49 protein-coding genes and 1 tRNA gene (1 of these 50 running past the window's edge) are annotated in these 57671 nt (G+C 64.6%); 22 read left to right on the top strand and 28 right to left on the bottom strand.

Annotated elements, in window-relative coordinates; translation table 11 throughout:
- Positions 1-313: 313 nt before the first annotated feature.
- On the top strand, positions 314-1468 hold the full coding sequence (locus B2790_RS06205) for an HPP family protein (RefSeq protein WP_286918467.1): 1155 nt from the start codon (positions 314-316) through the stop codon (positions 1466-1468).
- On the opposite strand, the gene B2790_RS06210 is transcribed toward B2790_RS06205, so the two are convergent.
- Complete coding sequence (locus B2790_RS06210) at positions 1442-2308, bottom strand: LysR family transcriptional regulator (RefSeq protein ID WP_085592929.1); 867 nt, start codon at positions 2306-2308, stop codon at positions 1442-1444. The genes B2790_RS06205 and B2790_RS06210 overlap by 27 nt on opposite strands.
- A gap of 180 nt (positions 2309-2488) precedes the next feature.
- On the opposite strand from B2790_RS06210, the gene B2790_RS06215 reads away from it, so the two are divergent.
- Positions 2489-4378, top strand: coding sequence for a propionyl-CoA synthetase (locus B2790_RS06215; RefSeq protein WP_286918468.1), 1890 nt, complete (start codon positions 2489-2491; stop codon positions 4376-4378).
- A gap of 127 nt (positions 4379-4505) precedes the next feature.
- Here B2790_RS06215 and zapE read toward each other — a convergent pair whose 3' ends face one another.
- Complete coding sequence (gene zapE, locus B2790_RS06220) at positions 4506-5576, bottom strand: cell division protein ZapE (RefSeq protein ID WP_084785133.1); 1071 nt, start codon at positions 5574-5576, stop codon at positions 4506-4508.
- 159 nt (positions 5577-5735) lie between these two features.
- Between zapE and B2790_RS06225 the strand changes: the two genes are divergently transcribed.
- Entirely contained in the window at positions 5736-6161 is a 426-nt protein-coding gene (locus B2790_RS06225; RefSeq protein ID WP_075044616.1) for a DUF1810 domain-containing protein, read from the top strand.
- A gap of 1 nt (position 6162) precedes the next feature.
- Here the strand turns inward: B2790_RS06225 and B2790_RS06230 are convergent, their stop codons facing one another.
- Positions 6163-6405, bottom strand: coding sequence for a hypothetical protein (locus B2790_RS06230; protein ID WP_286918469.1), 243 nt, complete (start codon positions 6403-6405; stop codon positions 6163-6165).
- A gap of 260 nt (positions 6406-6665) precedes the next feature.
- Between B2790_RS06230 and B2790_RS06235 the strand changes: the two genes are divergently transcribed.
- Positions 6666-6740: transfer RNA gene (locus tag B2790_RS06235), tRNA-Gln, on the top strand.
- 91 nt (positions 6741-6831) lie between these two features.
- Here B2790_RS06235 and B2790_RS06240 read toward each other — a convergent pair.
- Genes B2790_RS06240 through B2790_RS06250 form a run of 3 tightly spaced genes read right to left on the bottom strand, consistent with a single transcriptional unit; the run spans position 6832 to position 11959 of the window.
- Positions 6832-9219, bottom strand: a complete 2388-nt coding sequence (locus tag B2790_RS06240) for a response regulator (protein ID WP_286918470.1) — start codon at positions 9217-9219, stop codon at positions 6832-6834.
- A gap of 13 nt (positions 9220-9232) precedes the next feature.
- Entirely contained in the window at positions 9233-9694 is a 462-nt protein-coding gene (locus B2790_RS06245) for a response regulator (protein WP_075044618.1), read from the bottom strand.
- Between the two features lie 15 nt (positions 9695-9709).
- Positions 9710-11959, bottom strand: coding sequence for an ATP-binding protein (locus tag B2790_RS06250; protein ID WP_075044619.1), 2250 nt, complete (start codon positions 11957-11959; stop codon positions 9710-9712).
- Between the two features lie 263 nt (positions 11960-12222).
- Between B2790_RS06250 and B2790_RS06255 the strand changes: the two genes are divergently transcribed.
- The 7 genes from B2790_RS06255 to B2790_RS06285 all read left to right on the top strand — a co-directional run bounded on the left by B2790_RS06255 (position 12223) and on the right by B2790_RS06285 (position 18560).
- Positions 12223-12750, top strand: coding sequence for a Csu type fimbrial protein (locus tag B2790_RS06255; RefSeq protein WP_286918471.1), 528 nt, complete (start codon positions 12223-12225; stop codon positions 12748-12750).
- 30 nt (positions 12751-12780) lie between these two features.
- Positions 12781-13317: a Csu type fimbrial protein gene (locus B2790_RS06260; RefSeq protein ID WP_075044621.1), complete on the top strand. Its 537-nt coding sequence runs from the start codon at positions 12781-12783 to the stop codon at positions 13315-13317.
- An 18-nt stretch (positions 13318-13335) separates the two neighbouring features.
- Positions 13336-13866, top strand: coding sequence for a Csu type fimbrial protein (locus B2790_RS06265; protein WP_286918472.1), 531 nt, complete (start codon positions 13336-13338; stop codon positions 13864-13866).
- Positions 13867-13869: 3 nt separating this feature from the next.
- Positions 13870-14373: a Csu type fimbrial protein gene (locus tag B2790_RS06270; protein ID WP_075044623.1), complete on the top strand. Its 504-nt coding sequence runs from the start codon at positions 13870-13872 to the stop codon at positions 14371-14373.
- A 39-nt stretch (positions 14374-14412) separates the two neighbouring features.
- Complete coding sequence (locus B2790_RS06275; protein WP_075044624.1) at positions 14413-15189, top strand: fimbrial biogenesis chaperone; 777 nt, start codon at positions 14413-14415, stop codon at positions 15187-15189.
- A gap of 108 nt (positions 15190-15297) precedes the next feature.
- Positions 15298-17595, top strand: a complete 2298-nt coding sequence (locus tag B2790_RS06280) for a fimbria/pilus outer membrane usher protein (protein ID WP_157896986.1) — start codon at positions 15298-15300, stop codon at positions 17593-17595.
- Entirely contained in the window at positions 17592-18560 is a 969-nt protein-coding gene (locus B2790_RS06285) for a Csu type fimbrial protein (protein ID WP_137163482.1), read from the top strand. The genes B2790_RS06280 and B2790_RS06285 overlap by 4 nt, the downstream gene beginning before the upstream one ends.
- A 132-nt stretch (positions 18561-18692) precedes the next feature.
- Here B2790_RS06285 and B2790_RS06290 read toward each other — a convergent pair whose 3' ends face one another.
- The 5 genes from B2790_RS06290 to B2790_RS06310 form a co-directional block, all read right to left on the bottom strand.
- Positions 18693-19841, bottom strand: coding sequence for a M14 family metallopeptidase (locus B2790_RS06290; RefSeq protein WP_286918473.1), 1149 nt, complete (start codon positions 19839-19841; stop codon positions 18693-18695).
- A 107-nt stretch (positions 19842-19948) separates the two neighbouring features.
- Entirely contained in the window at positions 19949-20722 is a 774-nt protein-coding gene (locus B2790_RS06295; protein ID WP_286918474.1) for an AraC family transcriptional regulator, read from the bottom strand.
- 36 nt (positions 20723-20758) lie between these two features.
- Complete coding sequence (locus tag B2790_RS06300) at positions 20759-21991, bottom strand: MFS transporter (protein ID WP_286918475.1); 1233 nt, start codon at positions 21989-21991, stop codon at positions 20759-20761.
- A 257-nt stretch (positions 21992-22248) separates the two neighbouring features.
- Positions 22249-22458 (bottom strand): hypothetical protein, encoded by a 210-nt coding sequence (locus B2790_RS06305; protein ID WP_038408308.1) that lies wholly within the window; start codon positions 22456-22458, stop codon positions 22249-22251.
- Positions 22459-22471: 13 nt separating this feature from the next.
- Positions 22472-23254, bottom strand: coding sequence for an MlaA family lipoprotein (locus B2790_RS06310; protein WP_137163486.1), 783 nt, complete (start codon positions 23252-23254; stop codon positions 22472-22474).
- A 168-nt stretch (positions 23255-23422) separates the two neighbouring features.
- Between B2790_RS06310 and B2790_RS06315 the strand changes: the two genes are divergently transcribed.
- Both B2790_RS06315 and B2790_RS06320 read left to right on the top strand, forming a co-directional pair.
- The gene (locus B2790_RS06315; protein WP_137163487.1) at positions 23423-24133 is read left to right on the top strand and encodes a response regulator; all 711 of its coding nucleotides are present in this window, start codon (positions 23423-23425) and stop codon (positions 24131-24133) included.
- Complete coding sequence (locus tag B2790_RS06320) at positions 24130-25485, top strand: ATP-binding protein (RefSeq protein WP_286918476.1); 1356 nt, start codon at positions 24130-24132, stop codon at positions 25483-25485. Before B2790_RS06315 ends, B2790_RS06320 begins: the two co-directional genes overlap by 4 nt.
- Here B2790_RS06320 and B2790_RS06325 read toward each other — a convergent pair whose 3' ends face one another.
- The 7 genes from B2790_RS06325 to B2790_RS06355 all read right to left on the bottom strand — a co-directional run bounded on the left by B2790_RS06325 (position 25486) and on the right by B2790_RS06355 (position 33109).
- Positions 25486-25950: a DUF1348 family protein gene (locus B2790_RS06325; RefSeq protein WP_046615704.1), complete on the bottom strand. Its 465-nt coding sequence runs from the start codon at positions 25948-25950 to the stop codon at positions 25486-25488. It lies immediately after the preceding gene.
- A gap of 146 nt (positions 25951-26096) precedes the next feature.
- Positions 26097-27272: an MFS transporter gene (locus B2790_RS06330; protein ID WP_414708569.1), complete on the bottom strand. Its 1176-nt coding sequence runs from the start codon at positions 27270-27272 to the stop codon at positions 26097-26099.
- Between the two features lie 14 nt (positions 27273-27286).
- Positions 27287-28240, bottom strand: a complete 954-nt coding sequence (locus B2790_RS06335) for a TIGR03571 family LLM class oxidoreductase (RefSeq protein ID WP_274120898.1) — start codon at positions 28238-28240, stop codon at positions 27287-27289.
- 4 nt (positions 28241-28244) lie between these two features.
- Positions 28245-29048 carry a 2,5-didehydrogluconate reductase DkgB gene (gene dkgB, locus B2790_RS06340; protein WP_046615701.1) on the bottom strand — a complete coding sequence of 268 codons (804 nt, stop codon included), beginning with the start codon at positions 29046-29048 and terminating at the stop codon, positions 28245-28247.
- A 229-nt stretch (positions 29049-29277) separates the two neighbouring features.
- Entirely contained in the window at positions 29278-30849 is a 1572-nt protein-coding gene (locus tag B2790_RS06345; RefSeq protein ID WP_196173755.1) for a hypothetical protein, read from the bottom strand.
- Positions 30850-30978: 129 nt separating this feature from the next.
- Entirely contained in the window at positions 30979-31473 is a 495-nt protein-coding gene (locus B2790_RS06350; protein WP_046615699.1) for a DUF934 domain-containing protein, read from the bottom strand.
- Entirely contained in the window at positions 31457-33109 is a 1653-nt protein-coding gene (locus B2790_RS06355; protein ID WP_085663173.1) for a nitrite/sulfite reductase, read from the bottom strand. Before B2790_RS06355 ends, B2790_RS06350 begins: the two co-directional genes overlap by 17 nt.
- A gap of 213 nt (positions 33110-33322) precedes the next feature.
- Between B2790_RS06355 and B2790_RS06360 the strand changes: the two genes are divergently transcribed.
- On the top strand, positions 33323-34399 hold the full coding sequence (locus B2790_RS06360) for an ABC transporter substrate-binding protein (RefSeq protein ID WP_274078754.1): 1077 nt from the start codon (positions 33323-33325) through the stop codon (positions 34397-34399).
- Between the two features lie 263 nt (positions 34400-34662).
- Here the strand turns inward: B2790_RS06360 and B2790_RS06365 are convergent, their stop codons facing one another.
- Positions 34663-34878 (bottom strand): DUF2970 domain-containing protein, encoded by a 216-nt coding sequence (locus tag B2790_RS06365; RefSeq protein WP_003256398.1) that lies wholly within the window; start codon positions 34876-34878, stop codon positions 34663-34665.
- A gap of 171 nt (positions 34879-35049) precedes the next feature.
- Entirely contained in the window at positions 35050-38757 is a 3708-nt protein-coding gene (metH, locus tag B2790_RS06370; protein ID WP_286918478.1) for a methionine synthase, read from the bottom strand.
- A 183-nt stretch (positions 38758-38940) separates the two neighbouring features.
- Between metH and B2790_RS06375 the strand changes: the two genes are divergently transcribed.
- The 5 genes from B2790_RS06375 (at position 38941) to B2790_RS06395 (ending at position 44568) form a co-directional block, all read left to right on the top strand.
- The gene (locus B2790_RS06375) at positions 38941-41241 is read left to right on the top strand and encodes a fatty acid cis/trans isomerase (protein ID WP_025338484.1); all 2301 of its coding nucleotides are present in this window, start codon (positions 38941-38943) and stop codon (positions 41239-41241) included.
- Between the two features lie 209 nt (positions 41242-41450).
- Positions 41451-42485 (top strand): acyltransferase family protein, encoded by a 1035-nt coding sequence (locus B2790_RS06380; protein WP_286101416.1) that lies wholly within the window; start codon positions 41451-41453, stop codon positions 42483-42485.
- Between the two features lie 58 nt (positions 42486-42543).
- Entirely contained in the window at positions 42544-43128 is a 585-nt protein-coding gene (nfuA, locus tag B2790_RS06385; RefSeq protein WP_003250416.1) for a Fe-S biogenesis protein NfuA, read from the top strand.
- Positions 43129-43476: 348 nt separating this feature from the next.
- The gene (locus B2790_RS06390) at positions 43477-44085 is read left to right on the top strand and encodes an SCO family protein (protein WP_024086651.1); all 609 of its coding nucleotides are present in this window, start codon (positions 43477-43479) and stop codon (positions 44083-44085) included.
- Positions 44086-44568 (top strand): copper chaperone PCu(A)C, encoded by a 483-nt coding sequence (locus B2790_RS06395; protein ID WP_013971950.1) that lies wholly within the window; start codon positions 44086-44088, stop codon positions 44566-44568. It begins immediately after the preceding gene.
- 42 nt (positions 44569-44610) lie between these two features.
- Here the strand turns inward: B2790_RS06395 and B2790_RS06400 are convergent, their stop codons facing one another.
- The 8 genes from B2790_RS06400 to B2790_RS06435 form a co-directional block, all read right to left on the bottom strand.
- Complete coding sequence (locus B2790_RS06400; protein WP_003260451.1) at positions 44611-44838, bottom strand: hypothetical protein; 228 nt, start codon at positions 44836-44838, stop codon at positions 44611-44613.
- Positions 44839-44910: 72 nt separating this feature from the next.
- Positions 44911-45744, bottom strand: a complete 834-nt coding sequence (locus B2790_RS06405; RefSeq protein ID WP_075044642.1) for an AraC family transcriptional regulator — start codon at positions 45742-45744, stop codon at positions 44911-44913.
- Positions 45741-46055, bottom strand: a complete 315-nt coding sequence (locus tag B2790_RS06410) for an AzlD domain-containing protein (RefSeq protein WP_046615691.1) — start codon at positions 46053-46055, stop codon at positions 45741-45743. The genes B2790_RS06405 and B2790_RS06410 overlap by 4 nt, the downstream gene beginning before the upstream one ends.
- Entirely contained in the window at positions 46052-46744 is a 693-nt protein-coding gene (locus tag B2790_RS06415; RefSeq protein ID WP_025338488.1) for an AzlC family ABC transporter permease, read from the bottom strand. The genes B2790_RS06410 and B2790_RS06415 overlap by 4 nt, the downstream gene beginning before the upstream one ends.
- 296 nt (positions 46745-47040) lie before the next feature.
- The gene (locus B2790_RS06420) at positions 47041-47736 is read right to left on the bottom strand and encodes a sel1 repeat family protein (RefSeq protein ID WP_286101417.1); all 696 of its coding nucleotides are present in this window, start codon (positions 47734-47736) and stop codon (positions 47041-47043) included.
- Between the two features lie 138 nt (positions 47737-47874).
- Positions 47875-48957: a hypothetical protein gene (locus B2790_RS06425; RefSeq protein ID WP_137163497.1), complete on the bottom strand. Its 1083-nt coding sequence runs from the start codon at positions 48955-48957 to the stop codon at positions 47875-47877.
- A gap of 39 nt (positions 48958-48996) precedes the next feature.
- Positions 48997-49623, bottom strand: coding sequence for a LysE family translocator (locus B2790_RS06430; protein WP_137163498.1), 627 nt, complete (start codon positions 49621-49623; stop codon positions 48997-48999).
- 2 nt (positions 49624-49625) lie between these two features.
- On the bottom strand, positions 49626-50414 hold the full coding sequence (locus B2790_RS06435; RefSeq protein ID WP_025338492.1) for a YqcI/YcgG family protein: 789 nt from the start codon (positions 50412-50414) through the stop codon (positions 49626-49628).
- Positions 50415-50573: 159 nt separating this feature from the next.
- Here B2790_RS06435 and B2790_RS06440 point away from each other — a divergent pair, with 159 nt between their 5' ends.
- The 3 genes from B2790_RS06440 to B2790_RS06450 form a co-directional block, all read left to right on the top strand.
- Complete coding sequence (locus tag B2790_RS06440; RefSeq protein WP_024086656.1) at positions 50574-51494, top strand: LysR substrate-binding domain-containing protein; 921 nt, start codon at positions 50574-50576, stop codon at positions 51492-51494.
- 502 nt (positions 51495-51996) lie between these two features.
- On the top strand, positions 51997-54357 hold the full coding sequence (locus B2790_RS06445) for a DNA polymerase II (RefSeq protein WP_286918479.1): 2361 nt from the start codon (positions 51997-51999) through the stop codon (positions 54355-54357).
- 81 nt (positions 54358-54438) lie between these two features.
- On the top strand, positions 54439-57671 hold the 5' portion of the coding sequence (locus tag B2790_RS06450; RefSeq protein WP_286918480.1) for an NEL-type E3 ubiquitin ligase domain-containing protein. The gene runs 1279 nt beyond the window's last position; only the first 3233 of its 4512 coding nucleotides appear in the window; it begins with the start codon at positions 54439-54441; its stop codon lies off the right edge, out of view.

The following is a 57671-nucleotide window of genomic DNA, read 5'->3' on the forward strand; positions in this document are numbered from 1 at the left end:
CCAACTTTTCGGGGGCAGTCCACCCTGTGGGAGCTGGCTTGCCGGCGATGGGCTGCAAAGCAGCCCCATTGTGGGAGCCGACAAGCATGACCCCATGGGCCATATCACCACTGCAAAAAAATTGCAGTACAGCCGCATTTTTTTGAATTAGCCCAATCTCACCCCACCCGGCAAAATTCCCCCACGAAACCCTGCGGTTTCCATCTCTCCACGGACGGAGCCCCTTGTGCTATTGCAACCGCAATACGAGGCCCAGGCCACCTCGGCTGGGCTTTCTTTTTAACCAGAAAAACTACAGATTCCGATTACCTACATGTCTGCCTCGCGTTCCGAAAGTCGTCTGCAGCGGCTGTTGCCAGCGCCCCTGAATATTCCCCCCAAAGAATGGTTGCGTGCCGGTATCGGCGCGTTGCTCGGCCTGTTCCTCGCCGGCTGGCTGACCAGCATGGCCTATGGCCCCAGCATTGCCTTGCACCTGCTCGGCCCGCTGGCGGCTTCGGCCGTGCTGGTGTTCGCCGTGCACTCGGGCCCGTTGGCCCAGCCCTGGCCGGTGTTGGGCAGCTACGCCCTGGCCGGCGCGGTCGGCCTGGCCATGCGCCAGGGCTTCGGCCCGGAGCTGTGGGTGGCCGCTGCCGCCCTGGGTATCTCGATCCTGGTGATGTGCATGCTGCGCTGCCTGCACCCGCCAGGTGGCGGAGTGGCGGTGAGCGCGGTGCTGGCCGACCCGGGGCTGACCGCCATGGGCGACCACCTGCTGGAGCCGGTGCTGCTCAACGCGGTGATCCTGGTAGCGGTGGCGATCCTCTACAACCGCCTTACCGGCGTGCGCTACCCGAAAGGCGCGGTGCCACGCAAGGACTTGCACCACACCCATGACCCGCTGCCCAGCGAGCGGGTCGGCATCCGTGGAGAAGACCTGGACCAGGCCCTGGAAGAACTGGGCGAGTTCGTCGACGTCACCCGTGACGAACTGGAACGCATCATCCTGGCCACCGAGCAACACGCCCTGCAGCGCAGCCTTGGCGGCATCACCGCAGCCTCGGTGATGTCCCGCGATGTGCAGTTCGCCACGCCCGACACCACTCTGGAGCAGGCCTGGAAAATGCTGGCCAGCCACCACCTGAAAACCCTGCCGGTGCTGCAGCAGGGCAAACTGGTGGGAATCGTCAGCCTCAGCGACCTGGTCGGCCCGGCCATGCAGCGTGGTCGCTTCAGTTGGCGCGGGTTGTTCGGCCGCAAGGCGGTGCGCATGGAGCAGGTGATGAGCCGCCGGGTAATCAGCGTCAGCAGCCAGCACCCGCTGGAGCGCTTGCTGCCATTGCTGTGCGAACAGGGCCTGCATTGCCTGCCGGTGCTCGATGCCGATCAGTTGGTGGGGGTGATCACCCAAACCGACCTGATCGCCGGCCTCAAGCGCCAGCTGCTCAGCAAGGCCGAGGCTTCAGATAACCGGGTCCCAGCGTTGTGACCAGTCGCTGGCGCCGGCGGCTACCAGCCGGCGCAGGATGGCGAAGGCCTGCTGCAGGGCTTCGCTGTCGCGCTTGCGCGGGTACACCAGGAAGGTCGGGTAGGTGAATTCCGGCGCCTGCGGTACCCGCTCGAACACCCCGCTGTCCAGATAGGCCTGCACCACCCGCGTGCGGAAGTAGCCACTGCCGCCCTGGTCGAGTATGAATTGCAAGGCCAGCGGGCCCAGGTTGAAGCTCAGCGCCGGGCGCGCGCAGTCGGGCAGGGCGGCATCGTGCTGGCGACGGAAGGCTTCGCCCCAGTCGATATAGATGTACGGGTCCGGTTGGGCGACCCGGCGCACACGGATCAGCTTTTCCTCCATCAACTGCTCCACCTGCAGGCCCGGACCGTAGGTTGGCTGGTAGACCAGCGCGGCATCCAGCAGGCCCATCTCGACCTTGCGCAGCAGCGATTCGCCGTCGCTCACCTCGCTGCGGATGGCATGGCTGGGCAGCTCGCGGTGCAGGGCACTGACCCAGTCGAGCAACATCGGGTTGCCCAGGCTCACCTCAGCGCCCACGTGCAGCACTTGCTGGCAGCCTTCGGGCAGCGGCAGGTCGCGGCGCGCCGCTTCCCAGGTTTGCACCATCTGGTTGGCATAACTGACGAATGCCTCGCCGTCGCTGGTCAGGCTGGCGCCGTTGCGGCTGCGCACGAACAGCTGGCAGCCCAGTTGCTGCTCCAGGCGCTGCACCCGCGCGGTGATCGCCGTCTGTGACACGAACAGGCGTTCGGCAGCGGCGACCAGGCTGCCGCAACGCACGATTTCCAGAAAGGTACGGGCCTGATCGATGTCCATGGGCTGCTCGGTGGCTGAAGGGGTGGCCTATTCTAGAGGCTTTGCACCGTTATGGGGCGTTTTTGCGTTGTCTGCAAATTTGCAGGTCGGTTGTGACTTTAGTCCCATGGCGGCGCGGGTGTAGCGGTCCATACTCAAGTTTCGCCCTTCAATAACAACAAGTACCGGGTTTCTTTCGATATGAGCTACCAGCACAGCTACGCCCATTCCATTTCCGACCCTGCCGCTTTCTGGGCGGAACAGGCCGCGCACCTGGCCTGGCACCGCAAGCCTGCCCTCACGCTGCAAGACAATGCCGACGGTACCCACCGCTGGTTTGCCGATGGCCGCCTGAACAGCTGCTACCTGGCCCTCGATCACCAGATCGAGCAGGGCCGTGGCGAGCAGCTGGCGCTGATCTACGACTCGCCGGTGACCGGCGTGCAGCAGGCCTACACCTACCACCAATTGCACGACGAGGTGGCGCGCCTGGCCGGGTTGTTGCGCCAGCTGGGGGTGAACAAGGGCGATGGCGTGATCATCTACATGCCCATGGTGCCGCAGGCGGCCATGGCCATGCTGGCCTGCGCGCGGATTGGCGCAGTGCACTCGGTGGTGTTCGGTGGCTTTGCCGCCAACGAGCTGGCCTTGCGCATCGACGATGCCCGGCCGACGCTGCTGCTGACGGCCTCCTGCGGGCTGGAGTTCGACCGGGTAATCGAATACAAGCCGCTGGTCGATCGCGCCCTGCAACTGGCCCGCCACCAGCCGCGCAACGTTCTGGTGCTGCAGCGCCCGCAGGCGCGTGCCCAGTTGCAGCCAGGCCGTGACCTGGACTGGCAGGCCGCATTGGCCAATGCCGAGCCGGTGGCACCGGTGGAGCTGGATGCCGGCGACCCGCTTTACATCATGTATACCTCTGGCACCACCGGCAAACCCAAGGGCATCGTGCGGGAAAACGGCGGCAATGCCGTGGCGCTGTGCTACGCCATGCGCCATATCTACGGCATGCAGGCCGGCGATGTGTGGTGGGGCATATCCGACGTGGGTTGGGTGGTCGGCCATTCGCTGATCGTCTATGGGCCGCTGATGAGCGGCTGCACCACGGTGTTCTACGAAGGCAAGCCGATCCGTACCCCGGACGCCTCGGCCTACTGGCGGGTGGTGGAGCAATACAAGGTCAATGCATTGTTCTGCGCGCCCACGGCCATGCGCGCCATCCGCAAGGAAGACCCCGAGGGGGAACTGATCCGCAAGCACGACCTGAGCTCGCTGCGCCAGTTGTTCCTGGCTGGCGAGAAACTGGATTCCAGCACCCACGAATGGCTGGAACGGGTCAGTGGCAAGCCGGTGCACGACCATTGGTGGCAGACCGAGACCGGCTGGCCGGTCACCGCGCCCTGCGTAGGGCTGGAAGGCAGCGCGGCGAAGCCGGGGTCCAGCAACCGGGCGGTGCCGGGTTACCACGTGCGCGTGCTGGATGACGAGGGCCACCTGCTGGGGCCCAACCACCAAGGCTCGATCGTCATCGCCCTGCCATTGCCGCCCGGGTGCAGCCAGACGCTGTGGGGCGACCACGAGCGTTACCTGCAGGCCTACCTGCGGACCTACCCGGGGTATTACCACACCGGCGATGGTGGATACCTGGACGATGACGGCTTCGTCTACATAATGGGGCGCACCGATGACGTGATCAACGTGTCCGGGCACCGGCTGTCCACCGGCGAGATGGAAGACCTGGTGGCACGCCACCCGGCAGTGGCCGAGTGTGCGGTAATTGGCGTGCATGACGAGATCAAGGGGCAGGTGCCGTTGGCCCTGGTGGTGCTCAAGGACGGCGAGGGCATTGCCGAGGCGCAGTTGCTGGTAGACCTGGTGGGCAGCGTGCGCGAGGAGATTGGCGCGTTGGCGTGCTTCAACCGGGTGCGGTTGGTGAAGCGGCTGCCCAAGACCCGCTCCGGGAAGATTCTGCGGGCGGTGCTGCGCAAGATTGCCGACGGGCAGGACTATGTGCCGCCTTCGACCCTGGATGACCCGGCGGTGCTGGGGGAGATCGAGGCGGTGCTGGCGGATTTGCCCAGGGCGGGTTGATGTTTGGACTTTGCTGGCCTCTTCGCGGGCATGCCCGCTCCCACAGGTATTGCACAGTTCTCAAGGCCTGTGACATCCCTGTGGGAGCGGGCGTGCCCGCGAAGAGGCCGGCCCAGGCAATGCAGTTCTAGGGCCCTACCTGATGCAGCTGCCCCAACCGGCTGCGCGTACGCATCAGGTCGGCAAGCGGCCCGCCCAGGCTTTCTTCCAGCGGCCGTTTGCCGATCACCAGCACCTGCCGGTCCTGGTCATACAGCACATCCACCAGGTTGACGAAGCGCTGCTGCGCTGCCAGTGAACATTCAGACAGATCATCCAGCCCATCGATGATCCACTCATCGTACTGCCCGGCCAGCACCAGGTAGTCGATCACTGCCGTGGCCTTTTCGCACAGGTCATCAAAGCCAAGCACCACCCGCCGGCCATCGACGGCCAGCGCGCGCAGCGGGCGCTTGTTCACTTCCAGCATCACCGGCTGCGGTTCGGGCACCTTCAGCGCCTGGCGCTGCGCTGCATTGCCCGGCCAGACATAGTGGCCCCGGGTAAAGCGCTGATGTTCGCGGTTGGCCGGCAGGCTGCGGAAATCGGTATCGCCCCCCACTTCCAGCACTTCCATCGCGCTGTTGATCAGGCGGATCACCGGCAGGAAACGTTCGTGGTACAGCGGGTTGGGCAGCAGCCCTTCGGGTGCATAGTTGGACGTCACCAGCAGAAACACGCCGCGGCTGAACAACGCATTGAACAGCCGGGTGAGCAGCATGGCATCGCCAATGTCGTGCACATGGAATTCGTCGAAGCACAGCACCTGGCAATCGCCTACCAGCTCGTCGAGGGTCGCGCCCAATGCATCGTCCAGCGCCCGGTGGCGGTGCATGCCCTGGTGCAGGCGGGCGAAGAAGTCATGGAAGTGCAGGCGCAGCTTGGCCTGCACCGGCACCGCCTGGAAAAAGCCATCGAGCAGCCAGCTCTTGCCCCGGCCTACCGAACCGTACAGGTACAGGCTGCGCGGCTGGCCTTGTTCGAGCTGCGCCAGTTGTTCGGCCATGCAGTGGATCACCCGGCGTTGGCCGTCGCTGAGCTGGTAACCGCGGCTGTGCGCCTTGTCCTCGAACCAGCCGAGCAGTTCGCTCTGGTTGGCGGCGGCGCCGCGCAGGCGTTGGCCAAGCTGGCGTAGCGGGGTAGGGATCCAGGCAGGCAAAAGCAAAGCTCCTTGGGCGATGGCGGGGCAGCGTGCAGCTTGCCCGAGGACGGCCATTTTGACCAATACAGAAAGTGCGCGGCAATCATCGCCTGACGAGATAGGTTTGCCATGGCAGGCGTACAGTAGAGGCTGGAGCCGATGCGAGGAGGGGCGAGCATGCACGCCGACCATGATCTGCAGCGTTTCGTCGAGGCGCAGAACCCTGTGTATGACCAGGTGATGCAGGAGCTGCAGGCCGGGCGCAAGCGCAGCCACTGGATGTGGTACGTGTTCCCGCAGCTCGATGGCCTGGGCCACAGCGCCATGGCCGAACGCTATGCGCTGGCCGGTATCGACGAGGCCCGTGCCTACCTGGCTCATCCGCTGCTTGGCCCACGCCTGGAGGCCTGCGTGACTGCGCTGTTGCAGCACAGCGACAAGAGCGCCCGTGAAATGCTCGGCAGCCCCGACCACCTCAAGCTGCGCTCGTGCCTGACCCTGTTCGCCCGGGCGGCGCCCGACAACCCGTTGTTCCAGCTGGCGCTGGTGCAGTTTTACGGCGGTGATCAGGACGCCCTGACCCTGGCCATGTTGCAGGGTTAGCTCAGGCCTTGTGCTCCAGTTGACGCTCGATCATGTACTTCACTGCCAGCCGACGTTCTTTCAGGCGGCGCAGATCATCATCCTCGAAGTTGCCCGCCGAGATCGACTCGGCGGCCAGCACCTGGTTGTCGATGTCCATGTACTCGTCCAGCAGCCGGTCCAGTGCCTTGTCCTGCTGACGGCGTTGCTGGACGATTTCGCGCGGGTAGTGCAAGTCCTGGTAAAGGTCGTGGGAGACAGGCATGGGGTCCTCCTTGGTCAATGCAGATGGCTCATCTGATTGGAAGGGAGAAGAGCGATTGTGTTGAAGCCAAGCGGGCGGAAAACGACGGATGGTCGCCGCGCCAACCCCGAAAATGACTAACTCGCTGTTTTTTGGTAATTTTTTTTCATCAGGGGGTTCACAGGCCGAAAGTTTGTTGTTAAAGTGCCGCGCATTCCAAGACAACAACCCAGTTGTCACTCAGTTGGAATTGTCAGGGCAGCAAACGCTGCATCCGATACAGGGGCGTCGCCAAGCGGTAAGGCAGCAGGTTTTGATCCTGCCATGCGTTGGTTCGAATCCAGCCGCCCCTGCCATTTTCTTGCTTCAAACGTATCTCGGTCCGGTGCTTGGAAAGACAAGCGCTGGGCTTTGTCGTTTCCGCAGGTTTTGTCGCGGGTTGTTCGGTCACCTCGCAGTTCCAAACATCTCGTTCAGCAAGCGGGCCAGTTCATCGGCCTGTACCGGCTTCTGGATCACCAGGCTGCCCGGCAACTCCAGCCCCTGCAATTCTGCATAACCGGTTAGCAGTACCACCGGCAGGTGCGGGTACCGCTCGCGTGCCGCCAGTGCCAGTTGCGCACCGTTGAACTCGGGCATGGCGAAATCGCTCAGTAGCAGGTCGATCTGCTCATCCAGCAAGGCCAAGGCTTGTTCGCCACTGTGCGCCTGGCGCACCTGGTAGCCGTACTGGCGCAACACATCACCGAGCATGTCGCGTACCAGGTGGTCGTCATCCACCAGCAGCACGGTGCGATTACGGCCGCTTTCGCTTATCGAGTGGCTTAACAGCGACGGCACCGGTTCGTTGACGGCTTCACCCTTGACTGCCGGCAGATACACGGCCACCTGCGTACCACGCCCAGGTGTGGCGTCGATGCGCACGCCACCCCCGGACTGTTTGGCGAAGCCGAATACCTGGGCCAGGCCCAGGCCCGAGCCCTTGCCGATATCCTTGGTGGTGAAGAACGGCTCGAACACCTTGGCCAGCACCTCTTCGCTCATGCCGCAGCCGGTATCGCGGATGCTCAGCATCACGTACTCGCCAGGGTCCGGGTCTTCCGGGCGCTGCGGGCGGGCGTCGATCCGGGTGTTGCGGGTCGACAGCGTCAGTTGGCCGCCGTCGGGCATGGCATCGCGGGCATTGATCGCCAGGTTGAGAATGATCATTTCGGTCTGGGTCGGGTCGGTCAGCGCCTGCCACAGGGTTGGTTCCAGGTCCAGGCGCACCGAGACATTGCCGCCCAAGGTGCGGCGCAGCAACTCTTCCAGGCCGGCCAGGGTGCGGTTGAGGTTCAGCGCCACCGGTTCCAGGCGTTGGCGGCGGGAGAAAGCCAGCAACTGCGAGGTCAGCTTGGCGCCGCGCTCGCCGGCTTCGCGGATGTGCGTGAGCCGCGCACGGGCTTTTTCAACGTCGGCTTTGGCCAGGTCGCGCTCGAGGAAGCTGGCACCGGTGAGGATTACCGTCAGCAGGTTGTTGAAGTCGTGAGCCACACCGGCGGTCAGCTGGCCGACCGCTTCAAGCCGCTGCATCTGCTGCAGCGCGGCCTCGATACGTTCGCGTTCGGCGATCTGCTCGCGCAGGCGGGCGTTGGCTTCGGCCAGGCCCAGGGCGGCTTCGCGCTCGCTGGTGATGTCGCGCGCCACCACGTACAGCAGGGTGTCTTCCGGCACCACCACCCACGACAACCAGCGTTGCTGGCCACCGGCATCCAGGATACGCCCGACAAAACGGGCGCTGGTGCGGCCATGGGCGAGGGCGGCCAGTTCGGTGAGCAGCAGTTCCTGGTCGGGCTCGGGCAGCAGGTGCAGCAAGGACGACTGGCTCAGGCGTTCGCGGGACAAGCCAAGGCTGGCTTCCCAGGCGGGGTTCAGCGCGACTGGGGTCAGGTCCTTGTTGAGCACGGCCAGCAAGTCCTGCGACAGCTCCCAGGCACGGTCGCGTTCGCGGGTGCGGCGCTCGACCCTTTCACCCAGCATCTCGTTGAGCTGGCGCAGTGCCTGGTTGGCCAGGCGCTGGGCATGGATGTCCTGCAGCACCCCGGAAAAACGCATGCACTTTCCGTCGACGAACTGGCTCTGGCCACTGCTGAGCAGCCAGCGCGGTTCCAGGCCAGCGGGTTGGGCGATGCGGAATTCGACCCGATACAGGCCGCCACTTTCCGGGCACATGGCGTGCTCCACCGCCTCGCGCACCTGCGGCAGGTCGTCGGGGTAGATGCCGGCGTAAAACACTTCGAGGCTCATTTCGGTATCGGCGGGCAGGCCGAACAGGGTCTTGCAGCGGTCATCCCACAACAACAGGCCTTCTTGCGGGCGCATGTCCCAGGTGCCCATGCCGGCAGCGTCGATGGCAATGCGTGCACGTGCCTCGACGTCGGCCAGGGCTTCTTCGGCGCGGCGCCGGCGCTGGCGCTCCTGCACTTCGGTCAGGGCCCGGCGTACGGCCTTGGGCAGCAGCGGCAGGTTCTTCTTGAGTACATAGTCGGTGGCGCCCAGGCGGATCATTTCCACCGCATGTTCTTCGCCATAGATGCCAGACAGGAAGATGAACGGAATGTCCGGTGCCAGGCGCTGGGCGATGGCCAGCACTTCGGTGCCGGACGAGCCCGGCAGCACGCAGTCGCACAGGATCAGGTCGTAGCGGGCCTCGCTCAGGGCTTGCTCGACACCGGCATGGTCGAACACCAGTTGCGCCTGCACCTGCAGCCCGCTGCGCTCCAGGCGCATCAGGGTCAGTTCGGCGTCCATCGAGTTGTCTTCGACTATCAGCAGTTTCAGCGGCGTTGGCTGCATCGTCGCGGGCACCTCAGATGCTGCCACGCCGGTTCAGGCGCAGCGAGCCGGGTGGCGGTTCGTTGAGTACCGCCCAGAACACCCCCAGGTCGGAAATGGCGGCGACGAATTCCTTGAACTCCACCGGCTTGACCACGTACGCGTTCACCCCCAGCTCGTAGGCGCGCAGCAGGTCGGGCTCCTCGCGCGAGGACGTCAGCATCACCGTCGGGATGCTGCGCAGTTCGGCGGTGGCGCGTACTTCCTTCAGCACCTCCAGGCCGTCGACCTTTGGCAGTTTCAGGTCCAGCAGTAACACGGCGGGGTTGCCATCGTCACGTTGGGCATAGGCATTGCGCCGTAGCAGGTAGTCGAGTGCCTCGGCACCGTCACGCAGCACGATGACCTCGTTGGCCAACTGGCTGCGCTCCAGCGCCAGGAGCGTCAGCTCCAGGTCCCGTGGGTTGTCTTCGACCAGCAGGATGGGTTTGAGCATGATGGTAGCGGTGCCTCAGGTAGTCGCGGGGTAGCGCGGGAGGGTGAAGTGGAAGGTTGCACCCTGGCCAACCTTGCCATGGGCCCAGACCCGGCCGTCGTGGCGTTCGATGATGCGACGCACGCTGGCCAGGCCGATCCCGGTGCCTTCGAAGTCTTCCATGCGGTGCAGGCGCTGGAACACGCCGAACAGTTTGTTGGCGTAGGCCATGTCGAAGCCCACGCCGTTGTCGCGAATGCAGATCTCGGTTTCGCCCGGGTGTTGCACGGCACTGATGCCGATGCGCGCCGGGGTGCGCCCACGTGTGTATTTGATGGCGTTGGCCAGCAGGTTGTGCAAGGCCATGTTGATGAACGCCGGGTCACCGACCACCTTGGGCAACTGGGCAATGTCCCAGACAATTTCGCGGTTTTGGTAGTCGGGCGCCAGTTCGCTGCGAATGGCCTCGACCAGGGCGTTGAGGTCGACCTCGGACAGGCGCAGGGCAGAGCGGCCCATTTGCGAGAAGTTGAGCAGGTTGTCGACCAGGCTTCCGGCAAAATGCGCGGCTTCCTCGATGTGTTGCAGAAAGCGCCTGCCGCGCTCGCTGAGGCCCTGGCCCTCGATTTCGCCGAGCAGTTCGGAGTAGCCGGCAATATGGCGCAGGGGCGCGCGCAGGTCATGGGACACGCTGTAGGAAAACGCTTCGAGCTCCTTGTTCGATCGGCGCAGCTCCCCAGCCAGCTGCGCCAGTTCCTCGGCCTTGCGCAGGACAATGCCGAGCACTGCCGTGCGCAGCTCCTGCACGCCTTCGATGACCAGTGGGTGCCAGGGTTCGCAGTAGCCGCGCAGTTTTTCCTGCCAGCTTTCGAAACTGTGCCGCGGGTCGAGGTTGCCCTGCGGCCCGACCTGTTTGTTCGGCTGCCCGGCCCAGTTCACCGTGCGCACCTGCTCGGGGCGGAACCACAGCAGGTAGTGCGAGTGGATCTGCGAAATGGCCACTGCCAGCACACCGCCTGCATGGGCCGCGAGCTCGGGCAGTTCATCGATGTCGCGGCGCAGGTTGTCGCTGTGGAACACGCTCTCTTCGCCACGCTGGGAGAGCCAGTGCACCAGGGCGTTTACCTGCGCGGCCGGAGGGGTCTTGCCGATCAGGTCGCAACGTTCGGCGGATATGACCGCGGCACCTTGGGCGCCGGCGAAGGTCAGCAGTACTTCCGGCAAGTCGCGCAGGCCGTCGCCGACACTGTCATGGTCGGCCATGGACGAGATCATGCGCACGATGTGTTGGCGCAGCTCCAGCAACTGGCGAGTGTTGGCGTGGGACTCGCGCGACTCGATCTGCAGCGACAGCACACTGGCCAGCAGTTCGCAGGCGGTACGGGTGCGCAGGTCCACCGGGCGCGGCTGTTCGTGATGACAGGACACCAGCCCCCAGAGTTGCCCGTCGACCACGATCGATAGCGACATCGATGCCAGGGTACCCATGTTGCGCATGTACTGCAGGTGCACTGGCGACACGCTGCGCAGCGCGGCAAAGCTCAGGTCCAGCGGCTTGCCGGTGCGCGGGTTGGCAGCGGGCAGCAACGGCGAGGCCTGGTAGTTGGCGTCCTCGATCACGCGGATGCGGTTGATTCGGTACAGCTCGCGCGCCTGGCGCGGTATGTCCGAAGCGGGGAAACACAGGCCCAGGTAGCTCGGGTACCCCGGGTCGGCAACCTCGGCCAGCACCTGGCCGTTGCCTTCGGCATCGAAGCGATAGGCCTTGACCCTGCCAAAGCCGGTGATGCGCTTGAGCTGCAGCACGGTTTGCTGCAGCAGTTCCTCGAGGCTGCCGGCCTGGTGCAGGCGGCCTACGAAGCTGCGCACCAGCGGGTAGTAGTCGCCTTGCCCGGCAAGGTCCGCCGGCAGACGAGGGGGTTCGAATTCGGCGATCAGCACCTGGTCGTGACGATGGACCAGCAGGTGCAGGTTGCCGCGGCAAGGCGCGTCCTGGCGCAGGTGCACATCGCTGATGTGGAACGGAAAGACCTCGTCCTGCGGCAGGCGCGCCAGGTGCAGGCGCAGGTCGAAGGCACCGCTGACCAGTTCGGCGAACTCGCGACCTATCAGTTCACTGGCCGGTATGCCCAGCCAGTGTTCGACATTTTCACTGGCCTGGAGTACCCGCATGTCGGTTTCGTCCAGCACCAGCAGGAAACCGTGGGGCTGGATGCTGCCAGGCAGCTGGATCGGCTCCTGGGCGCAGCGCTCGAGGGCTTGGGTGAGCGTGCTGTCTGCAATCATCTATGAAAACGCTCCTGTCGTGTCCTTCCATGCATGCCGCATGAGTCTAGGCAGGATGAAGGGGATACACCCTAACAGAATATCGGCCCAGATAACGGCCTTTGGCCATTTGAGGAGAATGTCGGCGATGCGTTCTGTGTCGTGCGGCTTTTTTTTCAGGTGGTAGCGCTTTTTGGCTAATACAAAAAAATGGCTCGATGCCAGCAGCGTGATGCCACTCCGCTGCTACGCTCAGGTCAGCAGACATCGACAAGGATAATTAGGTGACGGAGCGCTACCTGGCCGCCCTGTTGGGCCTTATGTTGAGCAGCAGCGCCATGGCGGCGGACTTCCTGGTGGAGGTGCGGGTGCTGGTGCAGCGCGGCTGCATGCTGGTCAACCAGCCCCGCGATGCCGGGGCACAGGCACTGGGGCGCATCGACATGGGCGCTGCTGCACGGCTGGATGGCCCTGGCGCGCCGCTCACCGGCGCGCTGTTGAGCCAGCGCCCGCCACGCCTGGAATGCAATCCCCACACTCCCTATCAGGTCCGCGTCGACGGTGGTCAGCATGGCGGCGTCGGCGATTTGCGCTACCTGGCCAGTGACGATGCCACGGCCCGGCCCATCCCGTATCGCCTCTACCGCGACGCTGCCTGGCGCGAACCGCTGGCGGTGAATGTGGCGCATTCGGCGCGGATGCCGGACAGCGGTTCGGTCGAGCTGCCGTTGTTTGCTCGGATCGACAAGCTGGCCTGGGTACCGCCTGCAGGCTTGTACGCCGACCTGCTCAAAGTCACCGTCAGCTGGTAGGGATGCCGCCATGCACAAGGACGCGACGCCATGAACCGTACCTCGATCCTGCTGCTTTCCCTGGGCCCGCTGCTGGTGCCCGGTGGTGCCGCGCATGGCACCAGCACCGGTTTCATCCAGGCGCGGCTGGTGATCAGCACCGCTTGCCAGATCAGCAGCAACGAGACGCAACCGGCAACGGTGGGTAACCCCGGCCTGATGGACTTCGGCGAGCGCGGACCGAACTGGGACCAGCCGCTGCGCAGCCGGGTTGATGATGTGAGCGGCGAAGGCAGCCTGCAGATCAGTTGCACGCCCGAGGTGCGGGCGTTCAACGTGCGCATCAACGGCGGCCTGAATGGCAGCGACGGCATACGGCGCCTGAGCAACGGCCGCGAGCTGATCCCCTATCAACTGGCGATCGACCCAGGCGGTAACAGCCGCTACGGCATCGGCCAGGCGCGTGCCTTCACCATCAGCAGTACCCGGCAGATACCGATCCCCATCTACGGTGTGGTGGTGGCGCAACCGCGCGCGCTGCCGGCCGGCCTTTACCGTGACACCCTGAGGGTGACCCTGGACTGGTAACAACGCAAGGAGACTTCGATGAGAACGAACCTTTCACGCTGCATCCTCACCGGCCTGGGGCTGATGCTGGCTTCCCAGGCCCAGGCCGCCACGACCGGGACCATCGACTCGAAGCTGACCTTGACCGCGGCGTGCCAGGTCAATGGCAGCTCGGGCACTTCGGGGGTGAACTTCGGCGCCCTGGACTTCGGTACTCGCGATGCCCTGTTCACCAGCGCAGACGCCCAGGTGATCGGCGGCGGAGGAGGGGCGATCAGCATTCTCTGCTCGGCTGGCACGGTACCGGTGATCCGCGTGGGGGCAGGCGTCCACGATGGCCAGTCGACCGGGGGCAGCCGTGCGCTGGCGGATGGCGCCGGCAACTTCGTGCCGTACGACTTCTACACCGATTCCGGGCGCACGCAGGTGCTGGCCATCAACGGCACCATCACCTTGCCGACCAGCAGCGGTACGGCCCAGACCGTCAACCTGTATGGCCAGGCGCGCGGCAAGGCCGGCCTGCCGGCGGGGGTGTACACCGACACTGTGTCCGTCGAGCTGTCGTTCTGAACCATGCGCAGCTGGCTGGCGGGCGGCCTGAGCGGCCTTGGCGTGCTGCTGGCCGCGCCTCTGGATGCGGCGACCACCAGCAGCTTCCAGGTGACGGCGCAGATCGTTGCCGGGTGCCTGGTTGTGGGCGGTGTGAGCAGCTTCGGGACGCTCGACTACGGTTCGCAATCGGCGCTGGCCAGCGGAGTCATCGGCACCTCGTTGGGCGGCAGCACGGTGACCTTCCAGTGCACCCCGGGGGTGGCCTTGAGCATGAGCGTGGATGGCGGGCAGAACAGTGCCAGTGGCACACGCAACCTCAAGCGTACGGGCGGCACGCAGGTGCTGGCCTACCAGTTGTACCGGGACGCGGCATACAGCCAGAGCCTGGGGATCGGCCAGAGCGTGGCCGTGAGCTACACCGACCCGACGGCGATCAAGCTGCCGGTGTACGGGCGGGTCCAGCTGACTGGCACGCAGCCGGCGGGGACCTACACCGATGTGGTGCAAGTGACGGTGACCTGGTGAGTTCACCGGCACCAACGACCGGTATTCAAGGAGAGCTTCATGGGGGCAGGCGCGAAGTGGGCGCGTGGATTGATCGGAGCATTGTGGCTGGCGAGCCTGCCGGCCGGGGCGGCCACCTCGGTGCTGATCTGGCCGATCGACCCGGTGCTGGAGGCTGACCAGAAGGCCGGCGCACTGTGGCTGGAAAACCGCGGCACGGCACCGGCCAACCTGCAGGTGCGGGTGTTCGCCTGGCGCCAGGGTGACTACCAGGAACAGTACCAGGCGCAGCGCGAGATCATTGGCAGCCCGCCGGTGGCCAACATCGCCCCCGGGCAGAAGCAACTGATCCGCCTGACCCGCACCGGCCCCTCGCCAGTCGGCCAGGAGCAGGCCTACCGCATCATCATCGACGAAATTCCGCCCGCCATCCCCGTCGACAAGGCCGAGCCCGGCACCACCGCGGCGATCCGCCTGCAGATGCGCTACTCGGTACCCCTGTTCGTCTACGGCGAAGGCCTGTGGGGCAAGGCCGATCCCGCTGGCAAGCGCAATGCCGAGGGCGTCGGCAAGCCGCAACTCAGCTGGCGTGCGGTGACCGTGCAGGGCAAGCCGTACGTGGAGCTGCGCAACACCGGCGCGGTGCATGCGCGGCTGACCGATGTGGTGGTGCAGCAGGGCAGCCAGAGCAAGCCACTGGCCGATGGCCTGCTGGGTTATGTGCTGCCGGGGGCCAGCATGCGCTGGCCGGCACCGCTGGCACCAAGTGCCGGCAGTGTGCTGAAGGGGAGGGTAAACGGCCAGAGCAGCGCGGACGCCATCCGCCAAAGCCAATGAACCTGCGCCTGAATGCCGCGCAGGGGCCAGGGAGGACCCGGCAATGGTTGGAAACCGTGTGTGAGGTGGCTGACAGCGAGGACGCACCGCTGGTGCCTGGGGCTGGCCCTGGTCGGCCCTGGCCTGGTGCTGGCCGACGACCTGCCGCCACCACCCACGGAGCTGTCCGCGATCGCCGATGCCACGTTGTACCTCGAGCTGCTGGTGAACCAGATGCCCAGGGCTGAACTGGTGCCGGTGCAGCAGCGCGCCGGGCAGTTGTACCTGGACAGCGAGGTGTTGCGGGCGGCCGGCGTCTCCCTGCCAGGCAACCCGCAGGGCGAGGTGGCCCTGGAGGCCATCGCCGGGCTGCACGCCGACTACGACAGCCAGAACCAGCGCCTGCTGCTGCAAGTGCCGCCGGCCTGGCTGCCCGACCAGCAGCTGGGCGACCGCAACCTGTACCCGGCCAGCGATGCGCGCAGCAGTTTCGGCGCCTTGTTCAACTACGACCTGTACCTGAACGACACCGATGACGGCGGCAGCTACCTGGCGGCCTGGAACGAACTGCGTCTGTTCGACAGCTGGGGTACGTTCTCCAGCACCGGGCAATGGCGCCAGTCGTTCAATGGTGCGCCGACCGACGACACGCGCCAGGGCTTCTTGCGCTACGACACCACCTGGCGCTTCACCGACGAGCAGCGCCTGCTGACCTACGAAGCCGGTGACCTGATAACCGGGGCCTTGCCCTGGACCAGCTCGGTGCGGGTCGGTGGCCTGCAGTTGTCGCGCGATTTCGCTGCGCGCCCCGACCTGGTCACCTATCCGCTGCCGGCGTTCTCCGGTGAAGCGGCGGTACCGACCTCGCTGGACCTGTTCATCAATGGCTACAAGTCCAGCACCAGCGAATTGCAGCCGGGCCCCTACACGTTGACCAACGTGCCGTTCATCAACGGCGCCGGGGAGGCGGTGGTGGTTACCACCGATGCCCTTGGCCGGCAGGTGTCGACCACCTTGCCGTTCTACGTCACCAGCAGCCTGCTGCAGCAGGGCCTGAGCGACTATTCGGTGGCAGCCGGCAGCCTGCGCCGTGACTACGGGGTGCGCGATTTTGCCTACGGCCCCGGGGTTGCTTCGGCCAGCCTGCGCTACGGGGTCAGCGACATCTTCACCCTGGAGACCCATGCCGAAAGCGCCGAATCGCTGATGCTGGGGGGCCTGGGCGGCAACATGCGGCTGGGCAACCTCGGCGTGCTCAACGCGGCCCTGGCGCAGAGCCGGTTCGACGGCGACAAGGGCCACCAGGTCGCCCTCGGTTACCAGTACAACAGCCAGCGCATCGGCTTCAGCTACCAGCGCCTGCAACGCCATGGCGACTATGCCGACCTGACCCGGGTCGACAGCCGGGACATACAGCTGAGCCAGCGCAGCGAACAGGTCACGTTGAGCCTGAACCTGAACGAGTACGGCAACATCGGCGCCGGCTATTTCGATGTGCGCGCCGGCGACGGTACACGAACCCGGTTGATCAACCTGAGCTACAGCAGGCCGCTGTGGGGCAACAGCAGCGTGTATCTGTCGGCCAACCGTGAAGTGGGGGACAGCCAGTGGGCGGTGCAGGCGCAACTGGTGATCCCGTTCGACCTGCACGGCACCCTGGCCCTGGGCATGGAGCGCAGCCAGCAAGGCGAAAGCCTGCAGCGGGTCAATTACAGCCGCGCGACGCCGGTGGGTGGTGGTGTCGGTTACAACCTGGGCTACGCCGCCGGTAGCGAGCGCGATGCCTACCGCCAGGCCGATGTCACCTGGCGCCTGCAGTCGGTGCAGTTGCAGGCCGGTGTGTATGGCAGCAGCGGCGAGATGACCCGCTGGGCCGACGCCAGTGGCTCGCTCGTGTGGATGGATGCCGGGCTGTTCGCTGCCAACCGCATCGACGATGCCTTCGTGGTGGTCAGCACCGGTGGTTACGCCGATGTGCCGGTGCGCTATGAAAACCAGGAAGTCGGCCGCACCGATGCCGATGGCCACCTGCTGGTGCCGTACAGCAGCGGTTACTACCGCGGCAAGTACGAGATCGACCCCATGGACTTGCCACCAGACATCCTCGCGCCGGAAGTGGAGCAGCGGGTGGCGGTGCGCCGGGGCAGTGGCTACCTGCTGGAGTTCCCGCTCAGGCGCGTGCTGGCGGCCAGTGTCGAACTGGTGGACGCCGACCGGCAGGTGCTCAAGCTGGGCAGCCGTGTCACCCATGCAGAAAGCGGCAGCCAGGCGGTGGTCGGTTGGGATGGCCTGGTGTATCTGGAGAACCTGGCGCCGCATAACCGCCTGCAGGTGGAGCTGGAAGGGGGCGGGCAGTGCCAGGTGGCGTTCGACCTGCCTGAAGCACAAGGTTCGATCCCCTTGATCGGCCCGTTGGTGTGCAAGTGAAGGCCTGCTGGCGTGGTTTGTGGGCCTGCGCCTTGTTGTTGTGGGCGGGCTCGGCCTGGGCCAAGTGCACATCAGTGCTGACTACGCCGGCGGCGTTTGGTTCGCTCAACTCGACCCAGGTACGTGGCGCGGTACAGACAGCTTCCAGTACCAACTCGGGCCTGCAATGCAACGGTTCGGTGATCAGCGTGCTCAGCAGCACCGACTCCTTCAAGATCAAGGTCACCTCTACCACCAGCGGGCTGGTAGGCCCTACCGGGGATGTGATCCCCTACACGCTGTATGCCGACGCCACGACCACCTATCCGATTACCCGTGGCACCGCCTTCGAATTCAGGACCACCGGCATCCTCGACTTGCTCGGGTTGCTCAACGGTACACCGAAGAACGTACCCATCTACATGCGCACGCAGCTAGGCAGCAACGTATCGGCCGGGTTGTATCAGGAAACCCTCACTGTCGAGTGGACCTGGGACTATTGCGACGGGATTGGTGTTGGCGGGCTTTGTATAGGGCGAGACCAGGGCACTGGTACCAAGACCCTGCTGGTGAGCATGACGGTGACCAACGACTGCCAGATCACCACACCCAGCATCAATTTCGCCAGCGCGCCGGTGGTGGCGGGGTTCGGTACGGTTAGCCAGAGCCTGAGCGTGTCGTGCACCAAGGGCAGCAACTACACCGTGGGCCTGGATGACGGGCAGAACGTGGCCAATGGGCGGCGGCGGATGAAGTCGGCGGCCAACAACTACCTGGCCTATGACATTTTCAAGGGCGCCGGTGCGGTGCGCTGGGGTTCGACAGGGGCTGCGCGACGGGCCAGCACCGATGCCGATGTGAACCCCGGCACGGGGACCGGCACCGGTAGCCAGGTGTTCAACTACAACGCCAAGGTCTACACCGACCAGGCTACACCCCCGGCTGCGACCTATACCGACAGCGTGCTTCTGGATGTGCAGTTCTGAGCGCAGGATTGCTATCGGCCGAGGGACCTTGTGGGAGCGGGCGTGTCGAGGCGTCGAACCGCCGCGAACACCGGCGAAGCCGGTGCCATACACCGCGTTGGATTCTTCGCGGGCACGCCCGCTCCCACAGGCTCAGCGCAAATCGCCAACCATCTTCGCCAATGTCTCCAGCACCGCCCCGGCCAACGCCTTCGAGCGCGCCCCCGACCACCCGGTGACGGCATCCGGCGCGTCGTCATGGTCCTTGAACGGCATTTCCAGGGTCAGTGACAGGCAGTCATGCGCCATCCCCACCGCATTGCAGGCCAGCGTCGTGTTGGCTTGCCCCGGTTCGTCGCGGGTGTAGCCATGCACGGTCTGGAAGTCGCGGGTCAGGCTGCACAGGGTGCTGCGGAACTGCTCTTCCAGCTTGGCCAGACGCGGCGTGTAGCCGGGGTTGCCCTCGCAGGCTGCGGTGAACACATGGGGAATCTCCTCGTCGCCATGCACGTCGATGAACGCATCCACGCCGTATTGCTTCATCTGCGCCTGGGCGAAGAACACCTCGGGGCTGAGCTCGACGCTGGCGTCCTGCCAGGCACGGTTGAGGTCCTTGCCCTTGAAGTTGGTGCGCAGGTGGCCGAGGAAGGCGCCGTCGGGGTTCATGTTGGGGATCAGGTACAGGTCGGCCTTGGCCAGCAACTGCTGGATCACCTCGTCGTTGGCCTGCAGGCGGTCGATCACGCCCTCCATGAACCATTCGGCCATGTGTTCGCCCGGGTGTTGCTGGGCAATCAGCCACAGCTTGCGCTTGCCTGCGGCGCCATCACCGGCGCGCAGCAGGGGAATGTCGCGGCCCTGTACGCTGCGGCCACTGGCGAGCAATTCGACCCCCGGCAGTTGCCGTGCGCGTTCGATCAGTTGGTTGTGGCGCGCGCGCGGGTAGGGCTCGAAGTAGGCGAACCAGATGTGTGGCTGTTCGGCCTTTACCTCGAACGACAGCGCCGTGCCGTCGAACTGGCTGGGGACGCGAAACCAGGTTTGCTGGTCGTAGGAGGCCACGGCGTTGTAGCCGCTCCAGGCGTTCTTGTAGGAGGAACCGGAGGCGTTGTCGAGGCTGAAGCGATGGATCTGGCCCGGCGTCAACCCGCTGACCTTGAAGTGGAACCACTGGTAGTGGCCGCTGTGGGTGTCCGGGCGGATGGCCAGGTGCACCTGGGCCGGGTTGCTGGCATCCAGCACCTGGATGTTGCCGGAGTCGAAATCGCAGTCGATCTGCAGGGGGGACAGCGTCACGGTCATGTACCGGGCTCCTTCTGGGGCTTTGTTGTGAGGGTACTGTACACGGCTTGACAGGGTTGCTGTGCGAGATCAGCAACGCGTGGGCGATATCATACGTTTCCTACAGGCTATTTGAAGAACTGACTCGGCGTGATACCGAACTGGCGCTTGAACATGCTGGCGAAGGCACTTGGGCTGTCATACCCCAGCGTCCCCGCCACATCGATGATCCGCTCGCCCAGGGCGATCCGCTCCAGTGCCTGCATCAGCCGCGCCTGCTGGCGCCACTGGCCGAAGGTCATGCCGGTTTCCTTGCGGAACAGGCGCTGGATGGTCTTTTCGTCCACCCCCAGCTGCTGGCCCCAGTCGGCCACGGTGGCGTTATCGTCAGGCCGCTCGTGCAGCGCGGCGCAGATTGCCCGCAGGCGCTTGTCGCCGGGCTGCGACAGCTTCAGCGGCAGGGTCGGCAGCACGCAGATCTCGTCGAGGATCAGGCGCATCACCCGGGCTTCACGCGAGTCTTCGGCAAACGGCGCGGTAAAGCCGACGGAGGCCTTGATCAGTTCGCTGAGCAACGGCGAGATGCTGATAGCCTTGCTCTGCAAGGGCAACTGCACTGCCGCGTCGGTGCGCACGAACACACTGCGCATCTTCACATCGCCCACGCAGCGGATCGCGTGCACCTGGCCGCAGGGCATCCATACGCCGCGGCTGGGTGGCACGGTCCAGCGTTCGTTACCGGACTCGACGATCATCAGGCCTTTGATGGCATAGATCAGTTGGTGCTTGGCATGGCTGTGGGGCTCGATGAACCAGTCGGTCGGGTAGTCCGTCGCACGGCTGCCCACCTCCCAGCTCCACTCATCCACCTCCACCAGCAATTCGTGCTGCGGCTTCAGCATTTCGACCTCTTGTACGGGCAGCCTGGCGCGCCCACTTTAACAGCAGCGGCTGGGGCGGGCTTGCGAGCGGGTTGCCGGCAGCAGCGCGGTGGCCAACCCCAGCAGCGGCAGGAACGAGATGACCTGGTACACCCACTCGATGCCATGCCGGTCGGCCAGTTCGCCAAGCCCGGCAGCGCCGATGCCGCTGATACCGAACATCAACCCGAACATCACCCCCGACACCATGCCGACCCGGCCCGGCACGGCCTCCTGGGCGTACACCACCAGGGCGGCGAAGGCCGAGGACATCACCAGGCCGATGGCCACCGCCAGCACCGCCGTCCAGGCCAGGTTGGCGTAGGGCAGGGCGAGGGCGAAGGGCGCCACGCCGAGGAACGAGACCCAGATCACCGCCTTGCGCCCGATACGGTCACCCACCGGGCCACCGGCGAAGGTGCCCAGTGCCACGGCCGCGAGGAACACGAACAGGTACAGCTGGCTGTGCTGCACGCTCAGGCCGAAATGCTCGATCAGGTAGAAGGTGAAGTAGTTGGTGAACGAGGCGATGTAGACGAACTTGGCGAACATCAGCACGGCGATAACCGCCACCGCACGCCACATGGCACCACGCGACAGGCCGGGGGCCTGCTGGCCGGCGAAGGACTTGAGCCGTGTCTGGCCGTGGCGCACGGTCCAGCCGGTCACCCGCAGCAGCACGAATACCGCCAGCGCGGCCGCCAGCATGAACCAGGCAATGGCCGGCTGGCCGTGCGGAATGACGATGGCAGCGGTCAGCAACGGGCCGAGGGCCGAGCCGGTGTTGCCACCGACCTGGAAGGTCGATTGCGCGGTGCCGAAGCGCCCACCGGAGGCCATCCTGGCCACTCGCGAGGCTTCGGGGTGGAAGGTCGCCGAGCCCACGCCGACCACCGCGGCGGCCGCCAGCAGCATTTCATAGCTGCTGGCGAAGGCGAGCAGGGCGATGCCCACCAGCGTCACCAGCATGCCAGCCGGCAGCAGGTAGGGTTGCGGGTGCTTGTCGGTGTACAGGCCGACCCAGGGTTGCAGCAGGGACGCGGTCACTTGGTAGATCAGGGCGATCCAGCCGATCTGGGCAAAGCTCAGCGCGAAATCGCTCTTGAGCATCGGGTAGATGGATGGAAGCACGGCCTGGATCAGGTCGTTGAGCAGGTGGGCGAATGCGGCAGCGCCGACGATGCGGACCAGAAAGCCCTGGGGTTGGTCGGCAGGCGTGGTGGCGGCCATGGAGGCGGTGGAGGTCGTCATGGGCGATCTTCTTCTGGCGAAAGGGAACAAGGCATTTGCCGAAGAAGGGTAGCCAGTGCCCGGTTTGCCTGTCTCACGCCGAACAGGCAGCCACTGTCGCGTTTCGGACATATCCATTGAGGCTGGGGCTTTATAGGGGCTGCTTTGCAGCCCTTCGCGGGCACGCCCGCTCCCACCGGAACCGCGTACTTCCTGAGCTCAGCGCGACACCTGTGGGAGCGGGCGTGCCCGCGAAGGGCCGCAAAGCGGCCCCAATTTCACTGACCCTGCCGCGCCACCCAGCGCAGCAATGCTGCAATCGGTACGCTGCGGTGAGCCTCGTGCCGGTAGGGCTTGCCTTCGGCGGTAAAGCGTTCGCGATAGCGGCTCAGCACCAGGCTCCGGCCATCGGCAGAAACCCGGGCCTCCAGTTCATGCAGCAACAGCGGTTGCCGGGCAGCGCCTTCCAGGCGCCTGAACAGCAGCATGGCGGCTTGGGCATCATTCTTCACGGGCACCCCCTGCACAATCCACTGGCCACGCCCCCGGCTCGCCGGCCTTGCCTTCTGCCACCCGGTTGCTGCGCCGCTGCGCGGTGTAGTCACGCAGCGCAAGGTAGTAGTCAGGCCAGGTGCGCAGCAGGTCGGTCAATGGCAGTGCTTCGGCCCGTGCATCGACGATGCCGCCGGCCGTGGCTACGTTGCTCATGGTTTCTACGGTATCGCTGTTGCCGCCAAACGGGTCCAGTGCCAGGCCCAGCACCGTGCCGCTGGCATCGCGCAGGTTGTGGGTGCCCAGCAGCGGCAGCTCGACGATGGGGCCAGCGGCGATGTTCCACACCCCGAAGGTCTGGCCAAAGTCCGAGCGATGCTGGCTCAGCCCCATCTTGCCAGACACGTCGACCAGCCCCGCCACACCCAGGGTGGTGTTGAAGATGAAGCGGCTGAGGCTGGTCATCGCCCGTTCGCCATTGCCCTGCAGCAGGTCGTTGACGAACACCTTGGGCTCACCGAAGTTGCTGGCAAAGTTGTGCATGCCCTGTTGGGCAAAACCGGGCAGCGCGGTGTAGCCCCGGGCGACGGGGGCCAGCAGATAGTCATCGACCGTGCGGTTGAAGGCGAAAACGGCGCGGTTGGCGGGCTCGGCCGGGTCACTGACCTGATAGGCGACATTGCCGCAGGCAGCCGTGGCCGGTGCACGTTGGCTGCAGCCTCCCGCCGCAAGCAGCGACAAGGCCAGCGCGGCTGAGCGCGCTGAGCGGGAGGCGGATGATGAACGGGACATAGATACATTCCTGGCAAGAACTGGCGGCGATGCTGCGCAGTTTTCTTTGCCCGGGGATGTCCGGATTGTCTCGGCGTCGACACTTTGTTTCCGGGTTGAAATATATGACGGCTGCGTGGGGATGGCCTTAAAGTACGGCTTGGTAACCTTGTTTTGCGGTGCTTTTTTGTGAGCCATTTGCTGATAGTCGACGATGATGTCGAGGTGCTCGACCTGCTGCAGAAGTTTCTCTGCCAGCATGGCTACGAGGTTGATGTGGCCAGGGATGGCAAGGCGCTGTGGCAGGCCGTTGAGCGGCGGGTGCCGGACCTGGTCATTCTGGATGTGATGCTGCCTGGCGACAGTGGCCTGGTGTTGTGCCAGCGCTTGCTGGCCGAGCACAAGGTGGCAGTGATCATGCTCACCGCCATGGGCGAGCTGAGTGACCGGGTGGTTGGCCTGGAGCTGGGGGCAGACGACTACCTGACCAAACCGTTCGCCGCCCGTGAACTGCTGGCCCGGGTGAGGGCAGTGCTGCGCCGTGCCGGTGAAGCGGCCGGTGGCACGGCGGGCCATGCCTGCGCGGCCCTGGAGTTTGCCGGCTGGCGGCTGGATGTGGTGCGGCGCGAGCTGCGTTCGCCGGACAACGTCATGATCCCCTTGTCCAACGGTGAGTTCGAGTTGCTGCTGGTGTTCGCCGAGCATCCGCGGCGGGTGCTCAGCCGCCAGCAGTTGCTGGACATGGCCCGTGGCGATGCCTACGACGCCTATGACCGCAGCATCGACGTCCAGGTGAGCCGGCTGCGCCGCAAGCTTGAAACCGACAACGGCAACGAGCCCTTGATCCGTACCCTGCGCAACGCCGGTTACCTGTTCACGCCCACGGTCGCGAAGCGATGAAGCTGCTGGCCAGGGTTCGCCAGGCCCTGCCACGGCCCAGGATCACCATTGCCCGCTGGATCGCACTGACCACCCTGACGGCGATGCTGTTCCTGCTGCTGCTCAAGGGGCTGTTCAGCCTGTTGCTGAGCGTCTGGGCGCAGCCACCGCTGCTGGAGAGCGGGGTGATCGAGAAGGTTGCAGCGGTCACCCGCATCCTCGATGCCGCGCCCATGGCGCAGCGTGCCAACATCGCCAGTGCGGCGGGCGACGGCTCATATTCCGTGCGCTGGCTGCGCCGCCATGACGAAGCGGGCGTGCCAGTGCTGGTCGATGCCGAGTTCAGCGAGGGCACGCCTATCCTGCGCGCACTGCTAAAGCGCCCGGATGCCAGGGTGGAGGCTTTCGAACCGTCCGACATGCCGGAGTACGCACCTGAACGTGGCTATGCGCTGATGATCGAGCTGAGCGACAAGTCCTGGGTGCTGTTCCGTGCCACCAGCCGTAGCTGGGGCCTGGATGAACTGCCGCGCAACCTGATCATCCTCGGCCTGATGCTGGTTTCCAGCCTTGCCGTCGCGCTGCTGGCCACGCGTTACCTGGCCAAGCCGCTGGAACGCTTTGCCGAAGGTGCGCGGCGTTTTGGCAAGGACTTCAACGCCCCGCCCATTCCGGTGGTCGGCCCGCACGACCTGCGCCAGGCCATTCTCGCGTTCAATGCCACCCAGGCGCAGCTCAAGCATTTTCTCAACGACCGCACCCAGATGCTCGCGGCCATTTCCCATGACTTGCGTGCACCGCTGACGCGCATGCGCTTGCGCGCCGAGTTCGTCGACGATGCCCAGCTGCAGGCCAAGTTGTTCAAGGACGTCGACGAGATGCAGGCGATGGTCGATGCGGCGTTGGAGTTCTTCCGTGATGATGCACGGCTGGAACAGACGACCGTATTCGACCTGGGCGAGTTGCTGCTGACCGTGGTGGACGACTTCAAGGACGCGGGGGTCGAGGTCGGCCTCAGCGGGCCGCGCCGCTGCGTGTACACGGGGCGGCCAGTGGGTATCAGGCGTGTGCTGGTCAACTTGATCGACAATGCAGCGAAGTACGGCTGTGAGCCAACGGTGGTGCTGGCGGTGAGCGCCAGGCAGATCGAGATTACCGTGCTGGATCGCGGGCCGGGCATCGCGCCGGAGCTGCATGAGCAGGTATTCGTGCCGTTCTACCGTATCGAAGGTTCACGCAACCGCAATACCGGTGGCGTTGGGCTGGGCCTGCCCGCAGCACGGGCCATCGTGCTGGAGCAGGGTGGCAGCATGACCCTGGGCAACCGCCCGGGCGGTGGGCTGGAAGTCAGGATCATGCTGCCGCAGGGTTGATCAGAGCCCCATTTCGCTGAGCCCTGGGTGATCATCCGGGCGCCGGCCCAACGGCCAGTGGAACTTGCGCTCGGCTTCGCTGATAGGGTGCTCGTTGATGCTCGAATGACGGTTCTGCATCAGCCCGTCGTCGGCAAACTCCCAGTTCTCGTTGCCATAGGCACGGTACCACTGGCCGCTGTCGTCGTGGTACTCGTAGGCATAGCGCACGGCAATGCGGTTGCCGGTGAAGGCCCACAGCTCCTTGATCAGGCGGTACTCCAGTTCATGGTTCCACTTACGCGTCAGAAACGCCTCGACCTCGGCACGGCCACGCGGGAACTCGGCGCGGTTACGCCACACGGTGTCGACGGTATAGGCAAGCGCAACCTTGGCCGGGTCGCGGCCGTTCCAGCCATCCTCGGCCAGGCGGACCTTTTCGATGGCGCTTTCGCGGGTGAAGGGCGGCAGGGGTGGACGGGACATCGCGGTACTCCTCAGTTCGATTGGCTTGTATGAGAGTAGTAGCCGCTGACCGAACAGAGAATGGGTGCGCCTGGCACATCATAATTGCAGTGCGTGGAACAATGCCGAGGTGCCATGCCAGGCGCGCTCTTGCGGGGGGGGGGGCTCTATCTGGCTGCGTCGGCTGCGGTTTTCCCGGCAGCCTTGCTACGCCCGCCCAGCCACACCAGCAGCAGCCCGGCAGCCGCCAGCACGCCACCTGCCATCGGCACTGCCGCATAGCCCAGGTCCAGGCTGATCACCGCACCACCCAGCGCCGCGCCCACGGCATTGCCCAGGTTGAAAGCGCCGACGTTGATCGACGAGGCCAGCCCCGGTGCTTCGATGGCGGCGATCATCACCCGCATCTGCAGCGGTGGTACCACGGCGAAGGTGAACATGCCCCACACCAGCAAGGCGATGGCGGCGCCGATGTGGCTGCCCAGCACCAGCGGCATCAGCAGCATGATCACTGCCAGTGCCGCGAGGAAGATCCGCGCCGCCCCATCCAGCGACCAGTCGGCCAGGCGGCCACCCAGGCTGTTGCCCAGGGTGAAGCCCACACCGATCAGCACCAGGCCGAGGGTGACGAAGCTGTCCGAGGCGCCGGTCAGTTCGGCCAGTACCGGTGCCACGTAGGTGTACAAGGTGAACATGGCGCCGGCACCGAGCACGGTGGTGGCCATTGCCAGCAGCACGCTGGGGCGGGCGATGACCGCCAGCTCCTTGCGCACGTGCGGCACGCTGCCGCGTTCACCCTTGGGCAGGGCATACCACAGCGCGGCCATGGCCAGCAGGCCGAGCACGGCGGTACCGGCAAAGGCCATGCGCCAGCCGACCTGCTGGCCGATCCAGGTGGCGGCCGGCACGCCGCCGATGTTGGCGATGGTCAGGCCCATGAACATGGTGGCCACGGCACTGGCCTGTTTCTCCTTGGGCACCACGCTGGCGGCCACTACCGCGCCAAGGCCGAAGAACGCGCCGTGGTTGAGGCTGGTGACCAGGCGCGAGGCGAGCAGGGTGTAGTAGTCCGGCGACAGCGACGACAGCAGGTTGCCGAGGGTGAAGATGGCCATCAGCGCCATCAGCGCGGCACGCTTGCCGAAACGGCTGAACAGCAGGGTCATGATCGGCGCACCGACCATCACCCCGATGGCATAGGCGGTAATCAGCATGCCAGCGCTGGGGATGCTGACATCGACACCTTGGGCGATCACCGGCAGCAGGCCCATCGGGGTGAACTCGGTGGTGCCGATGCCGAAGGCGCCGATGGCCAGGGCAAACAGGACGCGCCCGGCTTTCATTGCGCGTGTTCCTGTCATGGGGTGGCCTCCGTCAGTTGGGCTTTTGTCTCATGGAATTGTGGCAATACGTATTCGGCGATTTCGCGCAGGGTTTCGTCCAGCGGCCGCACGTTGCGCCGCAGGTGCAGGCCGATATGGTCGACGCCCGCCGCGCGCAGGGCGCCGAGTTCGGCCGCCAGCGCCTTGCGGCCGCCGCGGAAACCGAAGCGCCAGCGTTGCAGCGGTTCGTCGGGGTTGTCCGCCAGGTCCAGGTGGATGAAGCTGCTGTAGGGCTTGTTGCCCGCCACCGTGCGCCAGGCGGCGACCCGCTGCCGGTGGTCGTCCGCTGTGCCGGGGTAGGCCAGGCAGCCGTCCAGGTTGCTGCCGATCCATGCCGGGCTCTGCTGGGCCAGGCCGGCTACCAGCAACGGCAGCGGCGAAGCGGTGCTGGGTAGCACGGCCAGCCCTTCGGGCAGGTGGCCGTTGGCACCATCACGCAGCAGCGCGACCTGTTCGCGGAAGGTGTTGCCACGCCCCTCGAAATCCCGACCGAACAGTGGGTACTCCACCGGCCGGTCACCACTGGCCACGCCCAGCAGCAGGCGGTTGCCACTGAGGCGCTGCACGCTGTTGGCCGATTTCAGGGTCAGCAGCGGTTCGCGAATCGGCAGCACCACGGCAGCCGTGCCAAGCAGGATGTCGCGGGTTACCCCGGCCAGGTAGCCGAGGTAGGCAAACACCTCGAACACCTGGGCGGCGTCGCCGAACGACGGGTCGTACAGCGGCACATCGCGGACCCACAGGGCGCGGTAGCCCAGGCGGTCGGCCAGTTGTGCCAGTTCTGCGTGGCGGGCCAGGTCCGGCTCGCCGAACTGGCGGCCATCGCGGCGCCGCGCCTGGTCGCCGGCGGGCGTCCAGTCATGGTCCAGCGGTGCTTCCAGGCCGATGCTGAAGCCGCCAGCGGTCAGGCGTTCGAGGGGCGTGGTCATGGTATCAATCCCAGATTGGCGCCAGGCCGTCAGGGCTGACTTCGCGGCCATTGCGTTCGAGCTTGGCGATGCGTGCCATGTCGTCGGCGTCCAGCTTCAGGTCACGGGCGAGCAGGTTGCTGGCCAGGTTTTCGCGCTTGGTCGACGACGGGATCACTGCGTAGCCCAGCTGCAGGGCCCAGGCCAGGGCAACCTGAGCGACGGTGGCCTTGTGCTTGGCGGCGATGTCGGCCAGTACCGGGTCTTTCAGCACCTTGCCGTAGGCCAGGGTCATGTAGGAGGTGACGGTGATGCCTTGCTCCTTGAGGAAGGCGGTCAGCTTGCTGTTCTGCAGGTACGGGCTGAGTTCGATCTGGTTGGTGGCGATTTCGCCTTTGCCGACCACTTCGATGGCTTGGCGGGTCAGGTCGATGTTGAAGTTGGACACGCCGATCTGGCGGGTCAGGCCCAGCTTCTTGGCTTCGGCCAGGGCCGCCATGTACTCGGGCAGCTCAACGCCGTTGCCCGGGGCAGGCCAGTGGATGAGCAGCAGGTCGACGTAGTCGGTGCGCAGCTTCTGCAGGCTGTCGCGCAGGCTGGGGATCAGCTTGTCGGCGGCGTAGTTTTCGACCCATATCTTGGTGGTGATGAACAGCTCGTCGCGCTTGACGCCGCTTTCGGCGATGGCCTGGCCGACGTCGGCTTCGTTCTGGTAGATCTGCGCAGTGTCGATGACCCGGTAGCCCAGTTCCAGGGCCGACTTGACCGAGTCGATGACGGCTTGGCCGGTGAGGCGGAAGGTGCCGAGGCCGAAGGATGGAATGCTCATGGATCTGCTCCTGGTGAGTAAGGGAGGTGAACTGAACCGAGACTCAAGGCTCGGGCTGTTCGTGTGGGAGCAGTGTGCGGGTTTGGCGGGGATTGATTAAGCTGGGGCAGGGCCAAGGTCCTTTGTCCTGCAGTCAAGAATAGGCGGGCCGATCGTGAGCGAACGCCAGGCAATTCATCCCGCTCCCTGGCGCCCGCTGAAGGGCGACAGGGGCAGGCAGATGCAATCATCAGTCGTCGATCAACGCCGGGTTGGACTGCAGCAACCACAGGTTCCGCAGCGACTGGACCTGCTGCTCGAGCCTGGAGCCAAGGCCAAGACGTCGCGCCTGCCGGTCCTGGGCCAGGAACTCATCGAGCATGTCCAGCAGGTCGCGTGACTGTGCGGCCGAGGCAGAGGTGGTCATGTCAGACTGCAGTTCGGCTTGCTGGTAGGTGCGTACACGCTCCTGCTGACTGGCCTGCTGGGTGGCAGTGGCCTCGACCAGGACATTGTTGACAAAGCCTATGCGGGTCGAACTGCTGGCTTGGTCATGCACCTCATGATAACGGTAGTCCTGCGATTTGCTGTCGAGCGTGAGTTGCAGCTCTACCCAGGGGTTGAGGCTCTCGTGCCAAGAGGCCTTCAGCGTGCTCTGCTGGTCCTGTTGCAGGCTCAGGTTCGCTGCCCCGCCATTGCGGGTGGTGGTCTGTGAAACGGTGTAATCGAAGCTGTCTATCTCATGCGGGCGCATGGGGTTGGTTCGCTGCTCGGGTGTAGTGAGCGAAGCATTGAAATCGGCCATGCCACTGAGCAGCAGGCGGCTGGTCTTGTTCAGCCAGGTGTCATGATTGGCTGGGCGCAGGGCTGCGTCGTCCACGCTATTGAGCTGGCGGAATGCATCTTTGAACAGCGTCATCAGCTGTTCATTGCCGTTCCCGCGTTGCTGCGCGGCGTCGAATTGGGTCAGGTAGTTCGACACTGCTGCTTGCCGTTGCGCCTCGCTGCCGAGCAAGGTGCCGCCTTGGGTGTCGAAGTTCATTTTCACATTGCCGGACGGTGCCTGGAGTTCCAGGCTGCGCGTATGCTCGTCCATTTGCAGGGCAAACGTCTGCCGAGCACCGCCTGCGGTTTCCAGCTGTGCCTTGAACTGCAGGCCGGTGAAGAGTGCGGGGTCTAGCTTGACCAGCGCGCCGAGCTTCAGGCCAGGGGGTTCCTGAGCAAGGCCGTTGAGGGCACCTTGGAAGCTGTCCGCCATCTTAGTCAGGCCGTCGAGTTCGCCGGCGGTCAGGTTGCCACCGAGCACCTCGGCATCTACCGCCAAGCCTCTGTCGCTGTTGTAAAGCCCCAGTGAAACGGTCGCGCCGGAGGCCGTGTTCAGGGTGAAGGTCACGCTGTCCGTGGCGAATTCGCGCAACCTGGCCTGTTGAAGCCCAAGCAGCATGGGTTCTGTTGCCGTAGCGCTGTCAATTGCCAAGCCTGATTGGGAAATGCGTTGCCCGCCATTGGCTGCCAGTTGTTCCAGCAATGCTGCGCCCAGTCCCTGGAACCGGGATGCGGTGGAGGAGGACTGAATCGCGCTGTACATGTTCAGGCTCAGCCTGTCGATGCCGTCATGCTCCCAGACATAGCGAACCTGCCCACTGCCGAGGGTACCTTTGGCATTGTAAATGCCGATGTCGGTGCTGGGCGGAGACTGGCCTATGCTGACCTTGCTGCTTGCAGCTGTGGCGCTTGCGGCTTTCACGGCATTGCCTGGTGTTACCGTGGAAGCGGGAAGGTAGGTCTGCGTCGTGCGTATGATCGGTGTAATCGGATTCATTCACGCTCCCTGCGCTTTACTGATACGTTCCTGCGTGATGTCGGCAAGCTATCGGCGAACTTGAATTCTCGATCAGGAAACGCAACGGCCCGCCATGAAGGCGGGCCGTCTGGCATTGCAAGGTGACGATCAGCGGCGGCGGAACAGCGGCAGCGGCTCGTCGGTGGCGGCCTGGTAGGTCACCGAGAAGTCCTTCAGGCTTTGCAGTGCGTCTTCCGGGTCCTTGTCGGCCCGGATGGCAAATGCGTCGAAACCGCAACGGGCCATGAAGAACAGCTGGTCGCGCAACACGTCGCCAATGGCGCGCAGCTCGCCCTTGAACTTGTAGCGGTCACGCAGCAGGCGCGCATTGGAGTAGTTGCGCCCGTCTGTGAACGCCGGGAAGTTTAGTGCGATGACCTGGAAGTGCTGCACCTCTTCGCCGATTTCTTCGGCTTCTTCGTCACTGTCCAGCCATATGCCCAGCCCGCCGTCGCGGGCCTTGAGCGCATGGGCATGGTCGCGCCACATCTGCAGCGGGACGATGTAGTCGTCGCAGTTGGTCAGCTCGTCAAAGGACGTTTCCTTGGGCAGTAGATGCCAGGTTTCGTCGACGATCTGGTTGTTCTTAATGATTCGCTGCATAGACGCGTTCCTTGAAGGGGTCGATGCCGATACGCTGGTAGGTGTCGATGAAACGCTCTTCCTCGGTACGTTGCTCGACGTACACGGCGATCAGCTTCTCGATCACATCGGCCATGTCATCCTGAGCGAAGGACGGGCCGAGGATCTTGCCCAGGCTCGCGCCGCGTGCGGCATTGCCACCCAGCGACACCTGGTAGAACTCCTCACCCTTCTTGTCCACGCCGAGGATGCCGATGTGGCCCACGTGGTGGTGGCCGCAGGCGTTCATGCAGCCGGAGATGTTCAGGTCGATCTCACCGATGTCGAACAGGTAGTCCAGGTCGTCGAAGCGGCGCTGGATGGATTCGGCGATCGGGATCGACTTGGCGTTGGCCAGCGAGCAGTAGTCACCACCCGGGCAGCAGATGATGTCGGTCAGCAGGCCGATGTTCGGGGTTGCAAAGCCGCTTTCGCGCAGTTCCAGCCACAGGGCGTGCAGCTGCCGCTGCTCGACGTCGGCCAGAATGATGTTCTGCTCGTGCGAGGTCCGCAGGAAGCCGAAGCTGTAGCGCTCGGCCAGGTCGGCCACGGCGTCCAGCTGCTTGTCGGTCAGGTCGCCCGGGGCAACGCCGGTGGGCTTGAGCGACAGGGTCACGGCCACGTAGCCAGGGCGCTTGTGGGCGCGGGTGTTGCGCGAGCGCCAGCGGGCGAAGCCTGGGTACTCGGCGTCCTGGGCGGCATAGTCGAAGTTGTCCAGGGCCAGGTAGGCCGGGTCGACGAAGTGGCGCGATACACGCTGCACTTCGGCTTCGGTCAGGGTGGTGCTGCCGCCACGCAGGTGGACCATTTCGGCCTCGACCTTTTCGGCGAACACTTCCGGGGTAAGTGCCTTGACCAGGATCTTGATCCGCGCCTTGTACTTGTTGTCACGGCGACCGTAACGGTTGTACACGCGCAGGATGGCGTCGAGGTAGCTGATCAGGTCCTGCCACGGCAGGAACTCGTTGATGAACGAGCCCACCACCGGGGTACGGCCCAGGCCGCCACCGACCAGCACGCGGAAGCCCAGCTCGCCAGCGGCATTGCGCACCGGCTCCAGGCCGATGTCGTGCACTTCGATGGCGGCGCGGTCTTCCTGCGAGCCGTTGATTGCAATCTTGAACTTGCGCGGCAGGTAGGCGAATTCCGGGTGGAAGGTGGTCCACTGGCGGACGATTTCGCACCACGGGCGCGGGTCGACGATTTCGTCTGCGGCTACACCGGCGAACTGGTCGGTGGTGGTGTTGCGCAGGCAGTTGCCGCTGGTCTGGATCGCGTGCATCTGCACGGTGGCCAGTTCGGCGAGGATGTCCGGGATGTCTTCCAGTGCCGGCCAGTTGTACTGCACGTTCTGGCGGGTGGAGATGTGGGCGTAGCCCTTGTCGTAGTCGCGGGCGATCCTGGCCAGGGTGCGGACCTGGGTGGCGTTCAGCTGGCCGTACGGCACGGCGACGCGCAGCATCGGTGCGAAACGTTGGATGTAAAGGCCGTTCTGCAGGCGCAGAGGGCGGAATTCTTCTTCGCTCAGCTCACCGGCCAGATAGCGGCGGGTCTGATCACGGAACTGCTTGACGCGGTCCTCGATGATCCGCTGATCGTACTCGTCGTATACGTACATAAAAGTCCTGTCTCAGGCATGCAGCTATTCGCGCGCACGGCCGCGCACTCCGCTTCGGAGCCGGGGAACGATAGCAGGTTGCGTTTATGCGCTAAAGTGATGTTTTTGCATATGAAAAGAACCAAATGGACTATGTGAGACTGACTGCCATTTGTGCGTTGGGCGTGGCCTGGCGTTTATAATCCGATGTTTGCTTCGCAGGGATGTCAGCCCATGCTCAAGGCATTGTGCCAAAGCTTGTGTCTTGCCTTGCCGCTGGCGGCAAGCGCGCAGCCGGCTTCGGTGGTTTTCCTCAACCCGGGGCTGTCCACCGAGACGTTCTGGACCAGTTATACGCGCTTCATGCAGGCCGCCGCGGACGAGCTGGGCATGACCCTGCGCGTGGAGTACAGCGAACGCCGCGCCGACCTGGCGCTGACCCAGGCCAGGGCGATCCTGGGCGGGGCGCAGCGCCCGGATTACCTGGTACTGGTCAACGAGCAGTACGTAGCGCCGGAGATCATCCGCCTGTCGCGCGGCAGCGGGGTTAAGCTGTTCCTGGTCAACAACGGCCTGACTGCCAGCCAGGCCCGCAGCATCGAGGCCCAGCCCGACAAGTATGCCGAGCTGCTGGGCACCTTGACGGCCAACGACGAGCAGGCGGGCTTCCAGATGTTGCACCAGATGGTCGCGCAATTGCCCCGTGACAGCGGGCCGGTGGACCTGCTGGCGTTTGCCGGGGTCAAGACCACCCCGGCCTCGCAACTGCGCGAGGAAGGCATGCGCCGGGCCCTGGCTGACTTCCCCCAGGTGCGCCTGCGCCAGGTGGTATATGGCGGCTGGAGCCGCCAGCGCGCCTACGAGCAGGCGCAGCAACTGCTGGAGCGCTACCCGGCCACCCGCCTGGTGTGGTCGGCCAACGACGAAATGGCCTTTGGTGCCATGCAGGCGTTCGAGGAGGCGGGGCGCAAGCCGGGGCGCGATGTGCTGTTCAGCGCCATCAACAGCTCGCCAGAGGCCCTGCACGCACGTATCGACGGGCGCCTGAGCGTGCTGATGGGCGGGCATTTCACCCTCGGCGGCTGGGCCATGGTGATGCTGCACGATGATGCCCAGGGGCTGGCGGTGAACCGTGACGGCCTGCGCGAGCATCGCGTTCCGGTGTTGCAGCCGATCGACCAGGCCAAGGCAGCCCGATGGCTGAAACTGCTGGAGCAGCCGGACTACGGCATCGATTTCCAGCATTACAGTGCCGAAGGGCGGCCGCCCGACTACCAGTACCCGTTTCTGACATCACCGATCAATTATTGAAAGACCCTGCTTGAGGGAAGGGCATTGCTCGTCTTAACTGCTGGTGGTGAAGTGCATTCCCATAACCACTACAAGAGGCAATGCAATGGGAAACTCAACCAAGGTCCGCAAAGCTGACAGCAGCGTCGATGCCTGGGCGATCCTCTGCCTGATCGTTCTGGTGGTGGTCACTGCCGTGTATTGGGTCAGCCACCAATAGACTTGTATTCAAGACCGTGATGCAGCCATAGCGCCTGCGGGAGGGAGTCCCGCAGGCGTTTTTGCTAGCGCGCAAGGTGCAGGGCCAATTGCACCAGGCCGATCAGTACGGCAATGAACACTAAGGTGAACAGCGTCCCCAGCGCAATGAAATGGCTGGCCTTGCCGTGGGTGAAGTCGCGGGCGCGGTTCTTGCCGCTTTGCACGCCGAAGGCGGCAGCGAGGATGCTGTGCAGCATCTGCCAGAAGGTAGGGGGCTTGCCCTGGCTGGAATCGTCCATGGTGGCTCCTGAGGAAATCAGAGGCAATCAGGGACAGTGTAGGCAATGAGGCTGAGGTTGGCTTTGCCGGCCTCTTCGCGGGCTTGCCCGCTCCCACAGGTACTGCGCAGCCCTGAAGAGCAGTGCGGTCCCTGTGGGAGCGGGCAAGCCCGCGAAGAAGCCAACGCAGATTTAGCTGTCGTAACCCAGGTTAGGCGCCAACCAGCGCTCGCTGACGCTCACATCCTGGCCCTTGCGCGCGCTGTAGCGCTCGATCTGGTCCTTGTCGACCTTGCCCACCGCAAAGTACTGCGCCTGCGGGTGGGCAAAGTACCAGCCGCTGACCGCCGCCGCCGGGAACATCGCGAAGTGGTCGGTGAGGAACACGCCGCTCGGCCCGGTCTCGCCGATGGCAGTGCCATCAAGCAGGCGGAACAGGGTTTCCTTCTCGGTGTGGTCCGGGCAGGCCGGGTAGCCGGGGGCCGGGCGAATGCCGCGGTACTGCTCCTTGATCAGCGCCTCGTTGTCCAGGTGTTCGTCGCGGGCATAACCCCAGTGCTCTTTACGCACCTGCTCGTGCAGCCATTCGGCACAGGCCTCGGCCAGGCGGTCGGCCAGGGCCTTGACCATGATCGAGCTGTAGTCGTCGCCCTTGTCCTGGTAGGCCTTGGCCACTTCCTCGGCACCGATGCCGGCGGTGGTGATGAAACCGCCCACGTAGTCGGTAACGCCACTGGCCTTCGGCGCGACGAAGTCGGCCAGCGACCAGTTGGGCTTGCCGTCCGGCTTGATGGTCTGCTGGCGCAGGTGGTGCAGGGTAGCCAGGGCGTGGCCGTCCTCGCCGTACACCTCGATATCGTCATCGGCCACCTGGTTGGCCGGCCAGAAGCCGAACACCGCGCGGGCGCTGATGAGCTTTTCGTCGATCAGCTTGTCGAGCATCTCGCGGGCGTCCTTGTACAGCGCCGTGGCCGCCTCGCCGACCACTTCGTCGGTAAGGATGCGCGGGAACTTGCCGGCCAGGTCCCAGGAAATGAAGAACGGGGTCCAGTCGATGTACTCGGCCAAGGTGCGCAGGTCGATGTCTTCCAGCACCTTGACGCCGGTGAAGGAGGGCACCGCTGGCTGGTAGCCAGCCCAGTCGTACTGCGGCTTGGCGGCGATAGCCTGGGCATAGCTCAGGCGCTCGGTGCGGGCGCTGCGGTTGGCGGTGCGCTCGCGTACTTCTTCGTATTCCTGGCGGGTCTTCTCGACGAAGCCGGCTTTCAGCTCCTTGGACAGCAACTGGGTGGCAACACCCACCGCACGCGAGGCGTCGGTGACGTAGACCACGGCGTCGTTGCTGTACTTGGGCTCGATCTTGACCGCGGTATGCGCCTTGGAGGTGGTGGCGCCGCCGATCATCAGCGGCAACTGGAAGCCCTGGCGCTGCATTTCGCGGGCAACGTGGACCATTTCGTCCAGCGACGGCGTGATCAGGCCGGACAGGCCGATGATGTCGCACTTCTCGTCGCGGGCGGTTTGCAGGATCTTCTCGGCCGGCACCATCACGCCGAGGTCGACGATGTCATAGCCGTTGCAGCCCAGCACCACGCCGACAATGTTCTTGCCGATGTCATGCACGTCGCCTTTTACCGTGGCCATCAGGATCTTGCCCTTGGCTTCCGGCTTGTCGCCTTTCTCGGCTTCGATGAACGGGATCAGGTGGGCTACCGCCTGTTTCATCACGCGGGCCGACTTGACTACTTGGGGCAGGAACATCTTGCCCGCGCCGAACAGGTCGCCGACCACGTTCATGCCATTCATCAGCGGGCCTTCGATCACTTCGATCGGGCGTGCGCACTGCTGGCGGCATTCTTCGGTGTCTTCGACGATGAACGCGGTGATGCCCTTGACCAGCGCGTGCTCCAGGCGTTTTTCCACCGGCAGCGAGCGCCACTCTTCGTTTTCCACTTCCTTGGTTGCGCCGCCGCCCTTGTAGTCGTCGGCGATGGCCAGCAGTGCGTCGGTGCCATGCGGGGTACGGTTGAGCACCACGTCCTCGACCTTTTCACGCAGGGCAGCCGGGATCTCGTCATAGATCTCCAGCTGGCCGGCGTTGACGATACCCATGGTCAGGCCGTTCTGGATCGCGTGGTACAGGAACACCGAGTGGATGGCTTCACGCACCGGGTTGTTGCCACGGAACGAGAACGACACGTTGGACACACCGCCCGAGCTCAGGGCGTGCGGCAGGTGGTCGCGGATGTAGGCACAGGCCTCGATGAAATCGACGGCGTAGTTGTTGTGCTCCTCGATGCCGGTGGCGACGGCGAAGATGTTCGGGTCGAAGATGATGTCTTCCGGCGGGAAGCCCACTTCATTGACCAGGATGTCGTAGCTGCGCTGGCAGATTTCCTTCTTGCGCGCGGCAGTGTCGGCCTGGCCGACTTCGTCGAAGGCCATCACCACCACGGCAGCGCCATAGCGCTTGCACAGGCGGGCGTGGTGCTTGAACTGCTCGACGCCTTCCTTCATGGAAATGGAGTTGACGATGCCCTTGCCCTGGATGCACTTGAGGCCCGCTTCGATCACTTCCCACTTGGACGAGTCGATCATGATCGGCACGCGCGAGATGTCCGGCTCGCCGGCGATCAGGTTGAGGAAGCGGACCATGGCGGCCTGGGAATCGAGCATCCCTTCGTCCATGTTGATGTCGATGACCTGGGCGCCGGCCTCGACCTGCTGCAGGGCGACTTCCAGGGCTTCGGTGTAGTTCTCTTCACGGATCAGCCGGGCGAACTTGGCGGAGCCGGTGATGTTGGTGCGCTCGCCGACGTTGACGAACAGCGACTGGCGGTCGATGGTGAACGGCTCCAGGCCCGACAGGCGGCAGGCCTTGGCGATTTCCGGAATCTCGCGCGGCTTGTACTTGGCCACGGCCTCGGCGATGGCCTGGATGTGGCCCGGGGTGGTGCCGCAGCAGCCGCCGATGATGTTGAGGAAGCCGCTGGCGGCGAACTCCTCGACCACCACGGCCATTTCCGCCGGGGTTTCGTCGTATTCACCGAAGGCGTTCGGCAGGCCGGCGTTGGGGTGGGCCGAGACATGGGTGTCGGCCTTGGTCGCCAGCTCTTCCAGGTAGGGGCGCAGGTCCTTGGCGCCGAGGGCGCAGTTCAGGCCCACGGAAATCGGCTTGGCGTGGCGTACCGAGTTCCAGAACGCTTCGGTGGTCTGGCCCGACAGGGTACGGCCCGAGGCGTCGGTGATGGTGCCGGAGATCATGATCGGCAGTTCGATGCCGTCTTCCTCGAACACCTGCTGCACGGCGAAGATTGCCGCTTTGGCGTTGAGGGTGTCGAAGATGGTCTCGATCAGCAGCAGGTCGGCGCCGCCCTCGATCAGGCCGCGGGTGGCCTCGATGTAGTTCGTTACCAGTTCGTCGAAAGTGACGTTGCGGTAGCCGGGGTCGTTGACGTCCGGGGAAATCGAGCAGGTGCGGCTGGTAGGGCCGAGCACGCCGGCGACGAAGCGCGGCTTGTGCGGGGTTTCCAGGGTCTTGGCATCGGCCACCTGGCGGGCGATGCGCGCGCCCTCGACGTTCAGCTCGTAGACCAGCGACTCCATGCCGTAGTCGGCCTGGGAAATCTGCGTGGCGTTGAAGGTGTTGGTTTCGAGGATATCGGCGCCGGCATCCAGGTAGGCTTTTTCGATGGCGGCGATCACATCCGGGCGGCTGAGCAGCAACAGGTCGTTGTTACCCTTGACATCGCTTGGCCAATCGGCGAAACGCGTGCCACGATAGTCGTGTTCCTCGAGCCGGTAGCTTTGGATCATAGTACCCATGCCGCCGTCGAGGATCAGGATGCGCTCTTTGAGTGCGTTCTGGAGTGCTTGGAGACGAGCGCTGCGGTCGGACATAGGAACTACCTGGTCGGGCAAATTTCAGAAGGTGCAGAATCATAACAAAGCTGCGCGGTTTTTAGGCGCATCGCCCATTTGCATGAAAATGGCTCATGTTGGGCGGGCGTCGGCGAAGCAGGGCACCCAAGGACGACCAGGCAACAAATCGTGATGGCTTTCAATACCCAGGACTTTCCGCACATGGTGCATCGTATTCTTGCCGGCGTTTTCGCCCTGCTCATCAGCAGTGTGGCGTTCGGGCAAGCCCCCCAGTCGAGCCCGGCTATTTCCTACACCCGGGACATTCAACCGATCTTCACCGAGAAATGCGTGGCCTGCCACGCCTGCAACGACGCCGCCTGCCAGCTGAAGCTGGAAAGCCCCGAAGGCGCGGTGCGCGGCGCCACCAAGGTTCCGGTGTACCAGGGCGAGCGCAGCAAGGCAGTGCCCACCACGCGGCTGTTCTATGACGCCCACAGCGAGGGCGAGTGGCGCAAGAAGGGCTTCTACTCCGTGCTCGACAACCAGGGCAGCCAGGCTGCGCTGATGGCGCGCATGCTCGAGCTGGGGCACAAGACCCCGCTCACGCCCAACGCCAAGCTGCCCGAGGAAATCGTCCTGGGCCTGAACCGCAACAACATGTGCCCGTTGCCGCATGAGTTCGATGCCTATGCCGGCGCCCACCCCAAGGAAGGCATGCCACTGGCGGTGACCGGCCTGACCGACAAGGAATACGACACCATGCGCCGCTGGCTGGCCGCCGGTGCGCCGGTCGAGTACCAGCCGATCAAGCCAAGTGCGGCCGAAGCCAAGCAGATTGCCGACTGGGAAGAGCTGCTCAACCGCCCGGGTTCCACCGAGGCGCTGGTCGGCCGCTGGCTGTACGAGCACTTGTTCCTGGCGCACATCTATTTCGTTGGTGGCGAGCAGGGCCACTTCTTCCAGTGGGTACGTTCGCGTACACCGAGCGGCCAGCCGGTCGACCTGATCGCCACGCGCCGCCCCAACGACCCGCCGGGCACCGACTTCTACTACCGGTTGATCCCGGTGCAGGGCGTGATCGTGCACAAGACGCACATCACCTACCCGATGGGGCCGCAGAAGCTCAAGCGGGTCAAACAACTGTTCTACGCCGGCGACTGGCATGCCACCGCGCTGCCAGGCTACGGCCCGCGCCACCGGGCCAACCCGTTCGAAACCTTCGAAGCGATCCCGGCAGTGGCGCGCTACCAGTTCATGCTGGATAACGCCGAGTACTTCGTGCGCACCTTCATCCGTGGCCCGGTATGCCGTGGGCAGATTGCCACCGACGTGATCCGCGACAACTTCTGGGCGTTGTTCCAGGAGCCGGCCCACGACCGCTACATCACCGATGCCAAGTACCGTGGCGAGGCCACGCCGCTGCTGGCCATGCCTGGGCAGATCGATGACGTGGGCAGCGTGCTGAGCCTGTGGCACGCCTACCGTGACAAGCGCAACGAGTACGAAAAACTGCGCCGCGAAGCCTATGCCGACATGCCGGCGCCGGGCTGGGCGACGCTGTGGGCCGGTAACGACAACGCGTTGCTGAGCATTTTCCGCCACTTCGACAGCGCCTCGGTGACCAAGGGCCTGATCGGTGACGTGCCGCTGACCGTGTGGCTGTTCGACTACCCGTTGTTCGAGCGCACCTATTACCAGCTGGCGGTCAACTTCGATGTGTTCGGCAACGTCTCGCACCAGTTGCAGACGCGCCTGTACTTCGACCTGATCCGCAACGGCGCCGAGGTCAACTTCCTGCGCCTGATGCCGGCCGACCAGCGCAAGGCGATCCTCGGCGACTGGTACCAGAACAGCGGCAAGGTGAAGATGTGGATGGATTATGAAGACATCGACACCGACACCCCGAGCGGCATCCAGCTCGACCCGCGCAACCCCAAGCGCGACTTCGGCCTGAAGCTGTTGCAGCGTACCGGCAGCCTGAATGCCGCGCCTGACCCGATCAACCGCTGCCAGGGCGCGTTCTGCTCGCGGCCGCAGGTGAGCGAAGAATTCCGCAATGCCGAGCAGTCGCTCAGCCGCCTGGTGTCGCGCCCGGCTGCCGGCTTGAAGGTTATCAACCAGCTGCCCGAAGCGACCATGCTGCGCATCGAAGGGCAGGGCGGCCAGCGCCAGGTGTACAGCCTGCTGCGCAATCGCGCGCACAGCAACGTGGCGTTCCTGCTGGGCGAGGCGTACCGCTACCAGCCGGGGCTGGATACCCTGACCCTGTACCCGGGCGTGCTCAGCAGCTACCCCAACTTCATCTTCAACATCCCGACCAAGGATGTGCCGGAGTTTGTCGAGGACATGGAGTATGCGAAAGATGACCCGGCCAGGTTCGAGCGCATCGTCATGCGTTGGGGTGTGCGCCGCAGTCACCCAGAGTTCTGGCGCTACTTCCATGACCTGAACAGCTTCATCAAGGAGACCGAGCCGGTCGAGGCGGGCGTGCTGGACATGAACCGCTACGAGAACCTCTGATCGGTTGGGCTGACCTTTCCGATTACCCTGCGGTCGGAATGGGTGGGTGGTCCGGGGGTTGCTGTGCAGCCCCATTCGCGGGCTTGCCCGCTCCCACAGGATATGTGGTGCCTTCGGGCATGGCATGAACCCTGTGGGAGCGGGCAAGCCCGCGAACGAGCGCGGTGCGCTCGCCGGGCCTCAATGCACCGGCAATTGCAGGGTTCTCCATGCTGTATTCGCTTCAAGCACTGCGGGCGTTCGCCGCCTGGGTGGTGGTCTGCCACCATTTCATGCAGATCTTCTTCGACTTCCAAGCCTCCGGCCCCATCGGCCAACTGCTCACCGACCGCGGCGCCGCAGGCGTCGACATCTTCTTCGTCATCAGCGGGCTGGTCATCTACCTGTCGACCTGCGACAAGGCCATCGAGCCCCGCCAGTTCCTGCTCAACCGGGCGCTGCGTATCGTCCCGGCCTACTGGTTCTACACGGCGCTGATGGCAACCCTGCTGCTGGCCTTCAGCCAATGGATGCCGCACCAGGCATTCACCTGGCACCATCTGCTGCTGTCGCTGCTGTTCATTCCGGCGGAAAACCCTGGTGGCTACGGCTTGTACCCGACCCTGAACGTGGGCTGGACGCTGAACTTCGAGATGTTCTTCTACCTGCTGTTCGGCCTGGCCTTCCTGGTGCGCCAGCGTCATCACCAGTTGCTGGTCACCGCCGCGCTGCTGCTGGCCAGCGAGATGTTGGGCCGGCTGGGCGTGCTCAGCCGCTTCTACAGCAACGACATCATCTACGAATTCCTGCTCGGCATCGGCCTGGGCGTGCTGCACCGTCGCGGGTTGATCCACCAGGGCCGCTGGCTGCCGTTGGCGTTGCTGGCGGTGGCAGGCCTTGCCATCTACCACCTGGACGCTTCCCGGCGCTTGCTGCACTGGGGCGTGCCGAGCGCAATGATCGTGCTGGCCTTTGTCGCCCTGGAGCCGGTGTTCCGCGGCAACCGGCTGCTCAAGGCGCTGGGTGACTGTTCGTATTCGGTGTACCTGGTCCATGTGCTGGTGCTGTACGCAGGCTGGTTCGCCAGCCAGCGCCTGCAGTTGAACCCGTACCTGGTGTTCGCCCTGTGCGTGCCGTCCATTGGACTAATGTCGTGGTTCAGCTACCAGTGGCTGGAGCGCGGCCTGTACCGGCGCATGCAGGCCTGGCTGGCGGCGCCACGGGGGCGGGCCCCTGAATATGCGCTTTCCCGAGTCAAATACTAGGACTTTGTTCGAAGGCCGGGTTGGCGTACACTTGGCCGCAAGTCTGTGAGGAACCTACATGAGCGCTATAACCATTACCGACGCCGCCCATGACTACCTGGCCGATCTGCTCTCCAAGCAGAACACGCCTGGCATCGGCATTCGCATTTTCATCACCCAGCCGGGCACCCAGTACGCCGAAACCTGCATCGCCTACTGCAAGCCGGGCGAAGAGAAGCCTGACGACACCGCCGTGGGCCTGAAGAGCTTCACCGCTTACCTGGACGCGGTCAGCGTGCCGTTCCTGGAAGACGCACTGGTCGACTATGCCACCGACCGCATGGGTGGCCAGCTGACCATCAAGGCGCCGAATGCCAAGGTGCCGATGGTCAACGAAGACAGCCCGATCAACGAGCGCATCAACTACTACCTGCAGACCGAGATCAACCCCGGCCTGGCCAGCCACGGCGGCCAGGTGAGCCTGGTGGATGTGGTCGACGACGGCATTGCCGTGCTGCAGTTCGGTGGTGGTTGTCAGGGTTGTGGCCAGGCCGACGTGACCCTGAAGGAAGGCATCGAGCGCACCCTGCTCGAGCGTATTCCCGAGCTGAAGGGCGTGCGTGACGTGACTGACCACAGCCAGAAAGAGAACGCCTACTACTGATGTAGAGGCAGGCGCGGTCTGTTGCGTGTGGGAGCGGCCTTGCGTCGCGAAAGGGCCGCGAAGCGGCCCCAGCAATATCAGCTTCGCCGCCAATATCCCGGGGGCTGCTGCGCAGCCCTTTCGCGACGCAAGGCCGCTCCCACAACGACCGCACAATCTGGTCAGGCCTTAGCAACAAAGTGTTACCGTTTCAACCCCTGCGACAACAGGCCGCAGCCCGTATTCAAAGGGCTGCAGCCGATCCTTGCCTTCGTCGGGTAGAACCCCTCGGGGTGTCGTGCCAGAATGCCCCGGTTTTTCGACCGGCCCGTCCCGAGGGCCGGCACCTTCCCTGTAAAGGATGGTTTCATGAATGATCTATATACCCGGCGCGCAGTTGTCGCCGGGATGGGCGTTCTCGGGCTTGGCCTGCTCGCAGGCTGCAGCCCGGCCCGGGGGCTCGAGTTCAAGTACGGCAAGAACATGAGCAACGAAATCCTTGGGCGCAAGTTCAGCCTCAAGGACACCCAAGGCAATGTGCGCACCCTGTCGAGCTTCTACGGCAGCATGCCGATGATCTTCTTCGGCTTCACCCAGTGCCCGGCCGTGTGCCCGACCACCCTGGCGCGCGCCGCGCAAATCCGCAAGCTGCTGCGCGGCCGCGATCGCGACCTGTTCCAGGTGGTGTTGATTACCCTGGACCCGGAGCGCGACACCCCCGAGGTGCTCGATGCCTACGTGAAGGCGTTCGACCCATCGTTCACCGCGCTGACCGGCACCCCCGAGGAAATCGCTGCGGTGGCCAAAGAGTTCAAGGTGTTCTACGAGAAAGTCCCGGCCGGTGATACCTATACCGTCTCTCACTCGTCCACCAGCTACGTCTACGATACGCGTGGCACCCTGCGCCTGAGCCTGGGCCATTCCCTGACCGCCCAGGAATGCGCCGAAGACCTGGTCACCCTGATGGAGATCTGCTGAATGTCGATGCAACCGATCAAGCACGGCCTGGCTGCCCTGGTCCTGATGGGCCTGGCGCTGCCGGCCCTGGCCCAGACCACCGTGAGCGACGCCTGGGTGCGGGCGACCGTGCCGCACCAGCAGTCCACCGGTGCCTTCATGACCCTGACCGCCAGCAGCGACAGCAAGCTGGTGGGCGTGGCTTCGCCTGTGGCCAAGACCGTGCAGGTGCACGAGATGACCATGAACGGCGATGTGATGGGTATGCGTGAGGTCAAGGCGGTCGAGCTGCCGGCCGGCAAGGCCGTAACCCTCGACCCGAACAGCCTGCATGTGATGCTGATGGGCCTGAACAACCAGGTGAAGGAAGGCGAGAAAGTGCCGCTGACCTTGACCATCGAAGATGCCAAGGGGGCCAAGGAAACCCTGGACGTACAGGCCGAAGTGCGTGCGCTCAACGCCGAGGCGGGCGGTGGGCATGATCACATGCACATGAAGCACTGATCAGGCTGAACCCTTTGGGGGCGCTTTGCGCCCCCGGCTCAATCAGCTGCGAAACTTGGGCAGCGGCCTGTCGAGGGTCAGCGAGGTCAAGGTCTTGCGGACCTGGGCCTCATCGGCCTCCAGGGCCTTGAGACTTGCGCGGATCTTGCCGGCGGCGGGCACGTCGCCCTGCCGGTCGATCCAGTCGGCTATCTCCTTGCAGGCACTGCTCAGGCAGGCCTGGCGCTGGTTCATCAGCGACAGGAGGGTGGTGAGCTCTCTTTCGGACATGGCAGGATCCTCCATTCAGCCTTGTCAGTGTAGCAGTGGCTGGCCGGCCTGCCTGAGGCCGGCTGTCGCAGCTCAGCCCTGCAGGCAGGCGCTGCGATAAGCCCCTGGCGTTACCCCGTAGGCCTGCTTGAACTGCCGGCTCAAATGGCTCTGGTCGGCAAAGCCCAGGTCGAACGCCACTTCCGAGGCAGCCCAGCCACGCTTGAGCATTTCCCGCGCACGGGCCAGGCGCCGCTGCTTCAACCAGGCATGTGGCGGCAGGCCGGTGGCCTGGCGGAACACCCGGGCGAAATGGAATGGTGACAGGTTGACCGCCGCCGCCAGGGCCTCGAGCGAGGGCGGGTCGGCCAGTTGGCTTTCCAGCAGCTCACGGGCGCGGGCCACAGCCAGCGGTTCGTGGCCAGGGGCGGCTGGTTCGGCGCATTGCCCGTGCCGTTGCACCAGGGCCAGCACCGCCTGGCGCCAGGCGGTCTGCTGCTGCAGGGCGCTGGCGCCGGCTTCGGACAGCTGGTGCAACTGGCTGAAGGCAAGCGCCAGGGCCGGGTCGTGGATCACGCTGTCCTTGAAGCTGGGCATGCCGTGGCGGCCCAGTTCCAGTTCGTCGAGCACCCCGGTTACCCGTTCATGTTCCGGGTAGAACCCTCGGTAGCGCCAGCCCGCTTCGTGGGCGGTGGCCCCGGTGTGCAGTTCGTCGGGGTTGATCAGCACCATGCTGCCGACCGGCGCCAGGTGCTCGCTGCCGCGATGCCAGAAGCGCTGGGCGCCCGACTCGATCACGGTGAACACATAGCCTTCATGCACATGCGGGGCGAAACGCTGCTGGAAATAGCGCGCGTGCAGCATCTCGACGTCGCCCAGTGCCGGCGCCTGCCAGAGGTGTGTCTGCTCGCGCACGGGCGTGCTCATGCCAGCCAGCTGCGCAGGAGGAAGAAGATCAACATGCTCACCAGCATGCTCAGCAACACGCTGCGGGTCAACAGCACCAGGGCGATGGCCACCAGCGAACCCAGCAGGTAAGGGTTGAGCAGGCTCAGGTTCAACTGGTGCTCGGGCATGAAGATGATCGGGCCGCAGATTGCGGTGAGCATGCCCGGCACGGCAAAGCCGAGGAACTGCCGGGCGTTGGAGCTCAGGCGCAAGGGCAGGCGCGGCTCCAGGAACGCATAGCGGTTGAGGAACACGATGGCGCCCATGGCAAGAATCAGGACCCAGGTCATGCGCGGGCTCCGGTGAATTTCTGGCAGACGAAACCGGCGCTCATGCCCAGCAGGCCTGCGGCCACCAGGGCGGTTTCCCAGTGCCAGTAGCTGAACAGCACCGAACAGAACAGCGACACCGCCACGCACACCAGCGTGGCCAGGTTGCGCACCAGCGGCGCGATCAGGGCGACGAAGGTGGCGACAATGGAAAAGTCCAGGCCGAGCTGGTCCAGGTGCGGAATGTTCTGCCCCAGCAGGATGCCGGCCAGGGTGAACAGGTTCCAGGCGACGTAGAAGGTCAGGCCCACGCCCAGGGCGTACCAGCGGTTGAACTGCTGCTGGTCGTACTGGCTGGTCAGGGCGAAGAACTCGTCAGTGAGCAGGAAGCCCAGGCCCAGCCGCCAGCGCAGCGGCTGGCTGGACAGCACCGGGCGCATCGTCAGGCCATACAGCAGGTGCTGCGAGGTCAGCAGCAGGGTGGTCAGCAGGATCGACGCCAGGTTGGCGCCGCCCTTGAGCATGCCGATCGCCACCAGTTGCGCGGCACCGGCGAAGACGATGGCCGACAGCCCTTGCCCCTCCCAGGCGCTGAGGTTGGCCTCGATGGCCATGGAACCGGCCAGCAGGCCCCAGGGGGCGACGGCCAGGGACAACGGTAGAATGGCGATGGCGCCGTGGAGAAAGGCTTGGCGGGCGATGTGGGGCATGGTGGCTGCAGTGCGTGTACGTGGCAGGCCAGCATGCCAGACGGGGCGGGGGATGGCTTGAACGATCTTGCTGGTCTCCACCTTGTGGGGGCAACTGTCTTGCTCAAAATTTCAAGGCTGTGGGAGCGGGCATGCCCGCGAACACCGGCGCAGCCGGTGCCATGCACCGCGTTGGATGCTTCGCGGGCACGCCCGCTCCCACACAGGCCGCGTCGCGCTTGCGAATTGAGTTCTCTACGCGCCAGCGCAGCCCAAAGGCTGGGCCATCTCCCACAAAGGATCGCGACTGCTGATGGTCAGGGACGGCTGGTCAGGTGCTGCTGCGCTGTCACGCAGCCGTTGGTATCCACAGCCTTCTGCAGCAGGCTCTGGCGATGCTGCGGGTCGAGGTCGCCGAGCAGGCGGTATACCTCGGCCTGGTAGTCACGCTGGCGCCCCCACTGCATTTCCAGGCCTTGTGGCCGGTTGCGGTTGCAGGCCAGGCGCGTGGCCGGTTGCGGGTAGTAGGGCGCATACACGGTGGCCATGTTGGGGATGGCCTCCAGCGCAGTACGGTACTCGCTGCTGACGTTATAGGACGGGCACCAGGTGGCGATGGCCGGCGCCGGTGCGGCAAAGCCCTGTCTGAGGCTGGCTTCGAGCAGCGGGCAGGCGGCATCCGGGATTTGCGCGGCGGGCAGGTAGGTCATGTAGTACAGCGCCAGGCGGTACTGTGCGACCGGGTGGCCCAGCTCCACGGACTTTTTCAGCAAGGCGACGGCTGTCGGCAGGGTGTGGGCCATGGCCTGGCCCTGGCGGCTGAGCTCCGGGTCGCCGCCGATGGCCGTGCGCAGCGTGCTGGCGCCGTCGTCCTGGCTGTCGGCCTGCTCCAGCAGGGGCAAGGCCTGGCGGTAGAGCAGGTCGGCATGAGGGTCGATGCGCACTTCCAGCGCGTGCGCGGCCAGCGGCATCAGGGCGATCAGCAGTGGGGGCAAGCGAAGCATGCGGCTCACAGGCAAGCCCCATGGGGTGCCAGGTACTGATGGATGGCTTCGATGTTCATGGCGGTCAAGCGTGCGCCTCGGGCAGATCGGAACGACGGCCTATTCTAGCCACCCAAGGGGCCTGGCCGGAAGACCACCTGGCAACTGTCAGACGAGCTTGATCGGCGTGACCTTGCGCTGGGCATGTTTTTCCTGGGCCAGGCCAAGCTTGGCGGTAATGACCTTGGCCAGGGCATTGTTGCCCAGGTCGTTCAGGTGCAGGCGGTCGATGAACAGGTCGGCGCCGAACACCGGCGAGCTGCTGAGCATGCAGTTCATGTCATAGCAGGGCACCGGGTCGGCCTGGCTCTTGATGCGACGGAAGAAGGCCGAGTGCAACTGGCTGTCGAACGCGCCGTCCAGCAGCCGGTCGAAATTCGCCGGTCGCCGCTGCAGCGCGTCCAGCATGGCCTGCTCGCCAGCGGGCAGGCTATCCCGGCACCAGGGTAGCAACGGCTGCAGGATGAAGGTCAGGGTGGAATGGCTGTCTGCCAGCAGCCGGTCCCATTGGCGCAAGGTCCGGCCAATGCTGTCGGCGGCACGGGCCAGGCGCTTTTCCGGGGGTGACAGCGGCCAGGTGGCAGGTGTTGCGACCGAGGGCGTGGCCAACGCCTGGCCGATGCGCCGCCACAGCGATTGCCGGCGGGGCGCCGCCGTGGGCTGCACGCCTTCGCTGAAACTGTTGAGAAAATCCTGGTAGGCCTTGGCGTGCCGCGGGTCGCTCAGGCTGGCGAGGACTTCGCAGAGGGCTTCGTGGGCCAGGGTGTTGAGGCCGCTGAGCACCACCACATGGCCGAGCTGGCCAAGGCGGTGCTGGTGGGTCAGGAACATCAGCAGCTCCTGGCTGGCATTGAGCCCGCAGCCAGCCAGGCTCAGCCAGACTTCGCCAGTCAGCATTGACAGGTGCGAGGCCACCGTGTGTTCGTCGGAGCTGGCACCGATGCCCAGGGCGGTGGAGCCGCCGACCAGCAGGTTGATGCGTGACGCACCACCGCGCTCGGCTGCCGAAAAGCGCTTGCCGGCGCAATGGCTGTAGCGCAGGCCCAGTGCATCGGTGTTGATGGTGCCGGAGCGGTAGCCGGTTTCGTGCACATGCACGGTGTGCGGGGCACGCCGGCTGCCCAGCAGCAGAAAGCGCTGGTAGTCCTGTTGCAACGGCGAAGGCGACGGGGTCGTGTCAGTCGCGGTCATGGGGTCTCCTTCTGTTGCAGCGGGCACCTTGCATCACGTTCAGGCCGCCAGCTCCTTGACGTTGTACAGCAGGCCGCCGGCGGCGATCAGCAGCAGGGCGACCCCCGAGGCCAGGCTGATCATGCGGTTGCTGCGCTGCGAGGCGATCTTGCCGATGGCGAAGATGTACAGGCTGAGCACGGCAAAATCGATGGCTACCCACAGCATCGACAGCACCACCATGCTCTTGCCGAACGACTCGGTGATCTGGATGAACTGCGGGAAGAAGGCGATGAAGAAGATGATGTCCTTCGGGTTGGAAATGCCCACCATGAAACCTTGCAGCAGCCCGCCGCGGCCAGGCTTGGCTAGCTCGCTCGGTGCCTCGGCTGCCGGCGCCTGCAGGGCGTCCCGCAGCGTGCCGACGGCAATGTAGCCGATGAACAGGCAACCCAGCAGGCTCATGGCGCTGAGCCAGGCCTTGTCGATGGCGGCGCTGGTGAGGATGATCCAGGCCGCCGCGCCGATCAGCACCAGTGATGCCCAGTTGGTGCCCACAGCCGTGAACATGGCCTTGCGTGAGCCGGAGGCGGCCGCGGTGTTGACGATCAGTGCCACAACCGGGCCGGGGGTGGCGATCAGTAGCAGGACAGTTAGGGCGTAGGTAGCGGTGAGTGCGGTATTCACGGTCAGGTCTCGATCAGTATGTCGGGTGTTGCCGGCTGTACGGCATGGGCGTGGAACGGGCAGCGGGACGGGTTGAGCGACCCTGCCTCCTGCAGTTGGTACTGCTTCCACTCGTAGTTGTCGGCATCGCCGAAGAAGCCAAGGGTGTCGGGCATGACGCCGTCGTTGTAGTGGTGCACGCGCTCGCGGATGCGTTCGCGGATACGATGGCCGCTTTCGGTGTTGACGTTGGCCACTTCGTCGAAATTCGCCCGCGGGTTGATGACGAAGGTGATGTGTGGCCCCAGGTTGCGGCTTTTCATCTGCTGGTGGCCGGGGAAGTTCATGTTGATGAACAGCGGCATGCCGGCAAAGCAGAACGACCAGGCGTTGTCGTCGGGGTCGGTCGGGATGCCCTGCGGCCAGGGATGCGGGTCGCGCGCGTGCACGCCACGCAACACCTTCCAGGCCAGTGCCTGTTGCTCGGCCAGGGTGTAGTCGGCGGCAGTTTCGAGAAACACCACCAGTGGGCTGCCGATACGCTGCTTGGGTGGGATAGGTGTGACGGTGCGCACGTAGTCGGCCAGGCCCATGGCGATGTCATCGGCCAGCTGCCCGGCGCGGGCGAAGAGGATGTGGCAGGTTGCGCCGTTTACCGCCTTGCGGCCGAACAGGCAGGGGAACTCGGGGTTGGCGAGGACACTGCGAAAATGTTCTACGGCTTTGTAGGTCCAATGTCGCGCGTTGCGCACATGGTCAGCGGCCAGCTCTAGCGCATCCAGGCGATAGCAAGTTCCATAACCCGTCGACATGATTTCCCCAGGCGTAAATTTGATGAACGTTCAAGTCACATGCAGGCAGGATCTTGGTTATGTTTATTATTTACCTGCATTTTCCGAGACGTCCTTGGCGTTGTAAAACGCGTGGAACTATGACCTACTATTAGTCTTACTCATGCTCGGGGCGTCGCCATGTCGGAACGGATTCAGGCTTTGCACGCGTTGCGTGCCTTCGAGGTAGCCTCTCGCTATGGCTCATTTACCCGTGCTGCGGAAGAGCTGGCCCTGACCCAGGGCGCCGTCAGCCACCACATCAAGACCCTCGAAGCCATGTTCGGCTGCGACCTGTTCGAACGCCGCGGGCCGAAGCTGGCCCTGACCGAGCACGGCCGCCTGCTGGCGCAGGAACTCAAGGTTGGCTTCAAGATCATCGAAAATGCCTGCGCCCTGCTGCGTCAGGACCGCTACGGCCTGCGTCTGAAGGCACCGTCCACGCTCACCGTGCGCTGGCTGCTGCGGGCGCTGGATGCGTTCAAGAAGACCGAGGACAACTGCAGCGTGCAGCTGTCCAGCGTGTGGATGGACATCGACAGCGTGGACTTCTATTCCGAGCCCTACGACTGTGCGATCCTCCTGGCCAACGGGCGTTTTCCCGCCGATATCGAGAGTTTCAAGCTGTTCGATGAATGGCTGATCCCGGTGTGCCACCCGGACTACATGGCCCAGGCACAACCGGACCTTGCCGACCTGGCCCAGTGCGAATTCCTGCACCCGTCCCCTGACCGACGAGACTGGCGGCGCTGGCTGGCTCGCATGGATGCGCTGGACATCAGCATCGATCACGGGCAAGTGTTCGATACCCTCGACCAGGGCATCTCGGCCGCACAGCAAGGCCTGGGTATTTCGGTGGTCGACCTGGTGCTGGCCAGCGCCGACCTGTTGGCCGGGCGCCTGGTCACGCCGTTCAAGCACGCGGTGGCCACCGGCGACGGCTATTACATGACCTGGCTCAAGGCCAGCCCCAAGGCGCGGCAGATGCACAAGCTGCGCGAGTTCCTGCTTGGCCAGGTGCCACCGCTGGCCTGCAAGGACATCAATTACCTGTACGGTTGAATATGCGTTCGAGCAAACGCCCGGCGGTGGAGCGCCTTAGGGAATTGCAAGTAACTGATTGATTTAGCAGGGTCTCTGTGGGAGCGGGCGTGCCCGCGAACACCGGCGCAGCCGGTGCCATCCATCGAGTCGGATTCTTCGCGGGCATGCCCGCTCCCACAGTGGCCGCGTCGCGTTTGCCAATTGGTGTTACCTGCGCGCCAGCGCACCCAAAAGGCTGGACGTTCTCTCATATAACTGCACATAACTGATTGATTTAGCAGGGTCTCTGTGGGAGCGGGCGTGCCCGCGAACACCGGCGCAGCCGGTGCCATCCATCGAGTCGCATTCTTCGCGGGCATGCCCGCTCCCACAGGGGCCGCATCGCGTTTGCCAATTGGTGTTACCTGCGCGCCAGCGCACCCCCATGGGTTGGACGTTCTCCTACAAAAATGCGCTGCGACGGTGCGTCAGCGGTAGAATCGCCGCAATCAGCACAACAAACGATTCAGAGGTCGACGCGGTGGAGTTGCAGCAGGGCTTTGTCCTGACCCGACATTGGCATGACACGCCCGAAGGCACCTGCGTGGAATTCTGGCTGGCCACCGACCAGGGGCCACGGCAGCTGCGCCTGGCGCCACAGGTATCGGTGGCATTCATCCCCCAGGCGCAGGAAGCACACGCGCGGGTGCTGCTGGCCAACGAAGCCGGTGTCGAGTTGCGGCCGCTGCAGCTGAAGGACTTTGACCAGCGCCCGGTGCTGGGCCTGTACTGCCGCCAGCACCGGCAACTGATGCAGCTGGAGCAACGCCTGCGCACGGCCGGTATCGAGGTGTTTGAAGCCGATATTCGCCCGCCCGAGCGCTACCTGATGGAGCGCTTCATCACCGCCCCGGTGCAGTTCACCGGCCAACCGGATGCCCAAGGCGTGCTCTGCGATGCCCAGCTCAAGCCCCTGCCGGGTTATCGCCCGCCGCTGCGCCTGGTGTCGCTGGACATCGAGACCAGCGAGCGGGGCGAGCTGTACAGCATTGCCCTGGAAGGCTGTGGCCAGCGCCAGGTGTACATGCTCGGGCCGGCCAACGGCACGGCTGATGGCCTGGACTTCGACCTGCACTACTGCGCCGACCGCGCCGACATCCTGGCCTGCCTCAACCAGTGGATGGCCGAGCACGACCCGGATGCAATCATCGGCTGGAACCTGATCCAGTTCGACCTGCGCCTGCTGCACGAGCACGCCAAGCTGCTGCAGGTACCGCTGGCACTGGGGCGCAATGGCGCGCCGATGACCTTGCGCAGCCATGCCGGTGGTGGCCACGTGTTCGCCGATGCCCCGGGGCGGCTGCTGATCGACGGCATCGAGGCGCTGCGCTCGGCGACCTGGAGCTTCCCGTCGTTCAGCCTCGAAAGTGTCGCCCAGACCTTGCTCGGAGAAGGCAAGGCCATCGACACGCCGTACCAGCGCATGGATGAAATCAACCGCCGCTTCGCCGAGGACAAGCCGGCGTTGGCGCGCTACAACCTCAAGGATTGCGAGCTGGTGACGCGCATCTTTGCCCACACCCGCCTGCTCGAATTCCTGCTGGAGCGGTCTTCGGTCACCGGCCTTGCGGTGGACCGCAGCGGTGGTTCGGTGGCCGCGTTCTGCCACTTGTACATCCCGCAGATGCACCGCCTGGGCTTTGTCGCCCCCAACCTCGGCAGCCGCCCCGACGAAGCCAGCCCCGGTGGCTTCGTCATGGATTCGCGCCCGGGCCTGTACGACTCGGTGTTGGTGCTGGACTACAAGAGCCTGTACCCGTCGATCATACGTACCTTCCTGATCGACCCGGTGGGGCTGGTCGAAGGCTTGCGCCTGCCCGACGATGAACACTCGGTGGAAGGCTTCCGCGGGGGGCGTTTTTCCCGTAGCGAGCATTGCCTGCCGGCTATCGTCGAGCGGGTATGGCAGGGCCGGGAAGCAGCCAAGCGCGAGGGCAACGCGCCGCTGTCGCAAGCGCTGAAGATCATCATGAATGCCTTCTACGGGGTGCTGGGCTCGAGCGGCTGCCGCTTCTTCGACCCGCGCCTGGCTTCGTCGATCACCATGCGCGGGCACCAGATCATGCGCCAGACCCGCGCGCTGATCGAAGCCAGGGGCTACGAGGTGATCTACGGCGATACCGACTCCACCTTCGTCTGGCTAAAGGGCGCCCACGGCGAGGAGGCTGCAGCACGTATCGGCCGCGAGCTGGTAGCCCAGGTCAACCAGTGGTGGCGCGAACACCTGCGCGAGCAGATGAACCTGGAAAGCGCGCTGGAGCTGCAGTTCGAGGTGCATTACCGGCGCTTCCTGATGCCCACCATCCGCGGCACGGACGAAGGCAGCAAGAAGCGCTACGCCGGGCTGGTGCAGCGGGCCGATGGCAGCGAGCAGATGGTCTACAAGGGCCTGGAGTCGGTGCGTACCGACTGGTCGCCGCTGGCCCGGGAGTTCCAGCAGGAGCTTTATGGCCGGATATTCCGCGGGGAGCCTTACCAGGCGTATGTGCGCGATTATGTACGGCGCACCCTGGCGGGCGAGCTCAATGAGCTGATGGTGTACCGCAAGCGTTTGCGCCGGCCGCTAGCCGATTACCAGCGCAATGTGCCACCGCACGTGCGTGCGGCCCGGCTGGCCGATGACTACAACCGCCGCCTTGGCCGCCCGTTGCAATACCAGCGCGGCGGCTGGATCAGCTATCTGATCACCCTGGCGGGCCCAGAACCCCTGGAAAACCTGCAAGCGCCGGTGGACTACGAGCATTACCTGACGCGGCAGCTGCAGCCGGTGGCCGATGCCATCCTGCCTTTCGTTGGCGACAGTTTCGAAGGGTTGACCGGCCAGCAGCTGGCGCTGTTCTGAAGAGGTGGTAGCTATCTAGCTAATCGCTTGGCAAGCCTGCGTCTAGTGTCGGGCCTTTTGATCAGCCCGAGGCGCAACAACGTGACTACACCCAGCAAGGAACAACCGCCAACCGCCGATACGCTGGCCATGGAGCAGGCCTATCAGGACAACCTCATCGTCAAGCGACTGCCCAGATGGATTCGCCGGCTGCGTATCGTCTCGCCGACCGAGCAGAACATCCCGGCCAACGGTCTATATGAATCGCAGCATGCTGCATTGCGCGAGGCGTTGAAAGACAGCCTGGACTGTCGACAGTGGCTGGAAAAGGAGCTTGCGCGCATCCAGGGCATCGACCGTTTCGTCAAGCCGCTGCTGCAAAACGCCATGCAGGAAGAATTCGGCACCAGGGAAAATGTCGATGGCCTGTATTTCAGGCGCTGGTACACCTACACCGCTCCCAGCCAGGGCACCGTGTGGGGGCGCTATCCGGTTTTGGAAAAGGACTATTTCGACGTACCGCTGATCGAGGCGGCACTGGACAACTTCACGCCCGGCGAGGGGCGGAACGAACAGCACAAGGACAACTGCATCGTCGACAGCCTGTCGCGACGGCTCGCCTCACCAACCGCACCAGCCTTCGCACGCTTGTGCCGCCAGCTGGATCTGGGCAAGCGCTATCAACAGCACCTGGACAGCGTGCTCAAAGCGCCGAGCAGCCAGGCAAGCGGCTGGCGCAGCATGGCTTCGACACTTGCCCAGCTTTACAGCTCGGTCATGCTGATCGATGCCTGCAAGGCTAAAGGTGATGGAGTCCTGAGTGCTGCCGAACTGGACCTGGTGCTAGAGCTATGCAAGCACGGCAGACCTGGCACGTTGTACGAGTCGAAAGTGGTGGCCCGGCAACTCAAGGCGTTCGGCTGCGATTTGCAACAGATCGTGATACTCGATCTATTTCATGACAAAGTCAGCCGCAAGATCCTTGTCTACATTCCCGATGACCCCCACGGTCCCTGGACCGCAAGCCGCGACCTGGAAAGCTTCACCCGTAAGGTCTTGGGCAAGCGTCTGCGAGACAAGCGCTATCAGGATTTCTTCAAACGCTTCGTACGCCGGCGCGACAGCCAGCAGTTCTTCTCCAGGGTTGCCAAGGATCTGGTGAGCGTCGCCGATTGGGCAACCCGGGAAATGGACCAGCACATACGGGACTACCCGCTACCCTTGTTCGCCCACCTTGCCGACGAGCGCATTGCCCATATCAAGGACGATGCTGCGCTGATTGCCACGCCGGTGTCAGAACTGGATCGCAAGGCCCAGGAAGCCCATCAACAAAGGTTGGTTGCCGAGGGTTGGACACTGGCCACCGTGGCGGGCGTGTTTGTCCCCGCACTCAATGCACTGCTGCTGGCGGTAATGGTCTGGGACCTGCTGGGCGAGTTGTTCCAGGCCGTGGAAGACTGGCGCGAGGGCGATACCAGCGCCGCAATGGAGCATGTGCTCAGCGTGACCAAAGATCTGGCCGTGATCGGTGTAACCGCTGTGGTATGGCGGGAAGCGAGCCGGGCCTGGGCCGCATTGGACCAGTGGGTGCCAGCGCGCCTGGAAGACGGCAGCGAGAAGCTCTGGAATGGAGACCTGGTGCCGTTTCGCAGCGCTGCACTTCCCGCTGGGGAAGTGGCCGATGAAATGGGCATCTACCGTGCGCAGGACAGAAGCTGGATGACCATGGACGGCCACAACTATGAAATCGTCCAGCGCGCAGATGAAGAGTGGCAACTGGCACCACGAGATGGTCATGGGCCTTTGTTGCGTCACAATGACGCCGGTGCCTGGCGGCTATGGACCGAGCAACCGGCCAGCTGGACAGACAAGCACCGGATGTTCCGTCGCCTTGGTGAGCGTTTCGCTCGCCTGGATGATGAACAGATTGACCAGGCCATGGCCGTCCATGCCCTGGATGCAGACCATCTTCGGGCGCTGCATGTGTACGGCCGGCCGCCTGAGGCCGAGCTGGTCGATACCGTAGAGCGCCTGCTGATCGACCGCCGGCTGCAAACCCTGCTGGACGATCTGAAGCTTGGGCGGGTGCCGGAGGACGCGCCGTTGCTGGCGAAGGCCCGCGCCTTGCCTGGCGTCACCGAGCAGGGCGGGCCAGCATTGGCGGCGCAGGTCTCGGCAAAGCGGCGCCAGCTGTTTCAACAGGTGTATGACGGGCAGCAGGAGCCAGACGATGCGGCGGTGGCAACCTTGCGCAAGGCATTCCCGAGCCTGCATCGCCGAGCGGCGCGCGAGCTTGTGGGTGAGCTTTCGGCAGAAGGTGCGGAGTTTCAGGCACTGGTCAGCGGCACGGTGCCGTTTCGGCTGGTCGAAAGGGCCAGGCTGAGCGTACTGCGCATACGTGTTGCGCGTGCCTGCGAGGCGCTGTTCATCGAGACGCCCCAGACCCTGGACCAGGCCAAGGTCGCGCTGACGCTGCTGGAGACTCTGGATGTCAGGGAGGCCAGGCCGCGCTGGCGGCTGTACGATGGTGATAGCCCGCAGCCGATAATGACTACTGCTGGCGACGGGCAGAACTACAGGCTTTTGCATGACAACGGGCAGTTCGAGCTTGAAGATGCGCTAGGCATCGAGCTGCGCGGCCCCGGCGAGCTGTTCGAGACCTTGGCGGCTGCGTTTGCCCCGGCCGATCATGCTGCACTCGGTATCACTGAACCCTACGCCTCGGGTTTGAGAGCAGTGTTGGCCCGGCAAATGCCCGGCCACACCAAAGTACTGGCCCAGGTGTTGGGCAAAAACCCTCGACAGCCATGGATGCTGGCGCCACTGCGCCTGGAGGATGGCAGGGTCGGCTACCCGCTGGGCGGCAGCCAGGGACGCTTTGCCCGGCCTGCGTCCCGACCCCGGGCGTTCGAGGCGCGTCTGCGCGACCTTTACCCAGCGTACAGTGACGAGCAGATCGAAGCCTGGCTGACCAACTTGCATGTTTTGGGACATGATACCGACACCCAGCTCGGTGTGCTCGAAGAGCAGGCCCGCCGTTTGAGCGAGCACCTGAAAAGCTGGGAGCGGCGAGGGTTGCTGGTCGGCGAACGAACCGAGCGCAAGCGGTTTCGCAAAGCACTCATGCAATGCTGGCGGGAACGGGTACCCGGTCTAGTTGCACCTGAAGATGAACGTCCGGCTTTGGTGTGGCATTACGAACCGCGCGACCTGTGCTCATTGCCTGAATTGGGCCCACTCTTCAGCTTCCCGCATATTACCGAACTTTCCCTGCGTAGCCTGTTGCTGAAAGAAGTGCCAGAGCAATTCCTGCTTTCATTCCCCAATCTGACCTC

This window comes from Pseudomonas sp. UBA6753, from assembly GCF_002453565.1.
GTDB lineage: Bacteria > Pseudomonadota > Gammaproteobacteria > Pseudomonadales > Pseudomonadaceae > Aquipseudomonas > Aquipseudomonas putida_Z.

Bases quoted from the DNA above. Each gene is read 5' to 3' on its own strand.
- B2790_RS06205 (WP_286918467.1), top strand. From the start codon at position 314: ATGTCTGCCTCGCGTTCCGAAAGTCGTCTGCAGCGGCTGTTGCCAGCG.
- B2790_RS06210 (WP_085592929.1), bottom strand. From the start codon at position 2,308: ATGGACATCGATCAGGCCCGTACCTTTCTGGAAATCGTGCGTTGCGGC.
- B2790_RS06215 (WP_286918468.1), top strand. From the start codon at position 2,489: ATGAGCTACCAGCACAGCTACGCCCATTCCATTTCCGACCCTGCCGCT.
- B2790_RS06225 (WP_075044616.1), top strand. From the start codon at position 5,736: ATGCACGCCGACCATGATCTGCAGCGTTTCGTCGAGGCGCAGAACCCT.
- B2790_RS06230 (WP_286918469.1), bottom strand. From the start codon at position 6,405: ATGCCTGTCTCCCACGACCTTTACCAGGACTTGCACTACCCGCGCGAA.
- B2790_RS06240 (WP_286918470.1), bottom strand. From the start codon at position 9,219: ATGCAGCCAACGCCGCTGAAACTGCTGATAGTCGAAGACAACTCGATG.
- B2790_RS06245 (WP_075044618.1), bottom strand. From the start codon at position 9,694: ATGCTCAAACCCATCCTGCTGGTCGAAGACAACCCACGGGACCTGGAG.
- B2790_RS06250 (WP_075044619.1), bottom strand. From the start codon at position 11,959: ATGATTGCAGACAGCACGCTCACCCAAGCCCTCGAGCGCTGCGCCCAG.
- B2790_RS06260 (WP_075044621.1), top strand. From the start codon at position 12,781: ATGAACCGTACCTCGATCCTGCTGCTTTCCCTGGGCCCGCTGCTGGTG.
- B2790_RS06265 (WP_286918472.1), top strand. From the start codon at position 13,336: ATGAGAACGAACCTTTCACGCTGCATCCTCACCGGCCTGGGGCTGATG.
- B2790_RS06270 (WP_075044623.1), top strand. From the start codon at position 13,870: ATGCGCAGCTGGCTGGCGGGCGGCCTGAGCGGCCTTGGCGTGCTGCTG.
- B2790_RS06275 (WP_075044624.1), top strand. From the start codon at position 14,413: ATGGGGGCAGGCGCGAAGTGGGCGCGTGGATTGATCGGAGCATTGTGG.
- B2790_RS06290 (WP_286918473.1), bottom strand. From the start codon at position 19,841: ATGACCGTGACGCTGTCCCCCCTGCAGATCGACTGCGATTTCGACTCC.
- B2790_RS06295 (WP_286918474.1), bottom strand. From the start codon at position 20,722: ATGCTGAAGCCGCAGCACGAATTGCTGGTGGAGGTGGATGAGTGGAGC.
- B2790_RS06300 (WP_286918475.1), bottom strand. From the start codon at position 21,991: ATGACGACCTCCACCGCCTCCATGGCCGCCACCACGCCTGCCGACCAA.
- B2790_RS06305 (WP_038408308.1), bottom strand. From the start codon at position 22,458: ATGCTGCTGTTCAGGCGCCTGGAAGGCGCTGCCCGGCAACCGCTGTTG.
- B2790_RS06310 (WP_137163486.1), bottom strand. From the start codon at position 23,254: ATGTCCCGTTCATCATCCGCCTCCCGCTCAGCGCGCTCAGCCGCGCTG.
- B2790_RS06320 (WP_286918476.1), top strand. From the start codon at position 24,130: ATGAAGCTGCTGGCCAGGGTTCGCCAGGCCCTGCCACGGCCCAGGATC.
- B2790_RS06325 (WP_046615704.1), bottom strand. From the start codon at position 25,950: ATGTCCCGTCCACCCCTGCCGCCCTTCACCCGCGAAAGCGCCATCGAA.
- B2790_RS06330 (WP_414708569.1), bottom strand. From the start codon at position 27,272: ATGAAAGCCGGGCGCGTCCTGTTTGCCCTGGCCATCGGCGCCTTCGGC.
- B2790_RS06335 (WP_274120898.1), bottom strand. From the start codon at position 28,240: ATGACCACGCCCCTCGAACGCCTGACCGCTGGCGGCTTCAGCATCGGC.
- dkgB (WP_046615701.1), bottom strand. From the start codon at position 29,048: ATGAGCATTCCATCCTTCGGCCTCGGCACCTTCCGCCTCACCGGCCAA.
- B2790_RS06345 (WP_196173755.1), bottom strand. From the start codon at position 30,849: ATGAATCCGATTACACCGATCATACGCACGACGCAGACCTACCTTCCC.
- B2790_RS06350 (WP_046615699.1), bottom strand. From the start codon at position 31,473: ATGCAGCGAATCATTAAGAACAACCAGATCGTCGACGAAACCTGGCAT.
- B2790_RS06355 (WP_085663173.1), bottom strand. From the start codon at position 33,109: ATGTACGTATACGACGAGTACGATCAGCGGATCATCGAGGACCGCGTC.
- B2790_RS06360 (WP_274078754.1), top strand. From the start codon at position 33,323: ATGCTCAAGGCATTGTGCCAAAGCTTGTGTCTTGCCTTGCCGCTGGCG.
- B2790_RS06365 (WP_003256398.1), bottom strand. From the start codon at position 34,878: ATGGACGATTCCAGCCAGGGCAAGCCCCCTACCTTCTGGCAGATGCTG.
- metH (WP_286918478.1), bottom strand. From the start codon at position 38,757: ATGTCCGACCGCAGCGCTCGTCTCCAAGCACTCCAGAACGCACTCAAA.
- B2790_RS06375 (WP_025338484.1), top strand. From the start codon at position 38,941: ATGGTGCATCGTATTCTTGCCGGCGTTTTCGCCCTGCTCATCAGCAGT.
- B2790_RS06380 (WP_286101416.1), top strand. From the start codon at position 41,451: ATGCTGTATTCGCTTCAAGCACTGCGGGCGTTCGCCGCCTGGGTGGTG.
- nfuA (WP_003250416.1), top strand. From the start codon at position 42,544: ATGAGCGCTATAACCATTACCGACGCCGCCCATGACTACCTGGCCGAT.
- B2790_RS06390 (WP_024086651.1), top strand. From the start codon at position 43,477: ATGAATGATCTATATACCCGGCGCGCAGTTGTCGCCGGGATGGGCGTT.
- B2790_RS06395 (WP_013971950.1), top strand. From the start codon at position 44,086: ATGTCGATGCAACCGATCAAGCACGGCCTGGCTGCCCTGGTCCTGATG.
- B2790_RS06400 (WP_003260451.1), bottom strand. From the start codon at position 44,838: ATGTCCGAAAGAGAGCTCACCACCCTCCTGTCGCTGATGAACCAGCGC.
- B2790_RS06405 (WP_075044642.1), bottom strand. From the start codon at position 45,744: ATGAGCACGCCCGTGCGCGAGCAGACACACCTCTGGCAGGCGCCGGCA.
- B2790_RS06410 (WP_046615691.1), bottom strand. From the start codon at position 46,055: ATGACCTGGGTCCTGATTCTTGCCATGGGCGCCATCGTGTTCCTCAAC.
- B2790_RS06415 (WP_025338488.1), bottom strand. From the start codon at position 46,744: ATGCCCCACATCGCCCGCCAAGCCTTTCTCCACGGCGCCATCGCCATT.
- B2790_RS06425 (WP_137163497.1), bottom strand. From the start codon at position 48,957: ATGACCGCGACTGACACGACCCCGTCGCCTTCGCCGTTGCAACAGGAC.
- B2790_RS06435 (WP_025338492.1), bottom strand. From the start codon at position 50,414: ATGTCGACGGGTTATGGAACTTGCTATCGCCTGGATGCGCTAGAGCTG.
- B2790_RS06440 (WP_024086656.1), top strand. From the start codon at position 50,574: ATGTCGGAACGGATTCAGGCTTTGCACGCGTTGCGTGCCTTCGAGGTA.